Origin of the sequence: Cohnella sp. GbtcB17, assembly GCF_019091135.1 — a bacterium.
Taxonomy (GTDB): domain Bacteria; phylum Bacillota; class Bacilli; order Paenibacillales; family Paenibacillaceae; genus Cohnella.
Window position 1 is genome coordinate 1 of the sequence record NZ_JAGXJW010000051.1, and the last position, 55368, is coordinate 55368.

Sequence of the window (55368 nt, forward strand, 5' to 3'; positions counted from 1 at the left end):
CCCGAACAGCGCAGCCGTCTGGTCGCCCGCGACCCCCGCGATCGGAATGTTGCGGCCGAAGAAATGGTGGTCCACCGTATGCGCACACACTTCGGAGGAGGAACGCACCTTGGGCAGCATCGCGCGGGGCACCTCCAGCATGTCCAGCAGCTCGTCGTCCCATTCGAGCGAACGGACGTTGTACAGCAGCGTGCGGGAGGCGTTGGAGTAGTCGGTCACGTGTGCCTTGCCGCCGCTCATTTTCCAGACGAGCCATGTGTCGATCGTGCCGAAGAGCAGGTCGCCGCGCGCCGCCTTGTCCCTTGCGCCTTCCACATGATCGAGCAGCCACTTGACCTTCGTTCCGGAAAAGTAGGCATCGATCAGCAGACCCGTCTTTTGCCGGATCAGATCGTCAAAACCTTGCTGCCGCAGCGCCTCGCATATGTCGTTCGTCTGCCGGGATTGCCACACGATCGCGCGATGAATCGGCCTCCCTGTATGGCGGTCCCAGACGACCGTCGTCTCGCCCTGATTGGTGATGCCGGTCGCTTCGATCTGCTCCGGCAAGACGTCCGCTTCCGTCAGCACGCGCGCGACGACGCCCAGCACGGACAGCCAGATCTCGTTGGCGTCGTGCTCGACCCATCCCGGCTTGGGGAAGTATTGTTTGATTTCCTGCTGCGCCACGGCGACGGCATGGCCGCCTTTGTCGAAAAGAATCGCGCGGGAGCTCGTCGTCCCTTGATCGAGCGCCAATATATACCGGTGTTCCATATCTGCTCCCCCTAGCGTGACCCGTTGTCGTCATTTTCGTAATGCTTCCACAGCGCCTTGTCCGACGTCGTAACCGCGGAAGCGCCGGCTGCGAGCGCTTGCTCGACATCGTTCACCGAGCGGATCAGGCCGCCGGCGAAGACGGGAATGCCGGTGCGCTCGTGCACCTCGGCGATCATATGGGGAATGACGCCCGGCAGCACCTCGATATAGTCGGGCTTCGTCCGTTCGAACAGCGCATAGCTCTTCTCGAGCGCGTTGGTGTCGAGCAGGAACAGCCGCTGGATCGCCAGCAGCTTGTTCTGCTTCGTCTTCGCGATGACGCTTGCCCGGGTGCTGACGATGCCCGCCGGCCTTGCAATCTGGCAGATGAACTCGGCCGCGTACTCGTCGTTTTTGAGCCCTTCGATCAGGTCCGCGTGCACGATCGGCTTCTTGCCGTTCGACTTCGCGAGCTGCACGATCGGCTGCAGCTGCGCGACGTGCATGTCGAGCAGCACGACGTATTCGTACGGCAGCCGCAGCAGCTTCTCAAGATCCTTGACCTTGCGCGCCGCGGGGAGTATGCGCTGTCGGCTGAATGGCATCGTAAGCCTCCTCCGTTGTGCGGTCAATGAAAAGAAAAAAGGAAAGCACGAACTCATCCCGTAGGGACCTGAGTCGCGTGCTCTCCTTTTCTCCGCCGCGCTTATGAACTTGACACGATTATATTACAGGATACGGGCGGCGTCTACCCCGTCGTTGGATGCGTGTCTTTGAGTGCGCTGTCGTTGTGCTGCGTCGGCTTGAGCCGGGTCGCCCGCACGAGCAGGCTTCCGAGCGAAGGCATGAAGCGCGCCGCGCCCAGCGCCGCACGCGCCAAAGGCGGCTTGCCGGCAGCGCGCTGAAGCAGGTTCCCCCATCGCAGCGGGCCGCTGAACGCGCGCCTAACCGCGAGGGCGTATGCTTCCTCCCACTCGGCATCGGTCAGCTCGCCGCCAAGGCGGCGCTCGGCGTACGCCGCGCTCAGCTGCGCGGCGCGCAGCGCCATCGACATCCCGTCCCCGCAGAGCGGGGGGATCGTGACGCATGCGTCGCCGACGAGCGGGACGCCGTCCCAGGGGATCGGCTTCGCGTACAAGCGCACCGGCGCGACGGCCGCCTGCGTGCCCGGGACGGGCGCTGCGCCGTCCAATCGCCGTGCGAGCGCCGGACAGCGTGCGCGCGCCAGATCGAGCCAGCCGTGCACGGCGGTCGGCGTCTCCCGGCACGCGCGCCTGTCGAACAGCGCGGCGACGTTCACGAGGCCGCCGCCCGCCGGCGACAGCCCCAAATAGCCGCCCTCGAAAAAGTAGAGTTCGACTTCGTCCGCGGCTTCGATGCCGGAGAAATGCATTTTGACGCCTAGGTAAGGCGAGCCGGCAGGCTTGATCCTCCTTGTCTCGCCACTTGTCTCGCCGCCGGTTATATCCGGCGCGCGTCCATTAACGCCCCAAGCGCCGATGACGACGCGAGCCCGCACCGTTTGCGCGAAGCCGCCTTGCGCGATATGCAGCGCGTAGCCGTCCGCTTCGCGCCGCATCGCGGCGACGGCCGCGCCTGTCGCGATCTCTGCCCCCGCCAGGCCGGCTGCGCGGTGCAGCGTATCGTCGAGGGCATGTCGGCTCAGCCCCCATGCCATGCCGGGCAGCGGCACGCGTAGCGGCGCGCCGCCGAATGCATGAATCCGGGCCGCCCGGATCGCTGCCGGACCGAGCGCCTGGATTGCCGGTGCGAAGCCGAGCTCCGTCAGCATGCCGATCGACTCGGGCGATAGAAATTCCCCGCATACTTTGTGCCGGGGAAATGCCTTCCTGTCGATCAGCAGCACCTTCCGCCCGCGGTCCGCGAGCGCTTTGGCGAGGCTGCTGCCCGCGATGCCTCCACCGATAATCGCCGCGTCCACCGATTCGGGAAAGAGCGGCGAGCCGTCCTTAACTGCGGCCAAACGGAATCGCCTCCGTTTTATGCGCGCCGCCCCCTGGAGCGGTTGTCTTCGGCACCGTAACGATATACCGGAACAAAGGCCGCCAGCTGTACGCAAGGCTGCGCGTGCGCAGCCTAACGCGAAGGCGCTCCCAATCCGCTGCGCGGAAGCCTTTTGCAACCGACAGCGGGCCGTCGTTCACGACGAAGCGGTTGCCCGATACGAGCCGGGCCGCCAGCCACACGGCCGTCCAGGCGAGCCAGTGGCGGTGGATATCCTGAATGACGATGCCCAGCCTAGACGCGCGCAGCATCGCTCCCGCGACCTCCGGCAGCTCCTCGTCCGCAAAATGATGAACGAATTGGGAAGCGGTCACGATATCGGCCGTCTCCGCCTCCAGCGCAAAGAGGTCGCGCCGCACGACGTTTACACGAGGTTCGTCCGCGTAATAGGACCGTGCTTCGGCGCACGCCTCCTCCGTCCGGTCCGCGAGCGTGATGCTTATCGCAACGCCGCGCGCATCGGCCCACCGGAGCAGCGCCGCGTTGACGTCCCCGGAGCCCGAGCCAATGTCGAGCACCGTCAGACGTGACGGCCGTCCTGCCTGCTCCCAGAGCCGGGCGACGCCGTACAGCGTCCTGCCGGACGCGGCGAACAGGCGGTTCAGCCTGCGCAAATGCCTGAGCGCTTCGCGCAGCTCATCCCCGCCCTGCGCGGGATCGTCCATCAGCTCGGGGCCCTTGGCGCGAACCTCCAACGACCTAAACATGCGAGACATGCGAGGCAAGCTGCGCTTCATCGCTCGAATCGCGGTCGCTTTCGGCGTCGCTTTCCGTTCTCGAAAGGTTCAAGCTCCTTCTTTCGGGCCGGTACGCGATCGGCAGCAGCTCGCAGGAAAGCCCGGGTCCGAACGCGAGACAGATTCCTTCCGTGCGCGGCGCGTCTTCCGCACGTTTGGCCAGCCGAATGGCGTTCAACACGAACAGCAGCGTCGCGGAAGACATGTTGCCGAAGTCGCGCAGCACGCCTCTGCTGTACCTGGTGTGCTCGTCTTCCAAGCCAAGCTCCGATTCGAGCGCGTCGATGATGCCTTTGCCGCCGGGATGAATTGCCCAAATGCCGGGCCATGTGTCCTGCGGGTCCAGCAGCCCTGCCAGGCGCTTCGGCAAATAACGGCCGATCAAAGCCGGTATGCGCGAGGATAAATAAAGGTCGAAGCCGTGATCGCCGACTTCCCACACCATCTCGCCTTCGCCTTCCGGCAGCAAGGCGCTGGTCGGCTTTCCGAGCTCGAAGACATCCCGATCGTCGTCTTCGGTGGCGCCGATCACGCAAGCGGACGCCCCGTCGCCGAAAAACGATGCGCCAAACAGCGCTTCCTTTGCGGCCGAGGGTTGAATATGCAGCGTGCACAGCTCGACGCAGACGACCAGCACCGCAGCGTCCGGCTGTCCCCGCACGATATCGCGGGCCAAGCCGATCGCCTTCAGCCCGGCCGCGCAGCCGAGGAAGGTGAGCGGGATCCGGTTTATCGAATCCCTTAATCCAAGTGCCTTGGTCAGCGCCGCGTCCAGTCCGGGCAGAAATTGCCCGGTACAGCTCACTGTGATCAGATGCGTCAGCACCGAAGACGATACACGCGCGTCGGCGACCGCCGCGGAAGCCGCACGAAGCGCGAGCGGCACGGACGACTGCTTGTACGTCGCCATGCGCTGCGAGGTCGTAGGCACGGGAAGCCTCGACAGCTGGGCGAAATAACGATTGCTCGCAGCCGGCTCAAACAGTGCGGGCTCGCAGGTATAGCGCGTCTCCACGCCGCATTGTTTGAAAAGGCGTCTTGCCCAGCGGGCTGCGTCGGGCGTCTCCTGAAGGGCTTCCGCCAAGCGCTGGGCCGTGTCCAGCTGATCCAGCTTGTGCGCAGGCACCGCAGTTCCGATGCCCAGCATCGCGACGGACGGCTCTGTCGTTCGAATATTGTGGTCCGGCATGTTACGATCCAACCCCATTTCGTTCGGATATCGCAAGACAAGCTGCTATCCTTCACTGTATTCCGAAAGGGGGCCGATTATGTGAACATGCCGTCAGCTTAAGAGAACCGTAAGGAGAGTTCGCCCCGACGGTCCTTGCATCAGTCGCGTGAAAGGTGGGAGTCAGTCCTCGTCCCCTTTCTTCCTGATCGCCTAAACGAACTTCGCGCCAACTTTCCGCAGCCGACCGAAGAGGCGCTGTACAGCGTCATCTGTCGGGAGTGCGGCGTGTTCTAAGCCGAAGAGGCGCTGTACAGCGTTACCTGTCGAGAGTGCGTCGTATTCCGGGCCGAAGAGACGCTGTACAGCGTTACCTGTCGAGAGTGCGGCTTGTTCAGGGCCGAAGAGACGCTGTACAGCGTTACCTGTCGAGAGTGCGGCTTGTTCCGAGCCGAAGAGGCGCTGTACAGCGTTTCCTGCCGATTTTATACTTTCTAACATGAAAAAATGCAAAAAAGCCGCGCTCGGCGCGGCCCTTAAACAAACGCTATCGGTTCAACGCATAAATCAGCACGGCGACGATCGCGATCGTGCACACGACGTAAATCCAGCTGAGGTTCGCCCATTTCTTGCCCGTCTGGTGGAAATAGCCGGGGTTTCCTTCTTTATTCGTCTTCGATTGCCCGATGGCGATCGTCGCCGCGAAGCCGGCGACCATCACGATGACGACCAGGATAATCGGTAGTGTCATGTTCGCGCTCCATTATCGCAAGATGCAATGATTATAGCAAACTCGGCTTGTTGCCGCGAACTCGGCGAACCGACGCTTCCTGCGGTCCTTACAGCAGACGCTCGCGGAGCGCTTCGGCCGCGTAAGGGGATAGATGTCCGAGCGGGATGTCGAACACGGTTTTCGCGCCGGAGGCGCCTTCGCAAGACAGCCGCGCCGCCGCGCGTGCGTAAGCGACCAGGACACTGGCGGTGAATTCGGGATTGCTGCCCAGCTTCAAGCCGAATTCGATCAATTGCTGCGTGCCGTCTCCCGTCACGCCGCTGCGAAGGACGAAGCCGCCATGCGGCATGCCACCATGCTCCGCCTTCAGTTGCTCCTCGGTAATGAATTCGACAGTCGTGTCGTAATCCGAGAAATAGTTGGGCATCTCTTTGATCTCGCGCGCGATCGCTTCCTTATCGGCACCCGGCTCGGCGACTACAAAGCACAGGCGTTCGTGCTTGTCCCGCGTCGCAAGCTCCGGGTTCTCCCCGCTGCGCACGCTTGCGATCGCGCGTTCGACCGGAATCGTGTACTGAACGCCTGCTTTGACCCCGGCGACGCGCCGGATTGCATCAGAATGCCCCTGGCTGACGCCTTTTCCCCAGAACGTGTACTCCTTGCCGTGCGGCAGAATCGCTTCTGCCAACAGACGATTCATCGAAAAAAGTCCGGGATCCCACCCGGTCGATATGACGCTCACGTTTCCGCCCTTGCGCGCCGCTTCGTCGACCGCCCGATAAAATTCCGGAATTTTCGCATGCGTATCGAAGCTGTCTACCGTATTAAAGCTGGCGGCTACCATCGGCGTCTGTTCAGGCAGATCCGTCGCCGAGCCTCCGCACAGGATCATCACGTCAATCTCTCCCTGGAAACGTTCGATATCGGAGATCGACTCGAATCTAGCGTTAACGTTCGTCTCGGCGCTCATCTTGGCGGCGTCGCGCCGCGTAAAAATTGCGATCAATTCCATATCCTCGTTTTGCCCGATTGCCTTATGTACGCCGCGGCCCAAATTGCCGTAACCCACGATTCCGATCCTGATCTTGTTCGACATGTGCGTCTCTCCTCTTGGCGAATATTCACAAAGTATAACTCACATGGCATGTAACTTGCAAAGCCCGTTTTATCGGCTTCGGACACTGACATGATTGTTTCATAATCATGCAGACGCCGCCCTTTCTTTGACAGCTCGAATCGTATAAAGTATATAAAGCGTCAAAAAATGGTTGAAGGAAGGAAGAAGACTTTGAATCCCTATCGCAGGAAATTAGCTGCGACCGCGGTCGTACTTTACACATTGCTTATATTATTTTTTATGTTTTTTGCGTTCGACAGAACCAGCCGCTCAAGCAGCGAGTTTACGTTCATGCTCGTGCCGTCGTACCCGCCGCTAAGTTTCCCGCAGCCGACTTTTTCCTGGCTGTTCGACTTTGGCAACGTCGCAGCCTTTATTCCTTTCGGAATATGGATTTCCTATTTATGGCGATGGTCCTACGCCAGATTCTTCGTCGTTTTCGTTTTAGCGATCGCCGCACTGGAGACGCTCCAAGGCTTGACTCGACTGGGCTCGTTCGACATTGACGACATCATATCCAACACGCTGGGCGCTTCGATCGGCTATGCGGCTTGGCGATTCGGCTTTCGCTCCAGGCGCAAGGTACGGCAATGGCCAAGAGCTATTCTGAGTGTCGTCGTGCTGCTGATCGTCTCCACGTTCGTTTCGGAAGGGATCGAAGCGTTTTTCAAAAAAACGGAGGGCCCGTTCCAAGCCATCAGCGTTCAGGGACAACCGAATGCGGCCGCAGGATCGCCTCTGCCGGTTTTTTCAATCGGAAACGAGTCGGTATCGCCCCGGTACAACGTCATTACCGCCACTCCGACCGGTACCTATACGATTCAGCTTGGACACCTGAAAAACGTGCGCTTTTTCGCGGAATTCGGAATTCCGGACGACAAGGCGCATGAAGGAAGCGTTACACTGTCCGCGGACGGCCATGCATTTGTCGAATACAGCGGCGAATATATCACGGGTCTCGAAACGGTCATCGTTCCCTTCGACCGAATCGACGAGCTAAAGATCGTTGTGGAGGGCAACGCGGTGCTGTGGGATGTCGGATATCGCGAGATGAAGCACTGGTGGGAATAATGTCATGCGACCCGGATGGGACCGCGCGGAAACACGGAAAGGCTGCCGAGCTTCAGACTCGGCAGCCTCTTTTGCGTATATATGCTTGAGATAATTTAACCTAAAGCTTTAAGCAAGGTAAGTGCTTCCTCGTGGTCCGGCTCAAGCTCCAGCGCCCGCTGCAAATACGTTCGTGCCTCGTCCTCCTGCTCCAATTCCAGGCTGCAGATCGCCAGGCAAAAGTAAACGGTCGACACGGGATCGTCGTCGGACTCCGCCGAAGCATCGAGCAGCATCTTGGCGTCCGCATACATGTCCATCTCGAACAGGATCAGGCCTGCATCGAGCGCGAGGTCGTAGCGCTGCGGCATGATGTAGAAGGACGTCCACATCCGCAGGATGCCCGCGCGCAGATCCAGCTTCTCCTCGTCGTTCGCCCCTTCCAGCAGGCTGGAGATGCGCTTGGCGGTCTGAATGAACCACTCCGCGTCGTAGCCGCCGAGGCGCCAGAACGCCAGAATTTGCTGAAGCCGCATCTTTTCGATCTCGCGGTCGGCCCACAGCTTCAGGCTGAAGAAGTCGTCCGGCCCGAACCGCGCGACGCTTTTGCGGTACGCAAGCCTTGTGTTCACATAACGCTTGGGCGATTCCAGCATGAGGATGCACGCCACGTTGATGTTGTTATAGTGATGGTCGGTGAAAAGCGCTTCCGCGCCCCTCCTCTCGAAAACGTGCTGGATCGCATGGTAATTCGCCGTCAGAGAGATGCTGCCGTGGTGGACGAGCTGCGGCGGCTCAGCGAAGCGCCAATTGTCCAGCCGGTGGTCGCCCTTGTCGGCCGTAATCATGGCGAAGCCGGCGCGCGACAACTGCCCGAGCCGCTCCAGGCAGCGCAGCCCGATCTCGGGAAACAGCACATGCGAATCCTCAAGCTCGTGCCGATACATTTCGATCACGTCGCGATACGGGTACCCTTCTTCCTCGAACCGCGGCGCCCGCCGGTGCTCGTAGGACAGCGTAATCCGCTTTAACTGCTCCGACACGGTCAATCCCGGCTCAGGATCCGCCGATCCGACGACCACGTCGCAGTCGTAGACGAGCCCTTCTCCGATGTAAATGAGCTCCTGCGGGATTGCGTCAAAAAAGTAATTCGCCACGACCAGCAAAGGCTGTCGAAGCTGTCCGGGCTGGATCTTCTCTCCGGAGACGAGCAGCTTAAGCTCCGTATCGCGCTCGGCGTCGAACGTGGCGAAGTCGAGCGTGCCTTCCGCGATAAAAGGCGCGAGCGCCGGATGCCCGCGCCAGCCCTCCACGTTTTTAAGCGCAAGATCGGTCATCACATACCGCAACGGCGGCAGCGCGACCTGCGCATAAGTGCGGAGAAGGGACAGCTCATGCAGGACATGATAAGCCAGACGTCCGGCGCCGGCGCCCAGCTCGACGAGCGTGACTGCCTCCTCCAGCTCGCCTTGCGACGCCCGGTCCTGCAAAAAGCCGAAGATCAGCTCCGCGTATGCATCTCCGATCATCGGATTGCTCGTAATATATTGCGGAACCTGGTCGTTGTTCCAAGCCTTTAATCCTAGCTGCTCGTAATATGAGCGCTGCAGCTCCCACAGAGGCGCTTCGCTGAAGCGGTATTTCTGACTTTCCGTCGCTGCCATGCCTAGTTAACCTGCTTCCGTCTGATTTATGAGTAATTGGGTTTTCCAGCCGCTAGATCCGTCGAACTGCCGAAGGAAGCTCCAGAAGCTCGACCGGGACATCCGGGAAGGCGCCGCGAAGCAGCTTGACGACCGTCAGCATGCCCGCCTCCTCGCTCTTCTGGTGGCCGAGGACGATCAAGGCCTTGTTCAAGCCCATGTCCGCCGCGTCCCTGACGTATTCGTTGGTTTCCCATTCGTTAGTCTCGCCTGCGATCAACAGATCGATGTCGCGTTCCTTTAGATAAGCCATCTGCGCGCGCCCTCCCGGCGCGCCCACGGCGAAGGCGAAGCGCGCGACGGGGAGCTCCGGATCCCCGGCGACCAGCACGCTGTCGATGCCTAGCTTGCGCTTCGCCTCCTCTGCAATGGCGCGTACGGTGCACACATCGCCGTTTGGCAGCGTCAATCGCGTCGGATCGTCGGAATCTGCGTAGGCTTCCCAGCCGAGCGCCTTCAACATCCCGTCGACGATGCCGTCCGGCTTGTATTCGTGAATATAATCGTGAAGCCGGAAAATCGCGATGCCCGACGACGCGATCAACTCTCGCTTGCGCTCATAAACCGGATCTCCGCTCAGCCAATCGGTTTCGTCGAGATGATTAAAGTAAGTCGGTTCATGCGTAATGATCAAATTGGCGCCGGATTCGATCGCGCGGCGGATGACGTCGAAGGTGGCTGTAAACGCGACCGCGATTCCCTGAACCTCTTCGTCCAAGTCGCCGCTTTTAAGCGTATCGACCGTGTCTTCCAGCTTGCCGACAGAGGTGATCAAGATATCGAGCGCTTGCCGTACCGTAACTGTCATGAGTGGTTCTCCCTTCCTCGTATGGCTCCGCCTTATACGCCGTTAAGTTCTTTGGCATCGTACCACATGCCGGCCGTAGGCGCCAAACCAAGTAAGCTGCGGCAGTATCGGAATGCTGCGCTTGTCCTTTTGAAATTCATCGCAAGCGCGGCCGGTCGAGACCGCGAACCGATGCAGTCGTGATGATCAGCATTTGCTTCGCGATTTCCTCTTCCGTTTGCCGCAGCCCGTTTTGCAGCCAGTTTTTATAAATGCCGATCGCGCCGCCGATGATCCAATCGATATACAGATCGTATTCGATATCCGCCTGGAGCGTGCCCGCTTTCCTGAACGTCTTGTGAAGCGAGGCGCTCATCTGGTCGTGAAGCCGGTTGGACAGATCCGGTACCCCGTTGGTCAGCAGCATGATGCGGTAAAACTCCGCGTGCTTCTTAATATGCCTGACCGAGCTGCGGATCGTACGGTACAGCTCGTCCGCTGAAGCAAGCCCTTTCGCATCGCCGGGGCTGGCCTCGATGATTTCCCCGTACTCGGAAAGCACGTCGTCTACAATCTCGTCGAGCAGCTCTTCTTTCGTCGAGAAATGGTCGTAGAAGGTCACCCGGTTGATGCCGGCGGACTTTGCGATTTCATTGGTCTTGATCAGGCTGAACGGCTTTTCCGCCAGCAGCCGGAGCATGGCCGCCTTCAACGCTTTGCGCGACCGGACGACCCTCGAATCGGACTCGTGCGTACGCGTCATCCGCGTCGTTTCCCCTTTCGCAGGCTGGCGATGTTCCTTGAATTTTTGTGAATAGACGACACATTCGGGCAAAGTGTACGCAAGGCGCTTGTCCCGTCCGCTAATATTATAGGCGACACGATGTCGCCAAACAACAACGCACACCTTACACTTTCCGGAGGATGATTCGAATGAAGCTGCAGGACAAATCCGTCGTAATCACGGGCGCCGCCTCGGGCATGGGCAAAGCGATGGCCTTGCTGTTCGCACAAGAAGGCGCGAAAATCGTCGTCGCCGACATCAACGGCGTGGCGGTCGACGCGGTCGTCGCCGAGATCGCTTCCGCCGGCGGTCAGGCGAAAGGGGTCGTCGCCAACGTCTCCAAGGAAGAAGACGTGTCCCGCATGATCGATGCGGCCGTGGAAAGCTTCGGCAGTCTTGACGTTCTCGTCAACAATGCCGGTATCATGGACGCCATGATGTCCGCCGAGGCTGTCACCGACGATATGTGGACGCGCGTGATGGACATCAACGTAGCGGGCCCGATGCGCGCGATCCGCAAAGCGCTCCCGATCATGAAGGCGCAAGGCAAGGGCGTCATCGTCAATACGGCTTCCGTCGGCGGGCTATTCGGCTCCCGCGCCGGCGTCGCCTACACGGCATCCAAGCATGCCGTGGTCGGCCTCACCAAAAACGTCGGCTTCCAATACGGCAAGCTCGGCATTCGCTGCAATGCGATCGCGCCAGGCGCCGTTGCGACCAACATCGGCGTGGGCGGCACGCAGCCGGATCCGTTCGGCCTCGAGCAAGCAATGGCGGGCATGGCGCTGCAGCGCTCGGACGTCGGCGATCCGTCCGCGATCGCCTCAGTCGCGCTGTTTCTGGCCTCCGACGACTCGGCATTCGTCAACGGCACCGTCGTTACGGCCGACGGCGGCTGGTCGGCATACTGATCGGTCACGCGGCCTGCGGTTGATTTAAGCCTAAAAGACGCTTCCTATCCGCGATTGCGGTAGGATAGCGTCTTTTTCGATTGTTTATTGCATTAAATATTCGCTCGCGATCGACGCGATCGCGCGCTTCACTTCGACGTAAGCCGACTCGATCGAATCGGCGGACACCGTCAAGTTGCGAATGTCGGAATCGAGCGCGGCTGCGGTGGAATGTGCATACAGCGGATCGTAGTAATGCTTAAGCAGCAGCGCGACGGCCTGCTCGTAGCGCCCTGTTCTGAGGCAGCCGTCGATCTCGGCGGCGATCGGCGTATGAATACGCTCGCGTATGCGTGAGAAGGAAGCGATACAAGCTTGCTCGTGCTTCCACGGCTCATAATCCCGCAAAATTTGAGCCGCTCGCACCTCTACCGGAAGCTCGATCGTAATTTGATAGCCGCGCGTCCGCGTGCCGAACAGCACGTCGGGCACGACGATTTTGCCTATGCGCTTGCTCTCCGCCTCGAATAGAACGAAGGGCTCGTCACGATAGGCGAGCAACGCGTCAAGCAGCAGCGATTCGAACGTCTTCTGGTTGTTCGGCCGCAGGCCGATCCCGCCGAAGATCGAACCGCGGTGTCCGGCCATTCCCTCGAGATCGATGACGGGCCGGCCTTCCTGCTGAAGGCGAAGCAGCATTTCCGTCTTGCCCGATCCCGTCGAGCCTTGCAGCACGATCGGCGTCGGCGAGAATACGAACTTATCGAGCTGTTCGATCACCCATTGCCGGTAGGCGCGATAACCGCCGGCGAGCCGTTGGCTGTAGATGCCCATGAGCGACAGCACGGTAGCCGTCGTTTTGCTGCGCATGCCGCCTCGCCAGCAGAATACGACCTTGTCGCCGGGGATGGCGGCGAACTGTTTAATGAAAACGGGGAGCTTGGCCGAAACGAGCTCGAGTCCGCGCTCCTTGGCAGCTTCCGTCCCGACCTGCGTATAGAGCGTGCCGACCTCGGCCCGTTCCTCGTCGTTAAACAAAGGAATATTGATGCTGCCAGGTATTGTAGCGTTCGCGAACTCGCCGGGCGAACGAACGTCGATCAGCGTGACCGGCTTGAGTCGCCGCTTATCGGACAGCTCGTTCCATGCAATATCAGTGAACATAATCGTACGCTCCTCCGTCAGACGACAACGATCTGTCCCGGATGCTCGGCGACCGTCTCGCCGACGATGCTCGCTTCGACGCCTGCTGCGATCAAGGCTTGAAGCAGCGCCTCCGCTTGCTCGTCCGCCACTGCGATGAGCAGCCCGCCCGAGGTGACCGCGTCGCACAGTATCCAGCGGTCCGTTTGATCCATGGCATCAGGAAAAGTCACATGCGGCGATACGTGCTCGTAGTTCTTTTTCGTGCCGCCCGGCACGAGTCCGCCTTCCGCGAGCTCTCTCGCCCGGGGCAGCACGGGGACATCGGCTTGACGAATGCGGATGCCGACGCCGCTCCCTTTGGCCATCTCAAGCGTATGCCCCAGCAGTCCGAAGCCCGTGACATCGGTGCAGGCGTCCACCGCGTAATCAGCCATCGTCTCGGCGGCCTTCTTGTTGAGCGTGGACATCACCTGCGTTACGCGTGCGATCTCGCTCTCGCTCAGGCGATCGTTTTTAATTGACGTCGTGAGGATGCCGACCCCGATCGGCTTCGTTAAGATCAGCTTGTTGCCCGGCTTGGCGCCCGCATTCGTCTTGATGCGTTCCGGATGGATGACGCCGGTGACGGCAAGACCGAACTTCGGCTCCTTGTCGTCGATGGAGTGTCCACCGACGAGCGTCGCTCCGGCCTCCCGCACTTTGTCTCCGGCGCCGCGCAGGATGTCCGCGAGTATTTGCTTGTCCAGCGTGTTGATCGGGAACGCTACGATATTTAACGCCGTTAACGGCTTGCCGCCCATCGCGTAAATGTCGCTGATGGCGTTGGCCGCAGCAATCTGTCCGAAGGCGTACGGGTCGTCCACGATCGGTGTAAAAAAGTCGACGGTCTGCACGATCGCCAGCTCGTCGCTTAACTTGTACACGCCTGCGTCATCGCTCGTATCGATGCCGACGAGCAAATGAGGATCCGCTGGGCCTGACGGCAAGCTTCGGATCACCTCGGACAGATCGCCGGGGCCGATCTTGCATCCGCAGCCGCCCTTGCTGGACAGCGAAGTCAATTTGATCTTTTGGTTGCTGCTCATTTGAATGACACTCCCTATCCGTTGTTGGACCTTATATGAAAACTTCCTTGAAGTCGTAAGCGGCTTCGATATGCGGGAATACCGCGGCGGCTTGCCCGATAAGCGTCTGAACGTCCTCGTCGTCGTATCGCGCGCTGATGTGGCTGACGACTAGCCGTTTAGCGCCCGCCGCTGCTGCGGTTTCCGCCGCTTGCAAAAACGTCGAATGCCCGTACAGCGCCGCCTTTTCCTCCAGTCCGATGCCGAACGTCGCTTCGTGGACGAGCACATCGGCGCCTCGCGCCAATTGGGCTGCGCGTTCGCATTTGACCGTGTCGCCCAGGATCGTGACGACCCGGCCGGACGCGCTGGGCCCGACGGCATCCGCCGCTCGGATAACGGAGCCGTCGGGCAGCACGATATCCTCGCCGCGTTTGAGCTTGCCGTAAAGCGGCCCGGGCGCCGCCCCGCGGCTGGCCAAGTACGCCAGGTCGAGCTGCCCGGATCTCGGATGCTCTTCGATCCGATAGCCGAAGCTGCGTACGCGATGCGCGAGCTCGCCGGCTTCAATCCTGAAGCGACCGTCGTCGAAAGCCTCGCCGTCGCCTTCGAGCTCGTGGATGTCGAGCTCGTAGTTCAAATGTGCTTCGCTATATCGCAGCACGCCCTCGACGTATGCACGCAAGCCCGGCGGACCGTACAGCTCCAGCTTGTCCGCGCCTTCATAGTACGTCCGACTGCTTAAGATTCCGGGCAATCCGTATACATGGTCGCCGTGCATATGCGTAATAAAGATCCGATTCAGCTTGCCCAGCTTCAGCCTGGACCGGAGCAGCTGATGCTGCGTACCCTCGCCGGCATCGAACAGCCAGAACCGGTTTTGATCCTCTGGAAAGGTGACGGCGATCGACGTCACGTTGCGGTGCGCGGTCGGCCGGCCCGCGCTTGTGCCTAAAAATAACAGCTTCATGAACCGCACCTCGCTTGGGTTAGCCGGCGAACGGCAGAATACGCTTTAGGATGCCTAGTCTGCAGGGCATAAATCCAATCGACATCATTCGCCCAAGTTCAACAGAGTATCGTCGAGCCCGCTGTACATCTTTTGAAGCAGCGTCTGCAAAGTATCGATCTCGTCCGCGGTCAGACGGGCCGTCAGCAACCGATTGTAATCGTCTAAAATCGCTTGCAGCGTGGGCTCGAAGGCAATCGCTCGTTCGGTCGGATAAAGCCGGTAAGAACGTCGGTCCTGCTCGTCGACCGTCCTCGTCACGTACCCCGCCTCCTCCAGCTGTCGAATGCAGCGGGTGGTGGTGGCTTTGTCGAGCTTGACCACGCTCGTCAGCTTGTCTTGGTTCATGCCGGGCGTCGCCAATATCGCTCTTAGGTAGCTGTGCTGCCCTCCGCTTCCGATATCATGCGGCTTCAGCATTTCGGCCAGCTCGCGCTGTGCGATTCGGTTGATGAAGGACATGAGTTTGCCTACCGAATACGGTCTCATGTCGGTCCTCCTTCCGCGATGCGATCGAATATTCCTAGCTTAGCGCAACGAAGTTGCTGTCGCAACTAAATTGAGCTACACTAGCTTTATCCGAATTTAGTTGCGCTCGCAACCAACTGATTATAAAAGGAAGGTTGACATCCGATGACCTACCAGGACGATCCGATCATTCAAAAAAACAGGTGGCTCATACTTATCATTCTTAATTTGTTCACGTTCATGGCCACGCTGGACGGCAGCATCGTCAACATTGCCCTGCCCGTCATTTCCAGAGAGTTGCGCCTGCCCGTCGCACAGACCGAATGGATCGTCACCGCCTATCTGATGACGATCTGCGCGGCCATTCTGTTTTTCGGCAAGCTCGGCGATATCGTCGGAAAAATTAAAGTATTCCGTACGGGCATGATGATCTTTACCGTCGGCTCGCTTTTATGCGGACTTAGCGACAGCCTGCCGGCGATCGTCGCATCGCGTCTCGTCCAAGCGCTGGGCGCGTCGATGACGATGGCGAACAGCCAGGGCATCGTTACCGATATTTTTCCCGGCAGCGAGCGAGGCAAAGCGTTGGGGCTGACCGGCACCTTCGTTTCGCTCGGCATTATTGCCGGTCCAAGCCTCGGCGGTCTTATTTTATCGGGTCTTGGCTGGGAATATATTTTTTGGGTCAACGTTCCCGTCGGACTCGTTGCGCTTGCGATCGGCTGGCGGAAGCTTCCCGTCGACTTGAGCAAGCTCAAAGTCAGAATCGACGCGGCCGGCAGCGCGATGTTTACCGTCTTTATTTTGCTGCTGTTCGCGGGATTGCTCCTCGGTCAGCAATTTGGTTATGCGCAGCCGTGGATTATTGCCTCGCTTGCAGCTTCGGCTGTCGTACTCGTTTCTTTTATCCACTTCGAGAAAAAAATCGCTGCACCGCTGCTGCAGCTTTCCTTGTTTCGCAATCCGCTATTTTCGCTAAGCATTTTATGCGGGTTTCTCGTATTCGTCTCCAATTCCTGTTTCAATATCATCGCGCCGTTTTACGTTCAGGATATCCTTGGCTTGACGCCGTCCCAGGCCGGATTGCTCATGATGCTGTTCCCGATCGTCATGGTCGTCGTCGCCCCTCTGAGCGGCGCCCTCTCGGACAAGATCGGTTCCGAACTGCTGACCTTTATCGGTCTGCTCGTACTGATCGCCGCCCAATCGGGCATGGCCACGCTTGGCCCGGACAGCTCTATCGCACTGGCAGGCACTTGGATGGCGCTCCTGGGTCTCGGCAGCGGTCTGTTCCAGTCGCCCAACAATTCGCTGATTATGTCAAAAGTGCCTAAGACCCAGCTAGGCATCGCGGGCAGCATCAACGCGCTGATTCGAAACATCGGCATGGTCGCAGGCATTACGCTCGCGACGACCACGCTTTTTGGCGTCATGAGCGCAAAAGCCGGCGTCCGCATCAAAGACTTCGGCTCCGCAAGTCCCGATTTGTTTATCGCAGGCATGCACGTCGTATTTTTAACGGCTTCCGCAATTTGCCTGACCGGCGCGCTGTTGACTGGCTGGCGGCTTTGGTCCACCCGACGCAATGCCCATACGAAGCCGCAGAACGCTTAACTTGGCGGCATTCCGGCGCGTGTCGCTAACGAGTTGAAAAAGCATGGCGGACGTTCGCCATGCTTTTTCATTCAGGCTTCGACGCCGCCTGTCGTATTTTTAGTCGCTTCGCCGAACGATGAAGCAGCCTTGCGTATCGAACCGTATGTCTGCCAGACGCCATAGCCGACAAGCAGCATAATGGCGGGCAGCAAATCGAGTCGATATCGAGTCTGAATCTCGATCGCCAAATGTACGCCTGCGTAAATTAACAATAGCAAAATATAAAGGAGCGGTCCCCTGTACATGCCGGCCCTCCAAAGCGCCAGCAGCGCAAATAACGCAAATCCGCAAAAAACGACGTATTGCGGCCGTTCGGCCATGCTGAGCGAACGCTCGAGCTGGCTGCGACCGGTCCCGTCAAGACTCCAATATGCCGAAGAATCTCCGCTTCCCCACATGAGCGCCAGCTTTCTGCCCATGAGCGCAGCTATCTGCGTTTTATCTTCAAGCCTCTCCTTGATCCGCTTAAGCTCAGCTTTATGCCGTTCCTCGCCGAACGCAAAGCTGTTCGCATATTGCGCATCCTCTTTGTTCCAACCACCGTTGGCATCCGCGTTAAGCCCAACCATGAACTTCCAGTACTTATCGCCATCCGACAAGGCATGATTCGTAACACCCGCATGTTGAAGTGATGCGTTGGCGCCCCCTTGAATGGCGGCGTAAATGCCAATCATGGCGAGCAGCATGCCCGCCTGGCGCCAGGCTTTTCGCCTTCTTCCCTCGCGAAGCTTTTTCCATACCTCCAGCATAGCGAACAAAACGATGCCAATGATATAAACGACGCCGATCGGCCGGATCAGCTGCCCGACGCCGATCGCGAGTCCTGCCCACAACCACGACAGCAGCGCTCCTCTGCGCTTGAGCAGTAGCGAGCATCCAAGGAAAAACAAAAAAATAGAAAGATGCTGATTCGTAAGGACGGAGCACATTATAATATTCGGCAAATAAAAAGCATAAAAGCATGACGCGATTCTCCCGCAGGTCTCATTGAACAAGCGGGCGCCCGTGAAATAAAGAATAACGGCGGTCCCCATATTAAAGATGGCCCCGAGCACCTTTAATGCAACCAAAGAATCCCCAAAAACGCGGATGATCGCGGCTTCGTACATCGTAAATCCTAACTGATACGGAAAACTCGTAAAATAAGCCGAATTCGCAAAACCGAAGTTGCCCGATGCCGCCTCACGCGCTGCCTCGTATAAAAAAAGAAAATCCGAGCTGGGCGGTGCAGGATTGAGCATGATCCAGCCGATTCGAACGCTCAAACCGATCACGGCAAGCATAACAAGAAAAAGACTCCGTCCGAAACGGTGGTTCAGAACATGAGCGATCAAAAGCGCTACAAGCGCGCAACAAACGGTGGAGGCTACCGTCTGCGCGATCGAGCCGTAGGCATCTACCGTGAACACGAACGACGAAACGAAAAGGACGGCCATAAAAAGGCTTCCTATCGTAAGAAACAACCGCGCTCCATACATATAAGACACTCCCAATAGCGCATTCGAAAGTCCAAGGCGGCTGCGCCTATCTTCTATTGGAGTCTAACATACTAATCTCTCTATTAGAAATTTTTGTACGCTCGCCGGGACGAGGACCGCCCTTTCTCGCATTAACATGGTATCCCCTTCGCACAGGCGCAAGGACGGATGACGAGCATGGACGGTGGATTGGCAAGCACTGATGACGTACATGCACTGATGACGTACATGCACTGATGACGGACATGCACTGATGACGTACATGCACTGATGACGGACATGCAATGATGACGGACATGCAATGATGACGGACATGCAATGATAACGTACAAGTACTGATGACGGACATGCAATGATAACGTACAAGTACTGATGACGTATAGGCACTGAAGATGTGAAAAACAAATGATGTGCAAGGACGATTGAAGCGAACGCCTTTTTAACTTCCCGACGATGGCAATCACGAACTATGTATCTCAAAGAAGTGCACACGAAATAAGCTATGCAGTGAAGCATGAAGTTTGGATGTTAGCCCATGATCAAGAGACGCAATGCGAGCGGGAAAGCTTCGCCAGATTCGTTTGACCGGTCCAACGAATCGAGCGGACGCCGTAGCGCTTGCGTACGAGCTCGGGCTGCGTAATCGTGCGAATACGGCCGCATAACGATAGTAGCGTTCCGAACACGTTCAAACGCGCGTTCAGGCGGAAGCAGTATTCGTCGAGGTAAGCTTGCAAATGCTTAGGTCCGATACCGCCGAACGTCCGCGCCAGCCAACCGATCGCGCCGCGCCACACGGCGCCCAGCGCTGTCACGCCTTCGCGCTCCGACGCCTTGACGACCTCGATGCGTCGACCGCCTGTCCGGTCCTCTGCCGCATGCCGCCACAAAAATCCGCCGAACGAATCGGCGGCAAACGCACGGCGGCTGAACGAGGCGGCGGACATGCGTTTAATTTTAACCACTGCCAGCTCTCCGCTCTCCGGATCGATCGACGCGCCGGCTACGGCGGGCTCCTCCCGGAACGTCAACGGATCAGTGGGCCGGTTCGTCGCCGGGCGCGCATAGAAGTCCCCTAACAACTGCAAATCGCCGACGAGCGGCTGGCCCTCGTCGTGCACCTGGATCGCATAGCGAAGCTTGTGATTGATAAGCCAGGCCGTCTTGTACGTCACCTGAATAAGCTCTGCCAACAGCTTGGCCGTTATGCCGGTCTGCATCAGGTGCAGCGCGTGAAACCACTTCACAAGCGGCGTACGGGTGCCCTCAAGAATCGTACCGGCCGTGAGCGAAGTCTGGCGAGCGCACGAGCGGCACTCGAACAGCCGCCGACCGCGGGAAACGATTCGATAAAAGTCGGGTCCCCCGCATCGCGGACAACGAAAGCCGTCAGGCCACTTCGCACGAAAAAGGGCGATCTCGCAATCTTCTTCGCAAAAAGTCGGCGCCTGCTCGCACATCCGGTTCGAAGCACTCATCATATTTCCCCCACACCCATATAGGATCATATGTTCCCATTATACCAATTTATTACTCGGGATGCAAACCATCATTCACCTGTGCGAAGGGGATATCGTTCTAATGTGAGAAAAGCGAAGACAATGCTGAATCTCGGCGTTGAGGGGGCAGCAGCGTCGGCAAAAATAAAAAGACCCGCTTGCGCGGGCGGATATTACTCTTCCGTATCGACGTTGTGGTAAACTTGCTGAACATCTTCGAGATCTTCGATCGCATCGAGCATTTTCTCGAATTGGGCTTGAGCGTCGTCGGTCAGCGTCACGTAATTCTGGGGGATCATCGACAGCTCGGCGACCGCGAATTCGGATATGCCGGCCTGCTTGAACGCCTCTTGCACTGCATGGAATTGCTCCGGGTCGGAATAAACGATGACGGTGTCTTCTTCTTCGACGACGTCGCGGACGTCGACGTCCGCCTCAAGCATCAACTCGATAACCTCGTCGGCCGTTTTGCCGGTAACGCCGATGACCGCGGAGGCGTCGAACATATAAGCGACGGAGCCGTTAACGCCCATGTTGCCGCCGTTCTTGCTGAACGCGGCACGGACGGCGGATGCCGTACGGTTGACGTTGTTGGTGAGCGCGTCGACGATGACCATCGAGCCGTTCGGTCCGAAGCCTTCGTACCTCAGCTCGGAGTAGCTCTCCTCGGACGATCCCTTGGCCTTGTCGAGAGCCCGGTCGATGATCGCTCGGGGCACGTTGTATGTCTTCGCCCGTTCAAGTACGACCTTGAGCGCGCGATTCGCTTCCGGGTCCGGCTCGCCTTTTTTGGCCGCGACGTAGATCTCGACGCCGAATTTGGCATAGACGCGACTTGTATTCGCATCTTTGGATGCTTTCTTCTCTTTAATATTGTTCCATTTGCGTCCCATGCTTCTACCTGCCCTTATATCGATATAAAAAGCCGCTTAGGCAATATTCTGATAGGACGGTATGCGAATGTCAAGCTCGGCATGCGGCATCAAGCGCCATATAGCCGTTCGAATCCGCTATGCGCCATGCGTCGGATGAGGTTAGCGTCCGCAAACTTCGGTCTTCTATGCGCTTCATCCGGCTTGTGCAGGAAATAGCAGCTCGGCAAGAACGCGCATCGTCTCCATCAACTGGTCGAGCGGAGCTCTGCCGGCGGAGAGCCGAAGCGCATTTTCCTCGGCTGTCTCTCCGTGAACTGCGTTCAGCCTTAGCGAATCGAAGCCGAAGCTGCCGCCCGAGATCAGATGCATGCTTGACGGAACGGCGCCGGCGCATGCATCGATGCGCGCTTGGTAGTCCTGCTCTGAGAGGTCGCCATGCAGCCTAATATAGAACACGGTGCCGATCCACGGCCATCCGTCCAGTACATAATCGTCGGAGGCGTTTACGGATAAAAAATAGTCTTTGATCCTGCCTTGTTCGCGCAAGTAGCTCAAATATGCATTCATCCAATGCGCGTTACGGTTGAGGCGGCCAAGTCGCGCTTCGATCGTCGGGAAGTCTGGTGCGGGCAGCTGGCGGACGTCGAGCGGACTGGCGCCGGCGTCGAGGATGGACAGCAGATCGACCCATCGGGATCGATGAGACGGCTCTTCCATCGCTTGACCGCAGGCGACCAGATAGCCGATGTTCGTCAGATCGAAGCCGTATTGCAAATACTTGATGCCGCTCTCTACGCTCACAAGTATGACGTGCGGAGGCAAGCTGCCGGCATATCGCCGGAACATTTGATTGGAGATCGAGGTTAGCGTCCTGTCCACAATGACAAACAGCAGTTCATTCCCGCCCGGTCGGTGACGGCGCAAACGGTCGAACAGCTTGTCGAGATCGACAGGCGGCTTGATCGGCCAGCACTGTCCGGGATCTACGATCAGGCAGCCGATTGCCTGGGACGTCTCGAGCATACGGTATATTTCGTCAGGCTCTGCCTGCCTGACGTCGTCCAGCAACGTTTGCGCCAGCTCCACGCCTTCACCGTAAAAGCCGGCTTGAACGACGCACGGCAGACGCTGGCCGGTAAAAGAACGAAAGGCCGCGATGGCGAGCTCCAGCGCTTTCATGCCCGAGGTGGTCAAAAAAAGCGAGCTTTGAGTCATCAATTCCTCGGGAACGCTGTAAAATGCCCGCATCGCAGCAGCTTCATATTCTTTTACCGCCTCGCTTCCGTAGCAGCGCTGGTAGGTTCCCTCTTCCTCTTGCGCAAAGCCGGCCTCATCGGTCAGCGCCTGCCGCCCTCCATGCGACTGCTTACCGGGCGTCTGCCAGTCGCTGCCCGATACGATGCCGCCCAACTGCTTGTATACTTTGCGGATCTCGTATTTTAACGTCAGATAGGCGTCCCAAGTCGCCTCGGCCGGTTGTTCGATGATCGAAGCCGCCCGCCGGTCAAGCGTATCGACCTGGCGCGAGAAGGCGGCCGCCAGTTCCCGCTCCAAGGTGGCATCGGGATAAATGGCTTTAAAATACGCAAGCTCGCGCCGAATGCCTTCAAGCAGCCACCGCAGCTCCTTCGCGTCCTGCCGCCGGTCGACGTCGCCGATTTGCGCGAGCGAAGCGGCGACCGCAGCCTTGAGCGGTCGATTGTTCGCGATCAGGCTCCAGTCCCACGTATTCGGATCGTACGGCGGTTGAAGACGTGCTGCGCTGATCGAAATCATACGCTTTCCTCCTTGCGGGTTAACGGTTGAATGGCTTCTTTTACCCCGCCGCAAGCTTCGGCAAACGCCAATGAGAGGTCCGCGGGGACCCCTGGTTGGCGGATACGAATGATGCAATTTTGCGGATTAGGCATTAGGCTTTGGCGGGCTGCACGTCTTCTTTAGGGCGGATCAGGAACAATGTCAGCACCGCGGCCGCAAACGCACAGACGACCATGACCCAAAAAAACAGCGATATGGACTGCTGCATCAGGACCGAAGCCGCCGGCGGACCGCCCGCTACGCCGACGAATCGCATGCTGCTGTAAAACGAGCTGATCGAGCCGCGCTGCTCCTTTTTAATGCCTTCGGTAACAAAGGCGTCAAGACAAGGAAGCGCCGCTCCGATACCGAGCCCGGCAGCGCTTAGAAGTGAGATTCGCCCTACCGTAGCGTCCCAAAGCAAGCACCCCGCCACAGCCAGCGCCGTGATGAAAAAGCCGACCGTAACGGTCCATTTCATCAATTTTTTTCGTCTGCCGATCCATTTGCCGGCTGCGAAAGAGGCCGCGCAAAGAACGGCAAGCGGGATAGCCAGCACTAGCCCTTTTATAATTCCTTTCATGTGATGCTCCTTTTCGAGCGTCTCGGACAAATAAAACAAAAGACCGAAAAGAATGAACATCGTAAAGCAAATGACGATAAACAACGCCGTCAGCCAGCGAGCTTTTTCCTTATACAGCTTCCAAACGGTGCCGAGAAACACCTTCGGGCTCGGCGGCTTCTCCTTCTTGTCCGTCTTCGGGGGGTGGACGAGCCACAATACCAGGACGATCGAAATCGCGCACAGCACGGGAATCGACCAAAACGGCGTCCGCCAAGCGATGAGGGCAAGCGCCGATCCCAAAATCGGACTAAGTACTTTTCCAAAGGTATTGAACGTCTCGATGAGTCCCAGGCCCGTACTGATCTGCTCCTCGTCCTTGAACATGTCTCCGACGAGCGGCAGCACGATCGGCATCGCACCCGCCGCGCCGATCCCCTGAAGCGCGCGTCCGGCGAGCAGCAAGCCGTAGCTGTTCATGCCTGCCGCCCAGATACAGACGCCGCCGCCGGCCGCCGCCAGGATCAGGCTCGGAACGATGATTCGTTTGCGGCCGATCCGGTCGGACAAATATCCGGCCACAGGGATCAGGATGATCGCCATGATCGAATAAACGGTAATGACCAGGCTCGATTGAAGCGCAGAAATGTTGAGCGCCCGCTCGATCGCAGGGAGAACGGGGATCAGCATGGAATTACCCAAGGTCATGATCAGCGGGATCGAAGAAAGCGCAAGGAGTGCCGCGGTTTGTTTACGGTCTTGGGCATGCTTCATTTCGGCAACCTTCTCCTCGTCGTCGAATTCGTTGATCCGTACTTCAGCAATGGTCCTTGCATACTGTTTGCATCTCAAGGCCGATCCATACATGACGCCGTCCGCTCCTGCCGTACAACGCAAAAAGCCGGTTAAACCGGCTTTTTAGAGCAATTTCCATTTGCAAACGAAGCATAATGCATTGCCGCGCATCTCGGCGGTCAAGGTCCCCCCCATTTTACCCATCAGTCCGCGCGCGATGGACAAGCCCAGTCCGGAGGCGACACCAGACCGGGAAGCGTCCGCCATGTAAAAACGATTGAACAGCAATTCCGTATCCGTACCGCGCAGCTGCGGGGCTTCGTTCGCGAGCGTCAAAACCGCGTTGCCCGTTTGAACCTCCAGCTTGACGTTCAGCGTACCGCGCGCATGCCTGATCGCGTTGACGACGAGATTTTCGACCACTCTTCGGAGCGCGGATTCGTCCGCTCGAACTTCTATGCTCTGCGCATCCAACTCGAGCGACGGGGTGAGCCCCTTTTCCGTCAGCTGATCGTGGAAGCTCATCAGAATCTCGGGCAAAAGCTTGTCGAGCCTAAGCTTCGACGGCTTCAGCGCATAGTCCGTCGAGTCGATCATCGCCAACTCGTAAAAATCGTTCAGCAGGGCTTGCAGCCGCATCGTTCGCTTGCGAATGACGCCGAGCGCTTCGTCCCGCTCTTCCGCCGGCAAATCGCGGGAGCCGAGCAGCTGAATGTAGCCGAAGATGGACGTTAGCGGCGTACGCAAATCATGCGAGATGTTGGCGACTGCTTGCCTCAGCTCTTCTTCCGTGCGCTTGCGCTCGACATTCGCACGAACGATCAAATCCGTGTGCCGGTTGATCTCCGACGCAAGCGCCTCCAAGTCCCTGTCAGGCATGCCGATCGCAAGCTTTGCGGCGGATTCGCCATCGTTATATCGCCGGAGCTGCTTGGCAAGACTCCGAACTTCTCTTTTTACCAAGCTTAGGCGAATCAGGCAAATCGCTGCCGCCAGACCGGCGACTATGACGACGGCGAGCGGCATGCGCCTGCCTCCTTTCGTCTTGCGTTATTTGATCTCTTTGCGTCTAAATACGGCGACCGCAATGGCGGTGAAGGCGATGGCGACGAATAATGAGACATACAAGCTCTCGGAAAAGCGGGATGCTCTCATATAGGGATCGGCATAATGATTAATCAAGTTAAATATCGAATGCTCGTAGAGCGTCTCGACGAATGGCAGGTGCTTGCCGGCCATCACGTAGATCCCGTCCGCGAAAAAGTAAAAGACGAACGCGAAGCCGATCGTCTTGCCGCTGTCCGTAAGCAGCGTCGCGATGGCGCCTGTCACGGCTGCGAAAGCGGCCGACAAAACCAGCGTAAGCGCGAATGATTTGAGAAGGAACGCCGATTCAGAAATGCCCGGCCACTCACCCAGGCCGAACAGCATGGTGCCGAGCACCGCGTTCACGGCCGGAAAAACGAGCACGGTCAGCATGGAGCCGAAAATAAAAACGATCATTTTCGCGGTAATATACTTGGCCCGGCCGTAGCCGGATGCGACCGCCCGTTTGATCGTCCCGGTCGCGTACTCGCTCGAGATATAAAATCCGGCCAAGACGCTAAGCCCGATCTTGATGATGTAATTGTTGCCGCCCATAGCCGTGGTCAGCATGTCGAGTCCGTCCTTTCCGGTGAGCGCGCCGCCGTCGTTCGGGTCGTCGAAATAATTGAGCAGTACGAAAGCCGCGGCTGATACGAACAAAACAGACAGCAGCAGCCAAAACGCACGGTTGCGCAGCAGCTTGTACCATTCGGAACGGAGCAGATTAAGCATGACCGCCACCTCCGATCCGTGTCGTGAAGTAGCTCTCCAGGTCCTCGCCCATCGGCATGAATTGCTCGAGCGCGAGCCCTTCGCCGACAAGCATCGACGACACCGCAGCAGGACGATTCAGATGATCGAACAAACGGATGACGCCGTCGTTCGTCACCTCGAACGCCGTCGTCGCCAGCTCTCGCTCGATCGCAGCGGCGGCACGTTCGGGACAGTCGACTTTGATGTGGATGAACTGCCTGCATTTCTCCTGAAGCTCACGGCTCGTCAGCTGCTCAAGCAGTTTGCCTTTATGAATAATGCCGTAGTGCGTGGCCAGCAAATGCAGCTCGCTAAGAATGTGGCTGGAGATCAGAATCGTGATGCCCATCTCCCGGTTCAGCTTCGTAAGCAGATCGCGCATCTCGACGACGCCCATCGGATCGAGCCCATTGGTCGGCTCATCGAGAATGAGAAATTCGGGCGAACCGAGCAGCGCGACCCCCAGCGCCAGCCGCTGCTTCATGCCGAGCGAGAAGTTTTTCGCTTTTTTCCTTCCCGTTCCGGACAGACCGACCAATTCGAGCGTCCGCTTCACGGCGTCCCGGCCCGGTATGCCCTGCTGCAGCCGATGAGCCTCCAGGTTTTCGGTCGCCGTCAACTGCGGGTACAGCGCCGGACTTTCGATGGACACGCCCATTCGCCTGCGAGCCCGGACAAGCTCCGAGCCGCCCGTGGCCCTGAACAGCTCCACCGTGCCCGACGTCGGGAAGGCGAGCCCCGTCACCAGCTTCATCAGCGTCGACTTGCCCGCCCCGTTCTGCCCGATAAAGCCGTAGATCGTTCCTTGGCGAATCGAAACATCCACGCGATCGAGCGCCGTCTGGTTTTTGTACTGTTTGGTCAATTGATGCGTTCTCAGCACGAATTCGTTCATCTTCGTCAGCCTCCTCTTCCTGTCTTCAAGTTTAGAGGCCGAGTCATAAGACTTGATTAAGGCGATACATAAGAAAAGCTTAAGATTTAAGCCGGTAGCCCATTCCCCAGATCGTCTCGATATACTCTTCCGCCGGATTCGCTTTTGCGAGTTTATTGCGCAGGTTGCTCATATGTACGTTAACGACGTTTTCCCCGCCGCCGAAATACTCTTCTCCCCAAACGCTTTCGAACAAATTAGCTTTCGCGAACAGCTTCTTGGGGGACGACAGAAGCAACGCCAGGATGTCGTATTCCCGCGCCGTCAGCGTCAGTTGGACGTCTCCCGCGAAGACGGTTTTCGCCTCCGGATCGACCGTCAGATCTTTGTGCCGCAGCAGCGCGGGACCGTCCGCTTGCGTCTGAGGCCATCTCCGGTGCCGTCGCAGCACCGAGTCCATTCGTGCGGCGACCTCTTCGATGTCGAACGGCTTGGTCATATAATCGTCTGCGCCCGCCTTGAGCGCGGCAATCTTCGATTGCTGCTCGCCTTTGGCCGAGATGACGATGACCGGATAGCCGTACCGCTCCCCGATCTCCTCAAGCAGCGCTTCTCCCCGCTTGCCGGGCAGCATCAGATCGAGCAGCACCATCGACCATTCGCGCTGTCCCAGGTAGAGCTCGGCCTCCGTGCCCGAATAAGCCGGCTGCGGTACATGCCCGTTCGAGCGAATCACGCTGCAGAGCAGCCGATTGATATCGTCGTCGTCCTCGACGACTAAGATATGATGGCTTTCCGCCATTTCCCGACACTCCTGTTCGACTAGCCAGACTATCGCCATTATAGCATGTCGCTCACAAGCGAATAGCAAGACGCGCGCCCCGGTCATACATTGGATTAAAATCACAATCGAGCGAGGGAGACATTCTGTTATGATCGTAGCCGTAACAGGCGGCGCGGGCTTCATCGGCTCCCACCTGACCGAAGCATTGCTTGCCCAAGGGGCGGACGTCCATGTCATCGACAACCTGTCGTCGGGATACCGTGTCAACGTGCCCGATGGCGCCGTCCTGCACGAAGCGGACATCCGTTCGCCCCACGCGCGCGCCGTCATCGAAGGCCTGCGGCCCGAAGTTGTCTTCCATCTGGCGGCCCAGGCAGATGTCCAGCGCTCGATCGCCGATCCCGCGGAGGACGCGAGCGTCAATATCGCGGGCACGCTGAACGTGCTGGCCGCTTGCCGCGAAGCGGGCGCGCGGAAGATCGTCTTCGCCTCGACCTCCGCCGTGTACGGCAACGTCGGCAAGGAGATCGTCTCCGAACGCGACAAAGCTGAGCCCGTATCGTTCTACGGCTTGTCCAAACGTACGGCGGAACAGTACATCCGCATCTATAGCCAATTACACGGTCTTGACTATACGATCCTCCGTTACGGCAACGTATACGGCCCGCGCCAGACCCCCAAGGGAGAAGGCGGCGTCGTGGCCGTATTTTTGGAGCGGCTTCGTCAAGCGGCTTCGCCGGTCGTGCACGGCGACGGCGAGCAGACGCGGGACTTCGTCTACGTCAAGGACATCGTCGCCGCCAATCTGGCCGCGTTGACGCGCGGCTCCCGCGAGACGCTGAACGCCGGCACGGGCCGCGCGACCTCGGTCAACGAGCTGCTCCGTCTGCTCGAGCGATGCGCAGGCGTTCCGATTGAGCGCCGGCACGTGCCCGGCAGACCCGGCGATATCCGGCACAGCCGTCTCGATCCCCGCAGAGCGCGCAGAACGCTGCGTTGGACGGCCGCTTACGACACCGCCGGCGGCATCGCCGAGACCTACGCCTCCACTCTGCCTTCCAGCCGGTAAGGGCCATTCATGACGGCGAGCCCTTCGGCCGATCGGACGCAGAGATAATAAACCTGGTCCGGCAAGCCGCCGGTCATTCGGCATTCGAGCCGGGTGACCGCGCTCACAAAACAAGACTCCAGCGACCAATCGACAGTTTCCCCGTGCGGATCGTCCTTTTTGAGCATCACCTCGAGCTCGCCCATGTCGAACGTGCCCGGATTCGACCAGCCGATCTCGATGTGCAAAACGACCACGTCGCCCGGATCGATTCCGTGAAGGCTGACCGACGTGAGCACGATCTCTTCGCGAATCGGAAATGGCGCAAAGCTGCCGATCTCCGCGCCAGTGCTGTGCTTGTATTTGATCATGGGATCCTTCCTTTCACCGCATCGCATTCAATTCGCCGATCATGCGCAGGAATCCGTCGCAGTAGCCCGCCGGCGCGAAGCGGGCTCTGACGTGCGCGACCGCCTCGTCGCGGATCGACGCCCGAAGGCCGACATCGCTCATGAGCCGAACGGCTTCCTCGTAAGCTTGATTGATATCGCCCAGCTTGTAATACAGTCCCGTTCGCTGGTGATAGATCGAGGAGGATACGCCGTCCGAATCGCTCGTCAGAACCGGGCAGCGGCAGCTCATTGCTTCAAGAATGGCGTACGGGGCGCCTTCGACCTTGGACGTGGAGCAGAGAAAGCCGCCGGAATCCCCGATATAAGACATGTGCTTGCGCATCTCCGCGTTAGGTATGTTGGGGAAAAACGACAAATTGTCGCGCAAGCCGAGCTGGTCGATCCAAAGCTCCATCCGCTCCCGTTCCTCACGGACCGCCAGCGCCGGATCTTCGTACATTCGCAGCCGGATGCCCCTGTCGTAATCCCGGACGAGACGGGCGCCGATTTGCAGGAACTCAAGCCAGTTCTTGTTGTCCTCGATCCGCCCGATCCACGCGATTTCAGGCTTCTGAGCGAAGCCGACGCATTCGTAGGCGAACGCGTCCGAGTCGAAGCAGTTGTGCATCCGGTACTTGGGCACGCCGGGGAAAAACTGTTCGAACAAAGAATCGATATGGGGCGTGTACGGGTTCAGCAGCGCCGATGCATACCGCTCGACGTAGGGGATGGCTTGCATGAGCTCTCGCTGCGCGACGGCCTTAGGTCCGTATCCTTGAATCTCCAAAATGAGCGGTCCGCCGTAGCCGAGCATACGAAACTTCTTGAGCGATACATAATCCGAGATAACGACGACCGCGTCGAATCGTCCCGCATCGAGCAGTCGTTTGATCTCGATGTCGTCGCTCGTCACCGTCACCGGCAGATCCGCGCTGTTCTGCAGCCCCGCCCCGGGCTCGAAATAGAGGCAATGACCTTCCACCCCACGTTGGCGAAGCGCGCGAATTCGCTGTCGGTTGAGGGTCTCTACGCCACCGCTCGGCACATAATAAGCAAATAGTACTTTCAACGGAACGGAACACCTCCCGCAGCCTCAATGAACCCGATCGAAATGCGTCTCGTTAAATATCGCGACCAGATTCCCGTAATTTTTGACCCGAACCGCGATCCCGATCTCATCGTACCGCTTCGTATTGGTGACTATCAGCAACGAGAACGGCTGCTCGAGCGTATGCATATCCTGTAGCCGCCTGCTTCTCCCGCCGCCTTGGACGTCTACAAGCATCTCGTTTACGATTCCGGACGGGCCCGACATTTGGATCCAAGCATTGAAGTCTTTCTGGCCCCTGTTCACGATGTCCACTTCGAGCATGCCGACGTACCGCGAATCGATCGGCATCAGGACGCCGGCTTCCATCTTGAGGACGGACATGGATTCACCTTCTTGTTCGCTTGATCGTATACGATATTCCGGCTATTTTTTTCGGTTAAGGCGCCTGTCCGGGGCGGCGTCGATAATCGTCGTTCGCCCTCCGATGTTCGTCCAAGCGCAGCGGTCGCCGAACGCATTACTATAATGGAGACCTGACCTGCTGTTAACCGGGAGGCGAATGCGATGCGATTAGCTGAAATCAAAGGGGAATACGACGGCATATTCAGTCTGGGAGAGCTGTGCCTGTCGTCCATCCAGCTCGAGCGGTGCGGACTCCGGCCGTTCGCGGGACCGCTGGACTGGATGAGCACGCCCAAGCTGGCCGACGTGAACCGGCTGCTGGAGAACCGGTTCGACGGCTTCATGGACCGCGATCATTTGACGTATGTGGACCATGCGAGCGACAAGCTGTTGCTGGTGAAGGAGAACGTGTACAACGCTTTTTCCAATCACGACTTTTTTGTCCATCGAAATACGCCAGCGCTGCTCGAAGATCATAGCGCAGTCAAGCTCAAATATGAGCGCCGCGCAGCCCGTCTGTTGGATAAAGCTGCGTCGGCCAAACGGCTGCTGTTCGTTCGGTGCGGCGGCTCGATGGAAGAAGCGATCGGCCTGCAAAAGGCGCTGTCGGGTCTCGTCAGCCACGAATATCGCGTTCTGCTTGTAAATCACACGGACGTCGCGACGCTGACGGAGACCGCTTGGCCTCTGGAACGCGTCTGCACGGTCGAGCTGCCGGGCCATCCCGACGTCATCTGGAAAGGCAACAATGCCTTCTGGGACACGATGCTGTCCGGCATCGGGTTTAAGGAATCGCTTTGATGCGCTTCACTGTTGCCGAAGCTGCGAGAATCGCCCTGGGCGTCTCGCAGCTTTTTCGCATCTAACCCGCGCCCGGCAGCCGCAACGTCGCGACGGGCAGGTCCGGCAGCTTATAGCCCTCCGGCAAAGCATGATAAATCCGGTTCCACACCTCGTAGTTGACTGCGAGATCGGGTCCGGGCGCCGCGTAAGGGTCGAACAGACCGGCGTACAAGGCGCCCGGCACGACACGTTCATCCGGCATCAAGGCGTTCCCCTCCCTCCGCTTAGCGCGATCCGCCCCGCCTTCTCGTAAACATCCGAGAGGCGCGCGATCATCGCATCCATGGACCAATGTTTTTCCGCCCACTGCTTCGATGCGTAAGCGAGCTGTGCGCGATAGGCGTCATGCTGCAGCAGATCGTACAGGTAGGCGCAGAGCATGCCGGTATTGCGGCTCGGAAAAACGAGCCCGGTCCTGCCGTGCTCGACCATCTCCGGCAGGCCGCCGGCGTCGGAGACGACTACGGCCGCACCCGCGAGCTGCGCTTCGATGACGGAGATCGGCTGATTGTCCAGCACGCAGGCATGGACAAAAATATCGCTCATGGCTAACAGTGCCGGAACGTCCTGCCTGAACCCCCAAAATACGATATCATCCTGAAGGCCAAGCTCTCTGGCCTGCCGCTCCAGGTCTCCTCTCAGCTCGCCGTCGCCGATCAGCCAGCAAACCCAGTCCTGGCGCACGCTTTTAAGCTGCGCGAGCGCCGTGATGAGCAGATCGATGCCTTTCACGAACGTCAGGCGCGCCGAGCAGGCGATCACTTTTTTGCCGGGGGGCTTGGTGACCGGCGAGGCGAGCGCGCTGCGGGCGCGGAACATCTCCGTATCGAGGCCGTACGGAAATACTTCGATGCGCGACGGATCGACGCCGAAGTCCTGGGTCAAAATCGTCTTCATCCATTCGTTCGCCGTGACGGCGACGTCCGCTGAGGAGGCGCCATAGTACTCCATCGCATGGCAGTAACGCCAGGCCGGCGAGTGCTCGCCGATGCCGAGCTCGGGGTGAGCGCGAAAATGCGCGCGCAGCTCATGGGCGATCGAGCCGTGAATATGCGCGACGAGCGGCGTATGCCTCGGCTTGACCCGCGCCAACGAACGTGCGGAAAAGACGTCCTGTGTATGGATGACGTCGTACTCGTCCAAGCCGAAATAGGCAGCGGCAAGCTCTAGGCAATAACGATCGAGCTCGTACTGCCTGACGAGCGGATCGTTCAAATAAGTCGCGGCGCTCGATGCGCTCAGTTTCGATTGCAGCATCGGCAATACATGCGCCTTTTCGAACGTCCGTCCGTCGCTGTACATATGGTACTTTTGATAATCCGGACTGTGGCCGAACAGGTCCACTTGATGCCCGCGCTGCATCATCGCTTTGCGGATTTGCTCCATGAACGCATGCACGCCGCCGACATGCGGCAACAGCCAGTAGGTGGCCAGCAGGATTTTCATCCGAACGTCCCTCCCTCCGCGAACAGGCCCGCAAGCCGGCTGCCGTAAAAAGCGCGCAAACTGTCATACTCGGCCATCAGCCCGGGCTTGTTGACGACCGTTCCCATCGCATCGTGCATCCGGTATTCCGTTAATGGGAGAGCCAAATAGTCGATGCGTATGCCGCTTAGCACGACCCTCGCCCAAAAATCGTAATCCTGCGTATACTTGAGCGATTCGTTAAACACGCCGACAATATCAAAAATGTCCCTGCGCATCATGACCGTACAGCCGTTAATCGCATTCGTCGTCGCGAGCAGGCGCATGAGCGCGAGTCCGTCCGGGTAAGGCTCGCCGTATCGGCTGGCGACGAGCCTGCCGCTCCCGTCGATGACGGCGAAGTCCGTGCAGCAAATGCTCGCTTGTCGTTTGATCATATAGCCAAGCTGGCGCTCGATCTTGTCGGGGCGGAACCGGTCGTCCGAGCTCAGCCAAGCGACGTATGTGCCGGAGGATACGCGGATGCCGGCATTCAAGGCACTTGCCGTGCCGCCGTTCGCCTTGGCGACGTAGCGCACCCGTCCGGCATAAGCCGGCAAGATGCGATCGGCGTACCGCGAGGAGCCGTCGTCGACGACGACGATCTCGATCGGCCGGTACGTCTGCGCCAGCACGCTGTCGATCGCTTCGTTAATATAGGGATCGTTGTAAAACGGAATGACCACGCTGACGGTGGGGTGCAAGCCGATTCTCCTTTCGAAGGCAGATGGCCGGACGATCCCGAATAAACGGTCGTAGCGCCCGTCGTACATCATATTGCAGGTTCCTCACTGGCGCATGGATGAGTCGCCCCCTCGCATCCGCCCAAATCCGCATTAAAAAACTCCGCGCATGCGCGGAGCTTCGGTCGATCGACTCTTGGTTACTTGCCTATACGGCTTAAAAACTGATTCATGAGCACCGGCAGCGAGATCAGGATCGGCGGATCGTCTGGACGGGGCGGATACAGCTTCACCTGCTGCGGGTGAACCTCGCAGAGCGGTCCGACGAACAGCGGCGCCCTGGACCGGGTGCGCAGCGTCCGCTGCGGCAGCAGAAAATCCTTGGCCTGCATCTCCCAGGCGACCGATGTCGCCATGAGATAATAGACGCCGGGCCGGACGTCTCTGAAAGTAAATCTGCCGAGCCCGGGCAGCAGTGTGCCGTAGATCGGCAGCCCCTCCGGAATCGGCTTGGCGAACAAGCCGATCAGCACGCAGCCGTCGAACGGCTCGTCGGCGACGACGGTGCCGGTCACCGGCATGCCTCCCGGCTCGAAGGTCGCCGCATGCTCCTGCCAGTCGGACAGCTCGCGAAGCGCGCGCAAATATCTGGCCGCCTCGGGCTCCGACTGACGGAACTCCCCCGGCGTCATGCCGACCCGCTCGGTGAAGCGTGTCGTAAATGTGCCTAAACTCAGCTGTCCGATCTCAAGCCCGATCTGCCGAACGGACAGGTTCGAGTTGAGCAGCAGGTCCTTGGCGCGCTGCAAGCGCAGCGACGAGACGTAGTACAGCGGCGGCAAGCCGATCCGTTCCTTAAAAATCCTCGCGAAGTGATAAGAGCTGAAAGCGACGTGACGGGCGAGGCGCGACAACGGCAGAGGCTCGTCCAAATTCTGATGAATGTAGGCGATCGCCTCGTCGATCTCTGCATATCGGACGTTCATGTCTTCGGCCCTTTCCATCACTTGGAATCGTATTCTTTTCCATTTTAAATGGGCGCGAATCGTTTTACAAGCTTTTTCGCGAACATTTGTTCGTTAACTGTTGAAGCGGTCGCCCGACAAAGCCTCCGAATTCGGCTCCCCTTCGGAGGGCACGAATCGCAGTGCCGCCGAATTGACCCGGTAGTGAAGCTTGTCCGGGCCGGGTCCGTCGTACGACAGATAGCCGAGCCGCGTACCGCCCAGCCTGCTCGCGAGCGCCGTACGAACGACGCCTCCCCGGTAATCCGCCTCCCTTCGAACCAAGCCTTCGTGCAGCGGCTTCGTAAAGCTCGGCCAGCCCGTCCCCGAATCGAACTTGTCCTCGGAGCCGAACAACGGATCTCCCGTCACGATGTCTACATAGATGCCCGGTTCATAGAAGTTCCAGTATTCGTTGTCGTACGCAGGTTCGGTCGCGCCCTCCTGGGTGACCTCGTACTGGAGCGCCGTCAGCCTGCGCCGAAGGCTCGCTTCGTCCCGCTTGGTCCGCCATGCGCGCCTGAGATAGTCCACCCGCCCGGAGCCTTCGGCGTACAGCTTGTAATGCCGCACATGCGTCTTGTAATAATGCTTATGCTCGTCTTCGGCCGGATAAAAGGGTCCGGCGGGTACGATCTCGGTGACGATCCGCGATTTGAACCGTCCGCTGGCGGCAAGCGCCTCCTTCGACGCCTCCGCCAGCCGTCTCTGACGCTCGTCGTGATAGAAGATCGCCGTACGGTAGGAGCTGCCGCGATCGTTGAACTGGCCGCCGGCGTCCGTCGGATCGATCTGCTGCCAGAAAATGTCGAGCAGCCGCTCGTACGGAAAAATACGCGGGTAAAAGACGATCTGCACCGCCTCGGCATGCCCCGTCGTCTCGCTGCCGACCGATTCGTACGTCGGGCGATCGGTGTGGCCGCCGGTATAACCCGAAGTGACGCTGACGATGCCCGGCAGCTCGTCGAATGGCTTAACCATGCACCAGAAGCAGCCTCCCGCGAAGGTCGCGAGCGCGGCCTGTTCCGCACCTTCCTCTGTCATCCGTATTCCCCTTCCTTCTATGGATGGCGGCGGCGGACAGGGATAGATGCACAAGCTATCCCCGTTCGGCCGCATAAAATGTAGCAAACCTGAAGCGCACGCCGCAGTCTCAAGCGTTAGGCGATGCGTTCCAAACGGCGGCGGTATCAAGCCGTATATCGCTATCCTATACGATTCGAGCCGCCGAATAAAGGAGGTGATCGGCTATGGCAATTCGGCCGAAGACGCGGTCGCGCAAGCAGTTGCGGGGTCGCCGCGGCCAGCCCGTATGCGTCGTGATGAAGGACGGGACCTATTACGTAGGGCTGATCGGAGACATCAAAAGCGGACAGCTTACGCTCTCGGGGGTCCGCGGGACTGAAAAGTGGAATCCGCAGGCGGCGAAGCGGTCCTGGCAAAAAGCGAAAATCAGCGCGTTGGGCGCAGCGGCTGCACCCGCCGCTGCGGAAGCTGCCGGCGCGGCGGTCGGCACCGGCGCAGTCAGCGCCGGCGGCGGCGGTCCGGGCAGCGCACTGGGCGGACTCGGCGGCCTTGACGACCTGATGGGCTTCATGCAGAAGGCATTGCCGATTATGAAAATGGGCATGGACATGATCAAGACGATCATGCCGCTCATGGGCGGATTGAAGATGTAAGATGTCGACTTCCCGCGTTGCCGAAGCGAAAGCAAGGGAGCGAACCGTCCCGCGCGGACGATCGCTCCCTTGCTTTTCAATGCCCTTTTTTACGAATTTGCTTGTCGTGATCCTCGCCCCACTCCTTGGCTTTGGCCGTGGCGATCGAGATCGCCCGACGCTCGGAGTAGCCGTCCTTAAGCAGCTCGTTGGCGATGTCGATCGCCTTGTTGCGAACGGGCGCCATAAAGTTCTTAAGCGAGTCCGGGTAATCGTCCTTGTCCCAAGGCATAGCCATCCCTCCTGTTCGGTTCGTCTTCTATTCATTGGACGAACCCGAACAGAATGAATCAGATCGGCGCGGCATGACACCGATCCCGGCGTGGGCGGACGTCAGGCCAGGATCGCCTCGATGCAATCGATCGTCTCCTGCGACAGCGATACGCCGGACGCTTTGACGTTCTCTTCGAGCTGGGACGTCTTCGTGGCGCCGACGAGTGCGCTGGCCACGCTCTCGTGCCGCAATATCCAGGCAATCGCAAGTGTCGACAGCGACAGGTCCAGCTCCTTGGCGACGGCGTCCAGTCGTTCGATCTTTTGCAGATGCGCGTCGGTCAGGAAGCCTTTGATCCACATGTTCGTCTTCGGGTCCGCCGCGCGGCTGTCGGGCGGCAATTGCTGCCCCAGCCTGTACTTGCCCGTGAGCGCACCCTGCGCAAGCGGCGAAAACACGACCTGGGACAGCCCGTTTTTCTCGCTGACCGGCAGGACGTCATGCTCGATATTGCGGTAAAACATGTTGTATTGCGGCTGGTTGACGACGATCCGGTCGAGCAAGTATTTGTCCGCGACCTGGAGCGCCTCTTGAATCTGTGCGCCCGTCCATTCGCTGACTCCGACGTACAGCACCTTGCCCTGCCGCACGAAATCTTCGATCGTGCGCAGCGTCTCTTCCAGACGCGTGTCCGGATCGTACCGGTGGCAGTAGAAGATGTCCACGTAATCCTGCTTCAGCCGCTTCAGGCTGGCGTTCAGCTGCTCGTAGACGTGCTTGCGGGACAAGCCGCGATCGTTCGGGCCTTCGCCCATCGGCCAGAACGCCTTTGTCGCCAGCACGTACGATTCGCGAGGGTAACGCGGCAGCACCTCGCCGAGCATGCGCTCGGCTTCGCCTCGTTCGTACACGTTAGCCGTATCGATGAAGTTGATGCCGAGCTCGAACGCGCGATCGATCAGCTTCGCGCCCGTATCCTGGCCGACGGTGTGGCCATAAGTCATCCAGCTGCCGAAGCTGATCTCGCTTACCTTCAGTCCGGTAGTGCCCAATTTCCTGTACTTCATTTCCAGCACCTCTTTCCTCCGTCGTGAACACGCGTTTACAATTGTAGCACTTCTGCCTGCCTCTATCAAACGCCGACGGGCAGCGTTCGATCAGACTAAAAAGTAAAAGATCGCGGCATCCTCCCTCTAATCGGTGGATGCCGCGATCCTCTCCTCTAAACGGTCGATGCCGTCGTCTGTCTCTCCGACAAGGACGGCTCGATCGCGGGCAAAATCGGCAAACGCAGCGAGAACGCGCTGCCTTCTCCCTTTCGGCTTTGCAGCGACAGCGTCCCGCCGAGCAGCGTCGCAAGCTGGAGGCTGATCGACAGCCCGAGTCCCGTACCGCCGAACCGGCGATTGATCGACCCGTCCTCCTGCCGGAACGCTTCGAATATGAGCTCCTGCTTGCTCTGCTCAATGCCGACGCCCGTATCCTTCACCGTAAAGACGACATGGCTTGCGCCTTCTCCGTGGGCCGAACGTTCGGCCGCGACAATGAGAGCGACATAGCCGTTGTCCGTGAATTTAATGGCGTTAACGAGCAGATTGCGCAAAATCTGTCCCAACCGCAACCCGTCCGACAGCAGCGTCTGCGGCACGTCGTCGTTCACCTGAAGACGAAGCTCGAGATTTTTGACTTCGGCGAGCGGCTGCATCTGGCGGTGGAGCAGTTCCACCGTATCGCTGAGGGACAATATGTCCAGCACGATGTCCATTTTGCCGGCTTCTACCTTGGACAGATCCAAAATATCGTTGATCATGTGAAGCAACTGCTCGCCGGAAGCGTGAATGATGTTCGCGTACCGGCGATTGTCTTCGAGAAGCATGCGGTCATCGGACTCGCCGATCATTTGCGACAGCAAAATAATGCTGTTAAGCGGGGTCTTCAGCTCATGCGACATATTGGCCATGAACTCCGATTTGTACTTCGAAGCCTGAAGGATGAGCTCGGCCCTTTCCTCCAGCATCCTCTGGGACTCCAGCAGCTCGCACGTTCTTTTTTCCAGCGCTTCGTTCGTCAGCTTCAGCTGTACGGCGCGCTGTTGGTCGAGGAAAAAATCGCGCATAATAAAAAGAAAAAATGCGCCGAGCAAAATCGTGACCGGCAGCGTATACGGCATGATATGCGTGGCGTAATTGGCGCGGTCGACCGCGCCATATGCAAGAACGCCTGCGACCTGCAACGCGTTGATCGACAGCAGCGATAGGCTCGCCTTGCGCTGGTACCCCCAGCTTGGTTTGCGCCGATACAGACTGACGAGCGTAGCTCCGGCGACGCCCATCGTAGAAATGTTGCAGAAGGCGGTAAAAGCGGATGCAGACATTCCGTTGATGCCGAACCGCGCCAACCCTATGCCGAAGCCGATCGCAAGGATCGGCCTGGGATCGCGGAATACGAGCGTGGCAAAGATGATCGGCACGTTGCGGAGATCGAAGATCGCCGAGCCATTGTATCGAACGCCGAATTTCATTGCGATCCAGCCCAGCGCGATAAAGCCTACGACCATCGCGATCTGCTTCAATATGCCGGTCGTATGCTGAAATATGTATTTGTAAATGAGATTAAATAAAAAAGTAACCGTGATCAGGATGGTGATGCTCGTAAAAAAGGCAGCTCCGATGTCCATGTCACACCTCCCGATTCCTCTAGTGTAACTCATTGGAATCGGGACCGTACAGCATTAATATGATACGGTTTTACGGCGCCTGTCTTTAATTTAAAAACTGCAAAATCGCCTCCAGCGACTGCTGCGGCGTGTTCGCGATCAAGTCGCCTTTTTCCGCCAGCCTCGCTTCGATCGTGTGCAGGTTAAATTCGCGCGGATCGACGTTTTTTTTCACTTCCTCCCACGAAAGCGGCGTCGATACGGTCGCTTCCGGACGACCGCGCGGCGTGTAAGGAGCGGACAGGCTTTTACCCGCGGCATGCTGTACATAATCGACGTAAATCCGGTTATGCCGATTTTTGATCAGCCGCTCGATCGTGAACAGCTCCGGATACTTTTCGGACAAATAACGGCCTACGAAGCCCCCTGCCTTGCGCAGCTCCCCGAAGCTGTAGCCGGGTCGGATCGGGATGACGATCTGCACGCCCGTGGCGCCGCTCGTCTTGGGCACGGACGCGATGCCCATGCCTTCAAGCGCTTCGCCGATGAGCGCAACCGCCTCCATCAGCCGATCGCGGAGCGATTCGCTCGGATCGATGTCGAGCACCCATTCGGCCGGCTCCTCGCCGCCGACGTATTCGAACGAAGGATGGAACTCGAGCGCGGCGAGATTGCCCATCCACAGCAAGGTCGGGAGCGAATCGGCCACGATGTAGCGCACCTCGTCCCTGACCGCCGTTCGCACGAATGCCGGCAGCGGCTGCGGCGCGTTTTTCTGGTAAAAAGCTTTGCCTCCCGCGCCGTCGGGGTAACGGATCGCCGTCATATAACGGTTTTTGCAATAAGGAAGCAAGTAAGGAGACAAGGCGACGAGCTTTTGCAAATACATCGCTTTGCGGATGCCGGCTTCGGGCCAGAGCAGCTTGTCCGGATTCGTCACCTTGATCTCGCAGCCTTCGACCTCGATCGAATAGCTCTCCGACGCGCTCATAGCGGTATCCCCTCCAGATCGATCAATTTGGGATGACGCAGCAAGCCCGCATCCGTCATCTCTCTGCCGCTCACTCTTCCCGCAAGCGGCGTATCGAGCCACCGCACGTCCGCGCCGCGCAGCCCTTCGGGCGTGGCGTCCCAATAGTCGGCGCGGGATCGGCCGGCGGGCAGCCGGCGAAGCGCCGACTTCGCCTTCTCGTTCAGGCCGGACGATACGCGGCCCATGTAGCGATCGCCTTTGCGCATGACAAGACTGGAGACGCGTCCATCCTTCCAGATGATACCGACGATATCGACGTCCATATGATGAACGGTTTTCCGCTTGATCCAGTCATGATGCTCCTTGCCTTCCTTGTAGGCCGACGCCTTCTTTTTGCTCACGACACCTTCCCAGCCGTTCGCTTCGACCCAGCGCCACAGCGATTCGCCGTCCTCGAACTCGTCCGCCACGTAAAAAGGCGACTGCCACCCCTGCGTCAGGGAAAGCAGCCGCTCCCTTCGCTCCGTATACGGAAGCCGCCGAAGGTCCTCACCGTCCGCCGACAATAGGTCGAACAAAATGTATTGCACGGGATGCCGCCTCGCCGAAGCCTCGATCAGCCGATCGCCGATCAGCTTGCCACGCTGCTGCATAAGCTGAAAGCTCGGCTTGGCGGTACGAGGGTCCAGGATGACCGCTTCTCCGTCGAGTATGTAATGCCCCGGACGGCCGGCAAGCGCCGCCGTCAGCTCGGGGTAGGAATCGTTTTGCAGCAGCATGCGTTTGGAATACAGCCGGACGCGCTCGCCCTCCACTTCGGCGATGAGGCGGTAGCCGTCCCATTTCAGCTGATGTATCCAGGCGCTTCCCGTCGGCATGCGTTCCTCCGCGACGGGAGACATTGGCGTGAATGGCTCCATCGGTCAACTCCCTGTTTTTTTCGTCCTTGCCTTGGAAGCCGGCGCCTCCGATTTTCCCTTTTTCGTTTTCGGCTCGTCCTTTTCGGCTTTGGCGGCGCTCCGCTTGCGTACGGGCTTTTTCGTTCCTTTCCTTTCTCCTTCATCCTCGGCCGCTTCGCCCGGTTGGCCCTTGTCCGGCCCGGCCTGCTTCAAGCTCGCCTTTAGCGCTTCCATCAGATCGATGACGTTCGTCTTCTTCTCTTCCGGCGCGAACTTGACTTCCTTGCCCTTGACCTTGTCTTCGATCGCGTCCATCAGCCTTTCCTTATAGACATCCTCGTACTTCTCCGGTTCGAAGGGCGCGCTGAGCTGCTCGATCAGCATGCGTGCCATTTGCAGCTCGCGTTCGTCCGCCTTCGTCTCCTCCGGCAGGTTCGGTATTTCCTTTTTGCTGCGAATCTCCTCCGCATAGAACATCGTCGACATGGAGAGGACGCCGTCCACGATGCGGATCGCCGCCAGGCTGCTGCGCGAGCGGATGCTCACGTTGGCGATGCCGATCTTGCGGGTATCGAGCAGCGCCTGTACGAGCAAATTATAGGCGTGCGTGCCGTTGCTTTCAGGCGCGAGATAATACGTTTTCTGATAATAGATCGGATCGATCTCCTCCAGGTCGACGAAGTCGAGAATGCGAATCTCGCGCGAAGTCTCGGAGGCGATCTCCTCGAGCTCCTCCTTGTCGAACATCACGAAATGACCGGGCTCGTATTCGTAGCCTTTGACGATATCGCTCCACTTCACTTCTTCCTCGCACTTCGGACACGTTCTGTGGTATTGAATCGGCACGTTAAGCTTTTTGTGCAGCATGCGCATCTGCAGATCGTTGTCCTGCGTAGCCGTGAACATTTTGACCGGCACGTTGACCAATCCGAAGCTGACCGCGCCCTTCCATATCGTTTGCATCGCGTCTTCCCCCTTTGCATTGTTGCCGTGAATGAACCCGTATCATTCATTAACCGGAGCCGGCGGGACGTGAATCTTCCAACTCCTGTCCGTGTCGGACGCCGGCGGACGAACATATGGTATGGCGAACGGGGGGAAACGCTTTGATCAACCGTAAAGGCGTGCATATTGCGAACAAATGGGCGAAGACGATCGCTGTGGCAAGGGATCCGGGCGTCGCCGCGCACGTCCCCGATACCCGGAGGATGAACCGGACGACATTTGCGAAAATGCTTGACCGGTACGGCATGATCTACGTGAAGCCGGTCTCCGGCACGTTCGGCAGCGGCGTGATGCGGATCGAACGGTCGCCTGACCGTTGGCTGCCGTACAGCTGCCATGCCGGGCTCGGCAAAAAGCGCTTCGCGTCCGTCGGCCAGCTTTACGAGCATATTATGCGGACGAAGCGGCACCGTCCTTATCTCGCGCAGCGCGGCGTGCATCTGCTCAAGACGAACGGCAGGCGCTTCGATATTCGCGTCATGGTTCAAAAAAATCCGGCCGGCGCCTGGGAGCCGACCGGGGTCATCGCAAGAGTGGCCATGCGAGGCAAAGCTATCACCAACTATCATGCGGGCGGCACGCCCGTCGCGCTGAGCCGGCTGCTTCGGCTTAAATTAGGCGTTGCCGGCGCGAGGCGCACCGAAGATAGATTAAGAGCGCTCGGTCTTCGTTCCGCGCGGGCACTGGCAAGGGCCTACCCCAGGATCAACATGGTCGGCGCCGACATCGGTCTTGATACCCGGCTTCGTCCGTGGATCATCGAGCTGAATACGTCCCCGGACCCGTATCTTTTCCGACATTTGAAGGATAAGTCCACGCATCGCAAAGTGATGCGGTACGCGCGGGCGCTCGGTCGCATCCCCGCCGCGCGCAAAGCCGGCGGTTCGCGCACCGCCAAAAGAACGCGCCGCAAACGTTAAAAGGACGTGTCCGCTGTCGGACACGTCCTTCTCTACGCCTGCATGCCTCTCGCTAGTTCGCTCTCGCCGTCGCTTGTCCGAAGCCCGAGATCGCTTCGCGCATAACGAAGCGCTTCAGCAATGCGCGACGCTCCTCCGGCGTCGCTCGGGCAAGCTCAGCCTCGCCGTGGAGCCCAAGCAGCGCCCGCTTGGCCGCTTCGCAGGCCGGCTCCTCCGCCTCTAGCAAATAATATGCCATCCGGTAAGCTTCGACCTCCAGACTGCGGAGGATGTCGACGCGGCGCTTCACGATCGCAGCTCCAGATTAAGCAGTACGGTCTGGCTCAGTTCAGACGCCGCCTCGTTGCTCGGACCTTCGTAGGCGACCTGGCCTTCGTACACCGCTTTACCGGTGCCGGCTTCTACGACGACTACTTTCGTCGAAGCCCTCCCGATAGATTCTTTCGCTTGCGCGCCGGAAACGATGAAGTAAAACTTGCCGTCCTTGAATCTCGGTGCAAGAATCTCTTCACCGCCGTAGTCCGAGGCATTAAGCGTATACGCAGCGGTCTGGGCTTGCGTCAAGAGGTCGGTCTCTACAATATTGAAGCTTTCCCCCCGCCAACTGACCGGATTGCCGTCTACCGTCACACCGTACAATTTGTCGCCGTCGACGTAATAGTTCGTATGCGTCATATTGTCCGGAATAGCCAAATCGAGCGATTTTACGCTTCCGTCTCTATAATTATAAATAAACGGTTTATATTCGATAATCGGCGCCTCCGTGGAAGCGGCTGGCTGAGAACTGGCGCCTCCGGCTGCCGTGGACGTTCCCTTTACTCTGGATGTGAAAATAACGGCATGCACAGAATCCGCGTTCGTACCCCGATTAGCCACCGAAACGTCGTATCCGGCTTGAACGGGCAATCGAATCTCTCGGGTATCGACCAGCTTGCCGGCGGACAGTTCGAACACGTAGTCGAATAGCTGCGGGGCGATCGATTCGTTAGAGAGCGTTGCTGTAGAGCGTATAATCAGAAGATGCGCAAGTTCGCCTTCAATCTGCATATCGGCAATATAAACTTGCTCCCGCTGCTTCCAAGAACCCGCTTGCCAGGAATAGTTCTCCGACTTCTCGGTTTTTTTGTTCAGTACAGACAGCTTTAAGATGGCCCGGCCTTCTTTATGGACAAGCTCGGCATAGATCAGTTTGTCTTCGTTCTGCTCGAACGTTCCGTATTCCTTGCCCCGCATAAATTCGCGATGCGCCTTGATGAGCGCTTCCGTTGATGCGGTGTATGTTTTGGAAAAAGGCAAAATGAACAATCGTCCTACCCTGTTCGCGTCCGTATAGCGCGTACCTTCGGCATCGACTTGCATCGACCGGTTGCCTTTTCGTCCGCCATAGCTGCCGTCCAGTCGAATCTCCGAACCGATCGAAGAATCTCCCTCCACCGTCTCGAGGTGAAAGCTCGGCAGCCGTTCGTCGGACGCATAGCCGTAATAAACGCCAAGCGCGACGACTGAAAGTAAGGCGAGCGCGCCCACCCATGCGTACCTGAACCGTTCCCATCGCGTTACGCGGATATTTTGCGGGTGATCAGCATTAAGCTCAGCCATATCGCTCCAGCGACCTCCAATCCGAAAATCGTCAAACAGACGGCTACCGTTTCCGACGGGTAAAATGAAAGCTCGTTGGTCATCCAAGCCAGAACGAGCAACGTAATATTAAGCGCCAAGTAAAGCGCCGCCAATACGATGCCGCGAATCCGGTAGCTGCGCTCCAGCAAAATGCCGGCGAACATGAGCAGCACGCCAAGGAAGCCCATGCCGTAGTTGATCAGAAACTGACTGAAATGCAGCGGCAGCAGCAGCTTAAAAATCTCGCTTGCATACATGGCGTCGGTAAACCGGCTCGGCCCCTCCAACCACTCGGGCGTGACCATTGCATATTCGAGCTTCAAAATCGCCATCGCGACCAGCTGCCAGGCCAGCATCGAAAAGACGAACAAAAAAATGGCGGTCAGCTTGGCAAAGTAAAGCGGGATGCGTCCGCCCGGTATCATCAATTGGCGGAAAGCGAACGGATGGCGCCCGGACCAGTCTCTGTACCAAATCACGAGCACATAGGCGACTAAAGCGGCCACTGGAATAAATATCCCGAGCGCGAATCCCCGCTGGGTATTGCCGATGACATCGGCGAACGAGTAGGGCTGCGGCAGGACGCCCGGTTCACGTGTTCCTTCCTTTACGCCGTAGCGATTGGCGTAGTTGTGGATGTCTATCGCGACGGCCACGCACTCCACGACAAGCGAGTACAGCATCATGCCGGCCAGCAAATATCTGAATCTTCGAACCTCCATCGCCAGCAGCTTGAAGTAATGGCTCATGCCCGATACACCTCCCGCATCACGTCGAGCACGGACTTCCCCTGTTCGTCCCGTACCTGCTCGCAATCGATGTCGCGGGCGACCTTCCCGTCCTTCAGCAGCACGGCCCGATCGAGCAAATGCTCGACCTCGTCGATCTCGTGCGTCGTCACCAGCACGCCCCGGTCCTCGATCAGTCGGCTGGAGAAGACGTCGCCGATCATCTCCCGGCTGAATACGTCGATACCGGAAAACGGCTCGTCCATCAGCACGAACTCCGTGTCGGCAGCCAGACCGAGCACAAGCGCGTACTTGGCCGCCGTCCCTTTGGACAGGTTGCCGAGACGATCGCGCGGATTCAGTCGGAAAAACGTCATCAGCTCCTGGGCACGAGATTCGTTCCAGCTCTTGTAGTAGTCCGCCATAAACCGAAGCCCCTCTTCGAGCCTGAAGCCGCCCGGCATCGCCGCATGGTCCGGGATAAACGAGATTTTCTCGTACAGCTCCCGCTTCGAGCCGACGCCGTCGATGCGAATGGTTCCTTTGGACAACGGCGTAAGGCCCATGATCGCCTTCAGCAGCGTCGACTTGCCTGCACCGTTCATGCCGACGAGACAGGTGATCTGCCCCTTCTCCGCGGAAAAGGTGACGCCGTCCAGCACCTTGCGCCAGCGGTAGCGCTTGTGCGCGTTCTCGATCCGAATCATGCGCCGTCACCTCCCGGCTGCTGATCCCGGCTGTTGGCGTCCGCTTCGTATTCTTCCTTCACCAATGCCACGATCTCGGGGAACGGCACCTGCATATTGCGAATCGAGCCGACGAACGTTCTTACCGCTTCGCCCAGCAGCTCCGACCGGATGCTGCGCAGCACGTCTTCGTCCCTCGTGATTCGGCTGGGCGAATTGCCTTCCGTGACGATCAAGCCTTGTTCCTCCATTTCCTTGTATGCTCGCTGTGCCGTATTCGGGTTCATCTTAAGCAGCGCTGCGATCTCCCGTCTGGAAGGGATCGCCTCTCCCGCCGCCAGCCTACCCGTGACGATTCGTTCCTTGAACAGCCGGACAACCTGCAGGTATACCGGATCGCGCGTATTGAACGCCGTCTCCATCCAGCCGCCGTGTTTATCCATCACTCTGCCTCGCCTTGTCGTGGAGTGTGTGTACTAAGTGGTTCATACACTATGAGTGTATTATGACCTTCATACACCTTCGCTGTCAATCCGTGGAAAGTGAGTTTTAGGTAAACTTTAGGTCGCGCAGCAAAAATAGTTCAACGAGAAAAAGCCGGAAGCGTCCGCACCCGATGGGATGCACGCACTCCGGCTGTTCGACGATCAAGTTTCTCGTTATTGTTCGTTTCCCGTTCACTAAGCGGCCTGCAGCCAGGCTCCCGCCGCCGACAACACCGCTTCGGGCGCCTGCGACCGGTCGCTTCCCAGCCGACGCGACGCGGCGCCTCGCACGGGCAGCTGTCTCGCCTGCATGCGCGCTTCCCCGTTGGCCAGCGCCACCAGCGTGCCGATATCTCCTCTTGCATACGCATCGGCCATCAGATGCGCTTCGACCCGCTCGTCGGCGTCCGCCGGCAGCTCCGGCCCATCCTCCCGCAGGAGTGCGTCGCGTACGAACGCCAGTGACCTGCGCGCACGCACATGCGCGGCTTTGACCGCGCCCTCCGTCGTGCCGAGCCGAAGCGAGGTTTCCCTGATCGAATAGCCGAGGACGTCGCGCAGCAAGAAAACCGTCCGCTGCAGTTTAGGCAAAAACGCGTTTAACGCGGCGAACACCGGCGCGAGCTCGAGCGCAAGCAGCGGGCGATCGGTCGAGGCCTCCTCCGCCTGCGTCTCCTTTAACAGCTTCGCCTTGCGCGCATCGCGGCGCAAGCCGTCGATCCATACATTTCTCGCGACGCGCATGAGTAGCGCCTCCGGGTTGGCGTGGCCGCCGTTCTCACGCAGCGCGGGCAGCGCGCGGCTCCAGCTCTCCTGGGCCAGGTCCTCCGCCGTGGACTTTGACCGAACGAGCGACAGGCTGTACCGTCCCAGACTGGCGGACAACCGCTCCACGTTCGCGACAGAATCGATCATTTGCACTTCCTCCTCTCGCAGTTCCACACTGGGCTTCAAATATTGACAGCCCGTTTATTCAAGCAAACGAACGACAAGGCAAAAAAGATACGCGATCCCAAAATTCCGGCACGCCGTATCCTTTCGGCTCGGGCGGACGATTACCGAATCGAACGACCACACCACCAGGCGGGAGGAATTCGCAATGAACGGCTACATTCCCTATGTGATCGACCAGACGGCGCGCGGCGAGCGCTCGTACGACATTTATTCCAGACTGCTGAGAGACCGTATCGTCTTCCTTGGCGCGGCGATCGACGATACGATCGCTAATTCGATCGTCGCGCAGATGCTGTTCCTGGCGGCGGAGGATTCCGACAAACCGATCAGCATGTACATTAACAGCCCCGGCGGGTCGACGACGGCGGGCATGGCGATTTACGACACGATGCAATTCATCCGGCCCGAGGTTCATACGATCTGCACCGGCATGGCCGCTTCGTTCGCGGCGATCCTGCTGCTGTCGGGCGAGCGGGGCAAGCGCTTCGCGCTGCCGAACAGCGAGATCATGATCCACCAGCCGCACGGCGGCGTGCAGGGCCAGGCAAGCGACATCGCCATCAGCGCGAAGCGCATTCTGAATATCAGGGAAAGACTGAACCGCATCACCGCCGACCGGACGGGACAGCCGCTCGAACGGGTGGAAAAGGACATGGACCGCGACACGTTCATGAGCGCCGAAGAAGCGGTCGCGTACGGCATCGTGGACAGCGTCATCGAGAGACAGCCTTAATCCGGCAGCGCGTTTAAACTTCCGTCTGCGCGGCCAGCGCTGCCAGCTTGTTCATCGTGTTCCAGTTGCGGGAGGTCAGCGTCAGCTTCATTTTTTGAAAAAGTATCGCGAAGGCGGAATCCAGGATGCTCGGCTTCAGCAGCAAATAGGTCGCCCGATCCCCGATGACGCACAGTTCGCCCTCCGCGGACAGCTCCCCGATTCGGGCGATCTGCGCATCGTCCAGCGGCTTGTCCAGCAGATTCACGTACAGCTGGCTGGCGTCCGCGATTTGCGCTTCGGTAAACGGGCAGTCGCGCAGCAGCCGCTGCAGCTCGTCGTTCGTGCGCAGCAGCACCGTCGCCTTTTTGACGCCGAATTCATCCTGCAGCAGCGCCTCCAGTCTGTCGCGAATCTTCTCCTGTGACAGGTCGGATCGAAAGACGATATTGCCGCTTTGGATATAGGTGCGCACGTCCTCGAGCCCGAGCCGCTCGCAAGCGGACTTCAGCTCCGCCATCTTAACTTTATTGTTGCCGCCGACATTGATGCCGCGCAGCAGCGCGATATGGACCGTCATTTGCATACCTCCAAGCCGCGAATCGAGACATGCCGCATGCTCCGGGCGTGTCCGCGCACGTCCGGCTCCCCGATCTTGTCACGAATTCGTCGGTACCCGTACCGGGTAAGTTTAAGTTACGATAAGGGTAACCAAAACCGGAGGTGTTGGCAATGGTCTATGCCATTATTCTGATCGTATGCATGTTCGTAGGCGGCGGCGTCATCGTGCTTGGCGGAAAAAGCGCCATCGAAACGGGAGATTGATCGTCCGACCGGCCCTTCTAATCGCACAAAACGCCCGCGGCCTTCACGGCTGCGGGCGTTTTTCTTTTTTTATGCTCGAACCTTGATCGAATACCGGGCACGCTCCGTCACGATCAGGGCGGCACCGTCGGCCGTTTCCGTCAGGCTGAGCCCTTCCAGCGGAATCTCGAACGCATCCGACGGCAGCGGCTCTTCCCGGCCTTCCGTGAGGACGGTTCCGTTCCCCCGGAGCACCAGGGCGGCCCCGTTCGTATAGTCGTCGAGCGCATCGCTCCGCTCTCCTTTGCGTTCGATGCGGGCGAGCCGAATGACGGTCTCGTCGACATCGTCGTCCTCGTGCTTGGTAATGATGAGTTCGTTGTCCGTCTGCGATTCGAGCCATTGCGTGACATCGGCGATCGATGCGGGCATCGCGGATCCTCCCTTCGTGGCGGCCGTTCTTGGACGCCTATGCTGTCCCTTACCCCGTCCGGCCGCACCTGCTACATGACCGGGGGGTGCCCATTTTTAACCGGGCAAGTGTCCTTGGCGGCATTCGCGGAATAGGCTAACCCATCATAGAAGAAAATGGAGGTTGGCGCCATGTACATCCATCCGCGGGGCTCGATCGGTCAAGGCTTCGGTTACGGTTACAGTTACGTTCCATCCTTTAATGGCTCCGCACCCGATTATTATGGATATCCGGGCCTCTCTTATGCGGCGAGCTATCCTTCGCGTCCTTATTACGCCGAATCGTATCAGCCGCTCGCGCCTTATCCCGGTCTCGAACAGCTGCCGGTGCCGGTGCTTCCGCCGGAGCAGACCGGTCCAGGCAGCGGAGCGCATCATGCGGGCTTTCAGGCGCAGAGCAATCTGGGGCCGCTCGAGGCGGGCATCCATACGCAGGGCTACTATGGGGGAGGCTACGGGGCGGGCGTCCATACGGGCGCTTATTTAGGCGGCCATAACGGCGTTGGCGTTCAAGCGGGCGGGGGCGTCGGCGGCGGTCACGGCATTCACGCGAATATCGGCGGGCAGCTGGCGGGGCCTTACGGCGCCGGCATCCAGGCCGGCGCCCAAATCGGCGGCGGCCAGGTCGCTTCCCTGCAGGGCGGCGCGCAGCTCGGCGGCCAGTACGGCGCAGGTCTACACGCGAAAGGTCAATTGAGCACGAATGCAGGCCTGGAGGCAAATGCCGGCGGCCATGTCGGCGGCAAGTATGGCGTCGGTCTGGAGGCTGGCGCGCATGTCGGCCCGCAAGGCGCAGGCGTTCAGCTCGGCGGCCAGGCCGCGGGTCACGGCGCGGGCTTTAAGACCGGCATCAAGTGGGGGTAAGGCGATTCCTCGCCTTCACAAGGAATGCGCCATGGCGCGCGGGCACGGCTTCGGTCGTACTTGCGCGCCTAAACGGCATTTGAGGCATGGCAGCCATGCTGCATACGAAGCGGAACGGTGAGCGTAAAGCAGGAGCCGCCCGGGCCCGAGTCCGTCAGCTCGATCGTGCCGTCCATCAGCTCTGCGTATTGGCGGCAGATCGACAGACCGAGCCCGATGCCGCCATAATTGCATTTGATCGATTTATCGTGAACCTGGGAAAAGGAGCGGAACAGCTGATCCCGGCGTTCCGGCGCGATGCCCATCCCCGTGTCGCATACGCTGAACGATAACCATACCGTGTCGTCCCGGACCGGTCGGTCCGCTCGCTCGATCGTCAGCGAGACTTCCCCTTGCTCCGTGAATTTAACGGCATTACTGACTAGATTAATGAGGATCTGCCTGAGCTTCAGACTGTCTCCCTCATAGTTGCCGAGCAGCTTGTCGTCGATGGACAGGCGGAGATCGATCCCCTTTTTCCCTGCCTCGAACGAATGGATCTGCATAACCTGCTCCGCGCATTCCTCCAGGTTAAAGGGCTCGGATTCCAGGCTCATTTTTCCCGATGCGATCTTGGCGTGCTCCAGGATCTGGTTCAGCATCTCCATCAGCCCTTCTCCACAATCCTCGATGACCGATACGTAGTTGCGTTGCTCCTCCGTAAGCTCCGTTGAACGGAGCAGATGGGCCATCCCGAGCCCGCCGTTCATCGGCGTACGGATCTCGTGGCTTAGCACGGCAAGCAGATTGTCCTTCTCTTCGAGTGCGCGCATCGCCTGCGCCTGCGCCGTTTGCAGCTGCGCGACGGATTCGTCCAGCGCCAGCACGTCTGTGAAGAAGCGGGACAACGACAGCAGCAGCTCTACGTCGCGTTCCTCGAAGCGATAATATCGGTCGTCGAACGCGCACAGGGAACCGAAAATTTGCCCGTTTGGCGTCAGCACCGGCACGCCCAAGAAGGAGCAGCCGCCGACAAACTGCGTCGCCGGCATGTCCTTGGTGAGCGGATGAGTCATGTTATTTTCGATGACGAGCGGTCCCTTTGCCTTTTCCGTGACCAATGCGCAATACGATTCCTCGTTGGCCACGACCAGCCCTTCCGTCAGGATCACCTTGTCCCGGTTGAAGGCGTTAAGGACTAGCGTGTTCACGCGATCGAGATTGGCGATGCAGAACGTATTGGCCGGAATCAGCCTGCTGGCCGTCTGCATGACATCTATGCCCGATTGGTACAGTTTATCCGACACTTTTGAGAGGACGTCCACATAGTCGATTTTCATACGTACATACCACACCTTTCGATGGAAGGAACAGCATGCGCGGCGCCCTTTTGCTCGATCCGCATGATATACCATGATATGAAGCAACTTTCATTTTTTGCCGCCCGCCGTCAAGTTTTTAGCCACAGCACGAGCGAACGCATCTGTCTCTCAGCCCCTTCGGACAGCAGCGCGCGTCCTGCCTCGGTATCGGCGGCCGCCTTGCCGTTCCACTGATCCAGCTTCAGCTTGACCAGCTTCTGACGCCGGATAATCGTCTGAAAGGCGGCCTGGAGGCGGTCCGTCCGGCCGCGCGACTTCAGGTCGTCCGCTTCCGGCGCCAGGCTGAACACGCGTTTGCCGTTGTTTTCGATCCAATAGAGCCACTTGTCCCCGTCGAGCAGCAGAAAATTGCCCGGCTTGCGTGCGAACGACACGCCTTTCGATCCGGCCGGCCAGTCCGCAATCAGGCCGAAGGGATTGGCCGGATCCGCAGCCGACAGGACGGCCAGCTGTCCTTCGCCGCCGCTCGCGGGTCGCTTGACGGCATCGCGGAACGCCGGCGTGGCGAACTGCAAAGCGTCGAGTCCGCGGATAAAGGCTCCGCGCGTTACCAGCCCCCAAACCTCCAGCTGTCTGAGCACGCCCTGCAGAACGTCCCACGGATACGGGGATACCTTTGAGACCAGCTCCCGATTGACCATTCCGTACGTATCGAGCAAATGCTTCGTCCAGGCGAGCACCGGAGATTGCGTCTGTGCGGCGGGATCGCTGCCGGATGGGCGCACGGCTTCGTCGTCATCTATGTCGTCATCGTCATGACCGGCCGCTTCAAGCAGACTCGACACGGCATACCATCTGCCAAGTCCCGAGCCCGTCCGGCCTTGCGCGTGACGCCTGGCGCCCGCGGGATCGGCATGGAGCCGAAGCGGCGCGAATTGGTCGTTGGAGACGAGCCCCTCCCAAGCCAGGTCGATCAGCGCAGGCAGCAGCTCGGACGGTCGGGTGTCGGTCTCCCTGGACAGCTTCGTGAGGAAGCTCGCCCCACCCTCCCGCACGATCTTCGCCAGGCGCGGGTGACGCGAATTCGCTTCCTGACGCAGCGCGGCTTCCGCGTACGGCTCGTACAGCGCCTTGTCTTCCGCGAGGAAAAAAGCGATCTTGCCTTCCCGTTCTTCCTCCTCCCGCCGGCCGATCCACAGCACCTCGCCCGTCGCGCACAGCAGGTCCAAGTCCTCCTTGCGGTAGCCCTGCACGCGCGCCGGCAAGATCAGCGTCTCCCAATGCGACAGCGGGAGGAAGATGCCCTGCAGCTTGCCGATCGCGGCGAGCAAGCCTTCTCCGCCCTGCATCTGTGAGCCCGGCAGGGCATGCTGGAGCAGCGCGATCTGGCTGCACCAGCGTATCGCGTCCGCCGGCTCTGCCTGGGATCTCGCCTGCCGCACCGACCAGCGGACGAGCTTGGAGGCGACCTGCACGCTCGTCCACAGCCGCTCGTCCTCGCCGGAGGCGTGCGGCGCGCGCCGGATCAACTCCCGCTCGAGCAGCAGGCGGACGGCATCGGCCGCCTTCGTCAGGTCCAGCTGCGGATAACGCAGGACGAGATCCGCCTCGGTGAAGGACATCCGATGATCCGCGTAGCGTCCCAGGATAAACAGGGCCGAAGCCGGGTCGTCAGGGAAGCGCGCGTACAACTCCGCTTCGTCGGCCGCGATATAACGCGGCTCTTCGTCGCCTGGCAAGCGGATCGCGGCGACGGCGCCGCGATCCTCAAGCTCGCTCAGCCAGGCAAGACTGCGCTCGCCCGCGGCTTTGACGATCTCGCCGGCCGTCAGGTCGCCTCTCGTCTTGAGCAGCGCGAGCAGATCCGCCGGACCGTCGGGCTCGCGCGCCTGCGACGACAGGCTCGCCTCCATTTGCGTCAGCGCTTCCTCGGCTATCGCCTGGCCGGCCTTGTCCCCGCCGAACAAATCGCGGGCCAGCTCCTGATTGATCTGTAAAATTTGGCGCCGCGTCGATTCGTCCAGGCCGTCCCCTTCATAGATACGCATGTTGACGTAGTCGGCCATGAACTGGGAGGCGAGCGGCGAAGGATGGGGCGTCTCGCGGACGACGATCTCAAGGCGGCCCTCGTCGACGGCCTCCAGCATGCGGCGCAGCTCGCCGAAGCTTAAATACTCGTGAAGCGCCTCGCGCATCGCTTCGCCCAGGTATGGGAACTGCGCGCCGTACGGGAGCGCCTTGCGGAGCAGCTCTTCGCTGCGCAGCCTCTTTTGCCACATCGGCGTGCGCGTGAAGCTGCGGGCGAGCAGCAGCGACGTCTCCGCGATCTTGCGGAAGGCGACCGCGAGCAGCGGCGAGCCCGTCACCGCCTCGGACAGCAGCGACTCGACGTTGGACGTCGTCACCTGGCTCAAGATTCGCAGCCAGGAGGCGTCCCACTCCGGCAGCACGATCTCGATGCCGTTGTCCTTGGCGTTGCCGTACAGCCGGTAAGGCATGAGCAGCTCGAACTGCCGCTCGAGCGCCAGCAGCCAGGCCCGGTTCACGCTGCGCCCGAAAAAGTTGTGGATGACCATATGCGTCTGGTTCATCACGTCGCGGTAGTGCTCGACGACGATTCGCTTGTCGGTCGGCAAGGCGCTGGCCCGACGCTGGGCGCGAATATGGCCGATCAAGGATTCCGCCGCGGCGGCGTCCAGGCCGAATTCATCGCGCAGCCAAACGGTAGTCTCGCCGTCGAACGCGCGCGCCTCTTCCGCATCCGCGGCATCGGCGTCAAACGAATCCTCATCAAGGCCGAGACGACCGGCGATCTCCCGCCAGAACGCGCCGATCTTCTCGCCGAGCTCGTACGATCGCCCGCCCGCTTCGTTGCGCCAGAAGGGCACCTCGCTGAACCGGTTCGCCGCTTCGGCGACGTACACGCGGTCGTTTTTGATCTCGCGGATCATCCACGAGCCCGCGCCGAGCTGGAAGACGTCGCCGACCCGGCTCTCCTGGATGAACTCCTCGTCGAGCTCGCCCAGATGCGCCCTGCTGTCCATATGATGAACCGGGTAGCCGCCGCTTTGCGGAATCGTGCCCGCCCCGCGCACGGCGGCTGCCCGGCCGACCGCTCTCGCCGTCAGGACATCCGTGCGCGCGTCCCAATCGAGCAGCGGCCTGAAAAAAGGATAAAACCCGGACAGCACCTTCAGCATGTCCTTGAACCGCCGTTCGTCGTATCCCCGATAGCTGTCGCTGCGCCTGACGAGGCGCAGCAGATCGTCCAGACGCCAGTCGTCCATGGACACGATGGCCGTCGTCTGCTGCGACAGCACGTCCATCGGCCCGTACGGGATCTCGATATCCTCGATCTCGCGCCGCGAGACGAGCCGGCTCAGCACGGCGGCCTCGGGCAGGAGCGCCTTGGTCCGCATGATCATGAGTCCCCGGCTCTCCTCGCCCACGCCATGCCCCGCGCGGCCGATCCGCTGAATGCCGCGGTCGGCTGCGAGCGGCGTATCGATCTGAATGACGAGGTCGATATGGCCGATATCAATGCCAAGCTCGAGCGAAGATGTCGCCACGATGCAGCGCAGCTCGCCGTTCTTGAGCAGACGCTCGGCTTCGAGACGGCGCTCGCGCGCCAGGCTGCCGTGATGGGACCGCGCCATCTCGTAGCCGACATGGTCGTTCAGGCGCAGCGTCAGCCGCTCGGAGAGCCGCCTGCTGTTCACGAACAGCAGCACGGATCGGCTGTCCGCCATCGCTTCCATGATCCGGTCGAGCAGCGGCTTCCAGACGGCTTCGCGTCCCGCCCCAGGCGCGGACGGCTCGGGCACAGTCACCTTGACGCTCAGCCGCTTCGTCATGCCGCTCTCGACGATCTCCACCGGGCGGGGCCGCATCGC

The 55368-nt window shown here is 59.4% G+C and carries 57 protein-coding genes and 1 pseudogene (1 of these 58 only partly in view); 10 read left to right on the plus strand and 48 right to left on the minus strand.

Features of this window, described 5'->3' with window-relative positions:
- The 7 genes from KVT38_RS24490 to KVT38_RS24520 form a co-directional block, all read right to left on the minus strand.
- On the minus strand, nucleotides 1-756 hold a 756-nt coding region (locus KVT38_RS24490; protein WP_254639524.1), incomplete at its 3' end, for an FGGY family carbohydrate kinase.
- Between the two features lie 11 nt (nucleotides 757-767).
- Nucleotides 768-1343, minus strand: a complete 576-nt coding sequence (locus KVT38_RS24495; RefSeq protein ID WP_217596375.1) for a glycerol-3-phosphate responsive antiterminator — start codon at nucleotides 1341-1343, stop codon at nucleotides 768-770.
- 143 nt (nucleotides 1344-1486) lie between these two features.
- A complete protein-coding gene (locus KVT38_RS24500) occupies nucleotides 1487-2722 on the minus strand; it encodes an NAD(P)/FAD-dependent oxidoreductase (RefSeq protein WP_254639525.1) in 1236 nt (411 codons plus the stop codon).
- On the minus strand, nucleotides 2709-3470 hold the full coding sequence (locus KVT38_RS24505; RefSeq protein WP_217596428.1) for a methyltransferase domain-containing protein: 762 nt from the start codon (nucleotides 3468-3470) through the stop codon (nucleotides 2709-2711). Before KVT38_RS24505 ends, KVT38_RS24500 begins: the two co-directional genes overlap by 14 nt.
- A complete protein-coding gene (locus KVT38_RS24510) occupies nucleotides 3463-4689 on the minus strand; it encodes a type III polyketide synthase (RefSeq protein WP_217596376.1) in 1227 nt (408 codons plus the stop codon). Before KVT38_RS24510 ends, KVT38_RS24505 begins: the two co-directional genes overlap by 8 nt.
- A gap of 526 nt (nucleotides 4690-5215) precedes the next feature.
- Nucleotides 5216-5419 (minus strand): hypothetical protein, encoded by a 204-nt coding sequence (locus KVT38_RS24515; RefSeq protein ID WP_217596377.1) that lies wholly within the window; start codon nucleotides 5417-5419, stop codon nucleotides 5216-5218.
- Between the two features lie 88 nt (nucleotides 5420-5507).
- Nucleotides 5508-6497, minus strand: coding sequence for a diaminopimelate dehydrogenase (locus tag KVT38_RS24520; RefSeq protein ID WP_217596378.1), 990 nt, complete (start codon nucleotides 6495-6497; stop codon nucleotides 5508-5510).
- A gap of 168 nt (nucleotides 6498-6665) precedes the next feature.
- On the opposite strand from KVT38_RS24520, the gene KVT38_RS24525 reads away from it, so the two are divergent.
- Nucleotides 6666-7589 carry a VanZ family protein gene (locus KVT38_RS24525; RefSeq protein WP_256455049.1) on the plus strand — a complete coding sequence of 308 codons (924 nt, stop codon included), beginning with the start codon at nucleotides 6666-6668 and terminating at the stop codon, nucleotides 7587-7589.
- A gap of 95 nt (nucleotides 7590-7684) precedes the next feature.
- On the opposite strand, the gene KVT38_RS24530 is transcribed toward KVT38_RS24525, so the two are convergent.
- The 3 genes from KVT38_RS24530 to KVT38_RS24540 form a co-directional block, all read right to left on the minus strand.
- Entirely contained in the window at nucleotides 7685-9232 is a 1548-nt protein-coding gene (locus KVT38_RS24530; RefSeq protein ID WP_217596380.1) for a tetratricopeptide repeat protein, read from the minus strand.
- A 52-nt stretch (nucleotides 9233-9284) separates the two neighbouring features.
- Nucleotides 9285-10079 carry a Nif3-like dinuclear metal center hexameric protein gene (locus KVT38_RS24535; RefSeq protein ID WP_254639526.1) on the minus strand — a complete coding sequence of 265 codons (795 nt, stop codon included), beginning with the start codon at nucleotides 10077-10079 and terminating at the stop codon, nucleotides 9285-9287.
- Between the two features lie 136 nt (nucleotides 10080-10215).
- Nucleotides 10216-10821, minus strand: a complete 606-nt coding sequence (locus KVT38_RS24540) for a TetR/AcrR family transcriptional regulator (RefSeq protein ID WP_217596381.1) — start codon at nucleotides 10819-10821, stop codon at nucleotides 10216-10218.
- Between the two features lie 170 nt (nucleotides 10822-10991).
- On the opposite strand from KVT38_RS24540, the gene KVT38_RS24545 reads away from it, so the two are divergent.
- Entirely contained in the window at nucleotides 10992-11753 is a 762-nt protein-coding gene (locus KVT38_RS24545; RefSeq protein WP_217596382.1) for a glucose 1-dehydrogenase, read from the plus strand.
- Between the two features lie 84 nt (nucleotides 11754-11837).
- Here the strand turns inward: KVT38_RS24545 and mnmH are convergent, their stop codons facing one another.
- The 4 genes from mnmH to KVT38_RS24565 all read right to left on the minus strand — a co-directional run bounded on the left by mnmH (nucleotide 11838) and on the right by KVT38_RS24565 (nucleotide 15440).
- On the minus strand, nucleotides 11838-12896 hold the full coding sequence (gene mnmH / locus KVT38_RS24550; protein ID WP_217596383.1) for a tRNA 2-selenouridine(34) synthase MnmH: 1059 nt from the start codon (nucleotides 12894-12896) through the stop codon (nucleotides 11838-11840).
- Nucleotides 12897-12913: 17 nt separating this feature from the next.
- Entirely contained in the window at nucleotides 12914-13963 is a 1050-nt protein-coding gene (selD, locus tag KVT38_RS24555; RefSeq protein ID WP_217596384.1) for a selenide, water dikinase SelD, read from the minus strand.
- Between the two features lie 31 nt (nucleotides 13964-13994).
- Entirely contained in the window at nucleotides 13995-14912 is a 918-nt protein-coding gene (gene rnz / locus KVT38_RS24560; RefSeq protein WP_217596385.1) for a ribonuclease Z, read from the minus strand.
- A gap of 84 nt (nucleotides 14913-14996) precedes the next feature.
- Nucleotides 14997-15440: a MarR family winged helix-turn-helix transcriptional regulator gene (locus KVT38_RS24565; RefSeq protein ID WP_217596386.1), complete on the minus strand. Its 444-nt coding sequence runs from the start codon at nucleotides 15438-15440 to the stop codon at nucleotides 14997-14999.
- A gap of 144 nt (nucleotides 15441-15584) precedes the next feature.
- Here KVT38_RS24565 and KVT38_RS24570 point away from each other — a divergent pair, with 144 nt between their 5' ends.
- Entirely contained in the window at nucleotides 15585-17033 is a 1449-nt protein-coding gene (locus tag KVT38_RS24570) for an MFS transporter (RefSeq protein WP_217596387.1), read from the plus strand.
- Nucleotides 17034-17104: 71 nt separating this feature from the next.
- Here KVT38_RS24570 and KVT38_RS24575 read toward each other — a convergent pair whose 3' ends face one another.
- The 9 genes from KVT38_RS24575 to KVT38_RS24615 form a co-directional block, all read right to left on the minus strand.
- Nucleotides 17105-18511 carry an ArnT family glycosyltransferase gene (locus tag KVT38_RS24575; protein ID WP_217596388.1) on the minus strand — a complete coding sequence of 469 codons (1407 nt, stop codon included), beginning with the start codon at nucleotides 18509-18511 and terminating at the stop codon, nucleotides 17105-17107.
- A 581-nt stretch (nucleotides 18512-19092) separates the two neighbouring features.
- Nucleotides 19093-20031 (minus strand): transposase, encoded by a 939-nt coding sequence (locus tag KVT38_RS24580; protein ID WP_217596389.1) that lies wholly within the window; start codon nucleotides 20029-20031, stop codon nucleotides 19093-19095.
- Nucleotides 20032-20225: 194 nt separating this feature from the next.
- Nucleotides 20226-20945 (minus strand): YebC/PmpR family DNA-binding transcriptional regulator, encoded by a 720-nt coding sequence (locus KVT38_RS24585; protein ID WP_217596390.1) that lies wholly within the window; start codon nucleotides 20943-20945, stop codon nucleotides 20226-20228.
- Between the two features lie 174 nt (nucleotides 20946-21119).
- Nucleotides 21120-22703, minus strand: a complete 1584-nt coding sequence (locus tag KVT38_RS24590) for a hypothetical protein (protein WP_217596391.1) — start codon at nucleotides 22701-22703, stop codon at nucleotides 21120-21122.
- 133 nt (nucleotides 22704-22836) lie between these two features.
- Nucleotides 22837-24060, minus strand: coding sequence for an MFS transporter (locus KVT38_RS24595; RefSeq protein ID WP_217596392.1), 1224 nt, complete (start codon nucleotides 24058-24060; stop codon nucleotides 22837-22839).
- Nucleotides 24061-24204: 144 nt separating this feature from the next.
- Entirely contained in the window at nucleotides 24205-25107 is a 903-nt protein-coding gene (locus KVT38_RS24600; protein WP_217596393.1) for a sensor histidine kinase, read from the minus strand.
- Nucleotides 25108-25131: 24 nt separating this feature from the next.
- Nucleotides 25132-25899: an ABC transporter permease gene (locus tag KVT38_RS24605; RefSeq protein ID WP_217596394.1), complete on the minus strand. Its 768-nt coding sequence runs from the start codon at nucleotides 25897-25899 to the stop codon at nucleotides 25132-25134.
- Nucleotides 25892-26815: an ATP-binding cassette domain-containing protein gene (locus KVT38_RS24610; RefSeq protein WP_217596395.1), complete on the minus strand. Its 924-nt coding sequence runs from the start codon at nucleotides 26813-26815 to the stop codon at nucleotides 25892-25894. The genes KVT38_RS24605 and KVT38_RS24610 overlap by 8 nt, the downstream gene beginning before the upstream one ends.
- A gap of 79 nt (nucleotides 26816-26894) precedes the next feature.
- Entirely contained in the window at nucleotides 26895-27596 is a 702-nt protein-coding gene (locus tag KVT38_RS24615) for a response regulator transcription factor (RefSeq protein WP_217596396.1), read from the minus strand.
- A gap of 130 nt (nucleotides 27597-27726) precedes the next feature.
- On the opposite strand from KVT38_RS24615, the gene KVT38_RS24620 reads away from it, so the two are divergent.
- A complete protein-coding gene (locus KVT38_RS24620) occupies nucleotides 27727-28647 on the plus strand; it encodes an NAD-dependent epimerase/dehydratase family protein (protein WP_217596397.1) in 921 nt (306 codons plus the stop codon).
- Here KVT38_RS24620 and KVT38_RS24625 read toward each other — a convergent pair.
- From KVT38_RS24625 to KVT38_RS24635, 3 genes are read right to left on the minus strand one after another with little or no spacing between them, the layout of a single operon-like run.
- On the minus strand, nucleotides 28617-28997 hold the full coding sequence (locus tag KVT38_RS24625) for a hypothetical protein (RefSeq protein WP_217596398.1): 381 nt from the start codon (nucleotides 28995-28997) through the stop codon (nucleotides 28617-28619). The two genes, KVT38_RS24620 and KVT38_RS24625, sit on opposite strands and share 31 nt — an antisense overlap.
- A gap of 13 nt (nucleotides 28998-29010) precedes the next feature.
- A complete protein-coding gene (locus tag KVT38_RS24630; RefSeq protein ID WP_217596399.1) occupies nucleotides 29011-30087 on the minus strand; it encodes a glycosyltransferase family 4 protein in 1077 nt (358 codons plus the stop codon).
- A 24-nt stretch (nucleotides 30088-30111) separates the two neighbouring features.
- Entirely contained in the window at nucleotides 30112-30450 is a 339-nt protein-coding gene (locus tag KVT38_RS24635; protein WP_217596400.1) for a hypothetical protein, read from the minus strand.
- Nucleotides 30451-30633: 183 nt separating this feature from the next.
- Between KVT38_RS24635 and KVT38_RS24640 the strand changes: the two genes are divergently transcribed.
- Complete coding sequence (locus KVT38_RS24640) at nucleotides 30634-31272, plus strand: DUF1796 family putative cysteine peptidase (protein ID WP_217596401.1); 639 nt, start codon at nucleotides 30634-30636, stop codon at nucleotides 31270-31272.
- Nucleotides 31273-31333: 61 nt separating this feature from the next.
- Here KVT38_RS24640 and KVT38_RS24645 read toward each other — a convergent pair whose 3' ends face one another.
- The 5 genes from KVT38_RS24645 to msrA form a co-directional block, all read right to left on the minus strand.
- Nucleotides 31334-31516: a hypothetical protein gene (locus KVT38_RS24645; RefSeq protein WP_217596402.1), complete on the minus strand. Its 183-nt coding sequence runs from the start codon at nucleotides 31514-31516 to the stop codon at nucleotides 31334-31336.
- Nucleotides 31516-32760 carry a glycosyltransferase family 4 protein gene (locus KVT38_RS24650; RefSeq protein ID WP_217596403.1) on the minus strand — a complete coding sequence of 415 codons (1245 nt, stop codon included), beginning with the start codon at nucleotides 32758-32760 and terminating at the stop codon, nucleotides 31516-31518. The genes KVT38_RS24645 and KVT38_RS24650 overlap by 1 nt, the downstream gene beginning before the upstream one ends.
- Nucleotides 32757-33554 (minus strand): glycosyltransferase, encoded by a 798-nt coding sequence (locus tag KVT38_RS24655; RefSeq protein WP_254639527.1) that lies wholly within the window; start codon nucleotides 33552-33554, stop codon nucleotides 32757-32759. The genes KVT38_RS24650 and KVT38_RS24655 overlap by 4 nt, the downstream gene beginning before the upstream one ends.
- A 107-nt stretch (nucleotides 33555-33661) precedes the next feature.
- Nucleotides 33662-34447, minus strand: a complete 786-nt coding sequence (locus KVT38_RS24660; protein ID WP_217596404.1) for a helix-turn-helix domain-containing protein — start codon at nucleotides 34445-34447, stop codon at nucleotides 33662-33664.
- A 93-nt stretch (nucleotides 34448-34540) separates the two neighbouring features.
- Nucleotides 34541-35509 carry a peptide-methionine (S)-S-oxide reductase MsrA gene (gene msrA, locus KVT38_RS24665; protein WP_217596405.1) on the minus strand — a complete coding sequence of 323 codons (969 nt, stop codon included), beginning with the start codon at nucleotides 35507-35509 and terminating at the stop codon, nucleotides 34541-34543.
- A gap of 206 nt (nucleotides 35510-35715) precedes the next feature.
- On the opposite strand from msrA, the gene KVT38_RS24670 reads away from it, so the two are divergent.
- Nucleotides 35716-36144, plus strand: coding sequence for a hypothetical protein (locus KVT38_RS24670; protein ID WP_217596406.1), 429 nt, complete (start codon nucleotides 35716-35718; stop codon nucleotides 36142-36144).
- Nucleotides 36145-36220: 76 nt separating this feature from the next.
- On the opposite strand, the gene KVT38_RS24675 is transcribed toward KVT38_RS24670, so the two are convergent.
- The 6 genes from KVT38_RS24675 to ku form a co-directional block, all read right to left on the minus strand.
- Nucleotides 36221-36415, minus strand: coding sequence for a DUF2188 domain-containing protein (locus KVT38_RS24675; RefSeq protein WP_090115892.1), 195 nt, complete (start codon nucleotides 36413-36415; stop codon nucleotides 36221-36223).
- Between the two features lie 101 nt (nucleotides 36416-36516).
- The gene (locus KVT38_RS24680) at nucleotides 36517-37464 is read right to left on the minus strand and encodes an aldo/keto reductase family protein (protein ID WP_217596407.1); all 948 of its coding nucleotides are present in this window, start codon (nucleotides 37462-37464) and stop codon (nucleotides 36517-36519) included.
- Nucleotides 37465-37619: 155 nt separating this feature from the next.
- Nucleotides 37620-39074, minus strand: coding sequence for an ATP-binding protein (locus KVT38_RS24685; protein ID WP_217596408.1), 1455 nt, complete (start codon nucleotides 39072-39074; stop codon nucleotides 37620-37622).
- An 85-nt stretch (nucleotides 39075-39159) separates the two neighbouring features.
- Nucleotides 39160-40044 (minus strand): non-homologous end-joining DNA ligase, encoded by an 885-nt coding sequence (ligD, locus tag KVT38_RS24690; protein ID WP_217596409.1) that lies wholly within the window; start codon nucleotides 40042-40044, stop codon nucleotides 39160-39162.
- Nucleotides 40041-40946, minus strand: a complete 906-nt coding sequence (locus KVT38_RS24695; RefSeq protein ID WP_217596410.1) for an ATP-dependent DNA ligase — start codon at nucleotides 40944-40946, stop codon at nucleotides 40041-40043. The genes ligD and KVT38_RS24695 overlap by 4 nt, the downstream gene beginning before the upstream one ends.
- Nucleotides 40947-40949: 3 nt before the next feature.
- The gene (gene ku, locus KVT38_RS24700) at nucleotides 40950-41888 is read right to left on the minus strand and encodes a non-homologous end joining protein Ku (protein WP_217596411.1); all 939 of its coding nucleotides are present in this window, start codon (nucleotides 41886-41888) and stop codon (nucleotides 40950-40952) included.
- 143 nt (nucleotides 41889-42031) lie between these two features.
- Between ku and KVT38_RS24705 the strand changes: the two genes are divergently transcribed.
- A complete protein-coding gene (locus tag KVT38_RS24705) occupies nucleotides 42032-42850 on the plus strand; it encodes a YheC/YheD family protein (RefSeq protein WP_254639528.1) in 819 nt (272 codons plus the stop codon).
- 52 nt (nucleotides 42851-42902) lie between these two features.
- Here the strand turns inward: KVT38_RS24705 and KVT38_RS24710 are convergent, their stop codons facing one another.
- The 6 genes from KVT38_RS24710 to KVT38_RS24735 all read right to left on the minus strand — a co-directional run bounded on the left by KVT38_RS24710 (nucleotide 42903) and on the right by KVT38_RS24735 (nucleotide 47284).
- Entirely contained in the window at nucleotides 42903-43139 is a 237-nt protein-coding gene (locus KVT38_RS24710) for a hypothetical protein (protein ID WP_217596413.1), read from the minus strand.
- Nucleotides 43136-44449, minus strand: coding sequence for a hypothetical protein (locus tag KVT38_RS24715; protein WP_217596414.1), 1314 nt, complete (start codon nucleotides 44447-44449; stop codon nucleotides 43136-43138). Before KVT38_RS24715 ends, KVT38_RS24710 begins: the two co-directional genes overlap by 4 nt.
- Entirely contained in the window at nucleotides 44407-45219 is an 813-nt protein-coding gene (locus tag KVT38_RS24720) for a hypothetical protein (RefSeq protein ID WP_217596415.1), read from the minus strand. The genes KVT38_RS24715 and KVT38_RS24720 overlap by 43 nt, the downstream gene beginning before the upstream one ends.
- Nucleotides 45216-45905, minus strand: a complete 690-nt coding sequence (locus KVT38_RS24725) for an ABC transporter ATP-binding protein (protein WP_217596416.1) — start codon at nucleotides 45903-45905, stop codon at nucleotides 45216-45218. Before KVT38_RS24725 ends, KVT38_RS24720 begins: the two co-directional genes overlap by 4 nt.
- The gene (locus tag KVT38_RS24730) at nucleotides 45902-46306 is read right to left on the minus strand and encodes a GntR family transcriptional regulator (RefSeq protein ID WP_217596431.1); all 405 of its coding nucleotides are present in this window, start codon (nucleotides 46304-46306) and stop codon (nucleotides 45902-45904) included. Before KVT38_RS24730 ends, KVT38_RS24725 begins: the two co-directional genes overlap by 4 nt.
- Before the next feature lie 258 nt (nucleotides 46307-46564).
- Nucleotides 46565-47284 carry an RNA polymerase sigma factor gene (locus KVT38_RS24735; RefSeq protein WP_217596417.1) on the minus strand — a complete coding sequence of 240 codons (720 nt, stop codon included), beginning with the start codon at nucleotides 47282-47284 and terminating at the stop codon, nucleotides 46565-46567.
- Between the two features lie 184 nt (nucleotides 47285-47468).
- Here KVT38_RS24735 and clpP point away from each other — a divergent pair, with 184 nt between their 5' ends.
- Entirely contained in the window at nucleotides 47469-48056 is a 588-nt protein-coding gene (gene clpP / locus KVT38_RS24740) for an ATP-dependent Clp endopeptidase proteolytic subunit ClpP (RefSeq protein WP_217596418.1), read from the plus strand.
- A gap of 13 nt (nucleotides 48057-48069) precedes the next feature.
- On the opposite strand, the gene KVT38_RS24745 is transcribed toward clpP, so the two are convergent.
- Nucleotides 48070-48615 (minus strand): DUF1697 domain-containing protein, encoded by a 546-nt coding sequence (locus KVT38_RS24745; protein ID WP_217596419.1) that lies wholly within the window; start codon nucleotides 48613-48615, stop codon nucleotides 48070-48072.
- Nucleotides 48616-48929: 314 nt separating this feature from the next.
- The gene (gene ymzB, locus KVT38_RS24750; RefSeq protein ID WP_217596420.1) at nucleotides 48930-49271 is read right to left on the minus strand and encodes a protein YmzB; all 342 of its coding nucleotides are present in this window, start codon (nucleotides 49269-49271) and stop codon (nucleotides 48930-48932) included.
- A 171-nt stretch (nucleotides 49272-49442) separates the two neighbouring features.
- Here ymzB and KVT38_RS24755 point away from each other — a divergent pair, with 171 nt between their 5' ends.
- Nucleotides 49443-50174, plus strand: coding sequence for a hypothetical protein (locus KVT38_RS24755; RefSeq protein WP_217596421.1), 732 nt, complete (start codon nucleotides 49443-49445; stop codon nucleotides 50172-50174).
- 68 nt (nucleotides 50175-50242) lie between these two features.
- Here the strand turns inward: KVT38_RS24755 and KVT38_RS24760 are convergent, their stop codons facing one another.
- The gene (locus KVT38_RS24760; RefSeq protein WP_217596422.1) at nucleotides 50243-51493 is read right to left on the minus strand and encodes a GAF domain-containing sensor histidine kinase; all 1251 of its coding nucleotides are present in this window, start codon (nucleotides 51491-51493) and stop codon (nucleotides 50243-50245) included.
- A 110-nt stretch (nucleotides 51494-51603) separates the two neighbouring features.
- The gene (locus KVT38_RS35890; RefSeq protein ID WP_483298188.1) at nucleotides 51604-53097 is read right to left on the minus strand and encodes an Lhr family ATP-dependent helicase; all 1494 of its coding nucleotides are present in this window, start codon (nucleotides 53095-53097) and stop codon (nucleotides 51604-51606) included.
- On the opposite strand from KVT38_RS35890, the gene KVT38_RS35615 reads away from it, so the two are divergent.
- Nucleotides 52984-53472, plus strand: a complete 489-nt coding sequence (locus KVT38_RS35615; RefSeq protein ID WP_483298189.1) for a hypothetical protein — start codon at nucleotides 52984-52986, stop codon at nucleotides 53470-53472. The two genes, KVT38_RS35890 and KVT38_RS35615, sit on opposite strands and share 114 nt — an antisense overlap.
- A gap of 90 nt (nucleotides 53473-53562) precedes the next feature.
- Here the strand turns inward: KVT38_RS35615 and KVT38_RS35620 are convergent.
- Nucleotides 53563-55368: pseudogene (locus KVT38_RS35620) on the minus strand (DEAD/DEAH box helicase) (its annotated part continues 663 nt past the right edge of the window); the annotation flags it as partial.

Excerpts from the sequence above, each read along its gene's own strand:
- KVT38_RS24660 (WP_217596404.1), bottom strand. The coding sequence starts at position 34,447 with ATGAACGTCCGATATGCAGAGATCGACGAGGCGATCGCCTACATTCAT.
- KVT38_RS24680 (WP_217596407.1), bottom strand. The coding sequence starts at position 37,464 with ATGAAGTACAGGAAATTGGGCACTACCGGACTGAAGGTAAGCGAGATC.
- ku (WP_217596411.1), bottom strand. The coding sequence starts at position 41,888 with ATGCAAACGATATGGAAGGGCGCGGTCAGCTTCGGATTGGTCAACGTG.
- KVT38_RS24505 (WP_217596428.1), bottom strand. The coding sequence starts at position 3,470 with ATGTTTAGGTCGTTGGAGGTTCGCGCCAAGGGCCCCGAGCTGATGGAC.
- KVT38_RS24585 (WP_217596390.1), bottom strand. The coding sequence starts at position 20,945 with ATGGGACGCAAATGGAACAATATTAAAGAGAAGAAAGCATCCAAAGAT.
- KVT38_RS24520 (WP_217596378.1), bottom strand. The coding sequence starts at position 6,497 with ATGTCGAACAAGATCAGGATCGGAATCGTGGGTTACGGCAATTTGGGC.
- KVT38_RS24650 (WP_217596403.1), bottom strand. The coding sequence starts at position 32,760 with ATGAAAATCCTGCTGGCCACCTACTGGCTGTTGCCGCATGTCGGCGGC.
- KVT38_RS24695 (WP_217596410.1), bottom strand. The coding sequence starts at position 40,946 with ATGGAGCCATTCACGCCAATGTCTCCCGTCGCGGAGGAACGCATGCCG.
- KVT38_RS24515 (WP_217596377.1), bottom strand. The coding sequence starts at position 5,419 with ATGACACTACCGATTATCCTGGTCGTCATCGTGATGGTCGCCGGCTTC.
- KVT38_RS24535 (WP_254639526.1), bottom strand. The coding sequence starts at position 10,079 with ATGACAGTTACGGTACGGCAAGCGCTCGATATCTTGATCACCTCTGTC.
- KVT38_RS24735 (WP_217596417.1), bottom strand. The coding sequence starts at position 47,284 with ATGATCGATTCTGTCGCGAACGTGGAGCGGTTGTCCGCCAGTCTGGGA.
- KVT38_RS24755 (WP_217596421.1), top strand. The coding sequence starts at position 49,443 with ATGTACATCCATCCGCGGGGCTCGATCGGTCAAGGCTTCGGTTACGGT.
- KVT38_RS24670 (WP_217596406.1), top strand. The coding sequence starts at position 35,716 with ATGGCAATTCGGCCGAAGACGCGGTCGCGCAAGCAGTTGCGGGGTCGC.
- msrA (WP_217596405.1), bottom strand. The coding sequence starts at position 35,509 with ATGACAGAGGAAGGTGCGGAACAGGCCGCGCTCGCGACCTTCGCGGGA.
- KVT38_RS24605 (WP_217596394.1), bottom strand. The coding sequence starts at position 25,899 with ATGCTTAATCTGCTCCGTTCCGAATGGTACAAGCTGCTGCGCAACCGT.
- KVT38_RS35890 (WP_483298188.1), bottom strand. The coding sequence starts at position 53,097 with ATGTCCTTCACCGAGGCGGATCTCGTCCTGCGTTATCCGCAGCTGGAC.
- KVT38_RS24495 (WP_217596375.1), bottom strand. The coding sequence starts at position 1,343 with ATGCCATTCAGCCGACAGCGCATACTCCCCGCGGCGCGCAAGGTCAAG.
- KVT38_RS24530 (WP_217596380.1), bottom strand. The coding sequence starts at position 9,232 with ATGGCAGCGACGGAAAGTCAGAAATACCGCTTCAGCGAAGCGCCTCTG.
- KVT38_RS24610 (WP_217596395.1), bottom strand. The coding sequence starts at position 26,815 with ATGAACGAATTCGTGCTGAGAACGCATCAATTGACCAAACAGTACAAA.
- KVT38_RS24645 (WP_217596402.1), bottom strand. The coding sequence starts at position 31,516 with ATGCCGGATGAACGTGTCGTGCCGGGCGCCTTGTACGCCGGTCTGTTC.
- KVT38_RS24675 (WP_090115892.1), bottom strand. The coding sequence starts at position 36,415 with ATGCCTTGGGACAAGGACGATTACCCGGACTCGCTTAAGAACTTTATG.
- KVT38_RS24725 (WP_217596416.1), bottom strand. The coding sequence starts at position 45,905 with ATGATTCGGATCGAGAACGCGCACAAGCGCTACCGCTGGCGCAAGGTG.
- KVT38_RS24540 (WP_217596381.1), bottom strand. The coding sequence starts at position 10,821 with ATGACGCGTACGCACGAGTCCGATTCGAGGGTCGTCCGGTCGCGCAAA.
- KVT38_RS24620 (WP_217596397.1), top strand. The coding sequence starts at position 27,727 with ATGATCGTAGCCGTAACAGGCGGCGCGGGCTTCATCGGCTCCCACCTG.
- KVT38_RS24655 (WP_254639527.1), bottom strand. The coding sequence starts at position 33,554 with ATGATGTACGACGGGCGCTACGACCGTTTATTCGGGATCGTCCGGCCA.
- ligD (WP_217596409.1), bottom strand. The coding sequence starts at position 40,044 with ATGAGCGCGTCGGAGAGCTATTCGATCGAGGTCGAAGGCTGCGAGATC.
- rnz (WP_217596385.1), bottom strand. The coding sequence starts at position 14,912 with ATGAAGCTGTTATTTTTAGGCACAAGCGCGGGCCGGCCGACCGCGCAC.
- KVT38_RS24575 (WP_217596388.1), bottom strand. The coding sequence starts at position 18,511 with ATGGCCGTCCTTTTCGTTTCGTCGTTCGTGTTCACGGTAGATGCCTAC.
- KVT38_RS24720 (WP_217596415.1), bottom strand. The coding sequence starts at position 45,219 with ATGAGCCATTACTTCAAGCTGCTGGCGATGGAGGTTCGAAGATTCAGA.
- KVT38_RS24685 (WP_217596408.1), bottom strand. The coding sequence starts at position 39,074 with ATGGACATCGGAGCTGCCTTTTTTACGAGCATCACCATCCTGATCACG.
- ymzB (WP_217596420.1), bottom strand. The coding sequence starts at position 49,271 with ATGCCCGCATCGATCGCCGATGTCACGCAATGGCTCGAATCGCAGACG.
- KVT38_RS24635 (WP_217596400.1), bottom strand. The coding sequence starts at position 30,450 with ATGTCCGTCCTCAAGATGGAAGCCGGCGTCCTGATGCCGATCGATTCG.
- KVT38_RS24640 (WP_217596401.1), top strand. The coding sequence starts at position 30,634 with ATGCGATTAGCTGAAATCAAAGGGGAATACGACGGCATATTCAGTCTG.
- KVT38_RS24595 (WP_217596392.1), bottom strand. The coding sequence starts at position 24,060 with ATGAAGCATGCCCAAGACCGTAAACAAACCGCGGCACTCCTTGCGCTT.
- KVT38_RS24600 (WP_217596393.1), bottom strand. The coding sequence starts at position 25,107 with ATGCCGCTCGCCGTCGTCATAGTCGCCGGTCTGGCGGCAGCGATTTGC.
- KVT38_RS24565 (WP_217596386.1), bottom strand. The coding sequence starts at position 15,440 with ATGAGACCGTATTCGGTAGGCAAACTCATGTCCTTCATCAACCGAATC.
- clpP (WP_217596418.1), top strand. The coding sequence starts at position 47,469 with ATGAACGGCTACATTCCCTATGTGATCGACCAGACGGCGCGCGGCGAG.
- KVT38_RS24545 (WP_217596382.1), top strand. The coding sequence starts at position 10,992 with ATGAAGCTGCAGGACAAATCCGTCGTAATCACGGGCGCCGCCTCGGGC.
- selD (WP_217596384.1), bottom strand. The coding sequence starts at position 13,963 with ATGAGCAGCAACCAAAAGATCAAATTGACTTCGCTGTCCAGCAAGGGC.
- KVT38_RS24570 (WP_217596387.1), top strand. The coding sequence starts at position 15,585 with ATGACCTACCAGGACGATCCGATCATTCAAAAAAACAGGTGGCTCATA.
- KVT38_RS24730 (WP_217596431.1), bottom strand. The coding sequence starts at position 46,306 with ATGGAGACGGCGTTCAATACGCGCGATCCGGTATACCTGCAGGTTGTC.
- KVT38_RS24715 (WP_217596414.1), bottom strand. The coding sequence starts at position 44,449 with ATGGCTGAGCTTAATGCTGATCACCCGCAAAATATCCGCGTAACGCGA.
- mnmH (WP_217596383.1), bottom strand. The coding sequence starts at position 12,896 with ATGTTCACTGATATTGCATGGAACGAGCTGTCCGATAAGCGGCGACTC.
- KVT38_RS24615 (WP_217596396.1), bottom strand. The coding sequence starts at position 27,596 with ATGGCGGAAAGCCATCATATCTTAGTCGTCGAGGACGACGACGATATC.
- KVT38_RS24510 (WP_217596376.1), bottom strand. The coding sequence starts at position 4,689 with ATGCCGGACCACAATATTCGAACGACAGAGCCGTCCGTCGCGATGCTG.
- KVT38_RS24580 (WP_217596389.1), bottom strand. The coding sequence starts at position 20,031 with ATGAGTGCTTCGAACCGGATGTGCGAGCAGGCGCCGACTTTTTGCGAA.
- KVT38_RS24745 (WP_217596419.1), bottom strand. The coding sequence starts at position 48,615 with ATGACGGTCCATATCGCGCTGCTGCGCGGCATCAATGTCGGCGGCAAC.
- KVT38_RS24625 (WP_217596398.1), bottom strand. The coding sequence starts at position 28,997 with ATGATCAAATACAAGCACAGCACTGGCGCGGAGATCGGCAGCTTTGCG.
- KVT38_RS24525 (WP_256455049.1), top strand. The coding sequence starts at position 6,666 with ATGGTTGAAGGAAGGAAGAAGACTTTGAATCCCTATCGCAGGAAATTA.
- KVT38_RS24760 (WP_217596422.1), bottom strand. The coding sequence starts at position 51,493 with ATGAAAATCGACTATGTGGACGTCCTCTCAAAAGTGTCGGATAAACTG.
- KVT38_RS24590 (WP_217596391.1), bottom strand. The coding sequence starts at position 22,703 with ATGATTTCGATCAGCGCAGCACGTCTTCAACCGCCGTACGATCCGAAT.